Here is a 56,649-nt window from a genome sequence, read left to right as displayed (position 1 = left end):
GCACGTGGTCGCGACCTTGAAGGAAGGCCAGCGTCACATCTACGCCAAGCGTGACTTCTTCATTGACGAAGACACCTGGCAAGCGGCCGTGATCGACCACTACGACGGCCGTGGCCAACTGTGGCGCGTGGCGGAAGCCCATGCCGAGAACTACTACGACAAGCAAGTGCCGTGGTACGCCCTGGAAACCCTCTACGACCTGCAGTCCGGCCGCTACCTGGCGCTGGGCATGAAGAACGAAGAGAAGCAGGCGTATGACTTTGGCTTCACCGCCACCACCAGCGACTTCACCCCGGCGGCCCTGCGCCAGGATGGTGTTCGCTAACCTGCGTTAGCTTGCAAATGTGGGAGGGGGCTTGCCCCCGATGGCGGTGGGACAGTCAAAAAGCGCATTGACTGATCCGCCGCCATCGGGGGCAAGCCCCCTCCCACATTTTTTGTCGCAGTTCTTTTTCAGGCAAATGTTGCAAAGATCTACAAACCCGCCGCTTTTACCGCTAGTCTGCGGACATCTGCAATGCCGACAACAGCCTTCTACAAGAGCCCGGCGATGACTGATCTGTCCCGAATCCAAGGGCCTGCCAGCACGGTCATTCCGACCCTGGAAGGTCGCTTCTACAGGCCACCTCTGCCTGACGGCTACGTGCTGCGCCCTCGCCTGTGCGAACGCCTGAGCGCTGGTCTGGAAGGGCGCTTGCTGCTGGTCAGCGCACCGGCTGGGTTTGGCAAGAGTTCGTTGGCGGTGGAGTTTTGCCAGAGCCTGCCGGCCCATTGGCAAAGCCTGTGGCTGGGCCTGAGCCCACGGGACAACGACCCCGGGCGTTTCCTCGAACGCCTGCTCGACGGCTTGCAGCAATTCTTTCCGCAACTCGGCGCCCAATCCCTGGGCCTGCTGAAAATGCGTCAGCGTCACCAACCCTTTGCCTTTGAAGAGTGGCTGGATGGCCTGCTCGACGAACTGGCTGTCCACCTGTCCACCCGTGCGCCGCTGTTGCTGGTGCTGGATGATTACCATCTGGCCCAAGGGCCGGTGCTCGACCGCTGCCTGCAGTTTTTCCTCAATCATTTGCCTGACGGCTTGGTGGTGTTGGTTACCAGCCGCCAGCGTCCGGACTGGCATCTGGCGCGGCTACGGTTGTCGCGTCATCTGCTGGAGCTGCATGAACAGGACTTGCGCCTGACTCACGACGAATCACTGGCAGTGCTGGATCGCCACAGCAATTCCCTACAAGGTGAAGCCCTCGATAACCTGATCCGCCGCAGCGAAGGCTGGGTCGCCGGCCTGCGTTTCTGGCTGTTGGCCGCCTCTGAAGCCGGTAGCGACGGCGCCTTGCCGCAGAGCCTGCACGGCGGCGAAGGGCTCATCCGCGATTACCTGCTGGAAGAAGTCATCGACTGCCTGCCGGCCGACGTGCAGGCGTTTTTGTACGACACCGCCCCTCAGGATCGATTTTGCAGCGAACTCTGCGACGCGGTGCGTGAAGCCCACGACAGTGCCGAAATCCTGCGTTACCTGCAGGCGCACCAAGTGTTTCTGGTGCCACTGGACGACCAAGGGCATTGGTACCGTTATCACCATCTTTTTTCTGATTTGCTGCGCACACGGCGCGCCAGCAGTCACGTTCTGCCGGCGGCCAGCCTGCACCTGCGTGCGTGTCGCTGGTTCAATGCCCAAGGCTTGATCGATGAAGCGGTGGAGCAGGCGCTGCGCGCCGGCCATCTGGACGTGGCGGCCAACCTGGTACAGAACCTGTCTGAAGAACAACTGCTGGCTGAGCAGAATGTCGGCATGCTACTGCGCTGGAAAATGGACTTGCCCGACAGCCTGCTGATCAGCACGCCGCGCTTGATCGTGCTCTACAGCTGGGCCTTGGGCCTGGCCTGCCAGTTGGATGCAGCGGAAGAACTGTCCAGCTACCTCAGCCGCTTCCTGCCGGCGCCGTCGGCTACCGCGCAGAAATCGATGTTGGCCCAGTGGCTGGCCCTGAGCGGGATCATCGCCCGCGGCCGGGGCGATCGCGAGCTGACCCAGCGCTATTGCAGCGAGGCCCTGGAGAGCTTGCCACAACGGCGTTACGGCCAGCGGTTGATGTGCTTGTCGACCCTGTCCAACCTGGCCATTGTCGATGCCGACCTCTGGCGTGCACGTGGCTTGAACCGTGAATCCCTGGAGCTGGCGCAGCGCGTCGGCAACCCATTGTTCGAAGCCCTGGCCCACTACGACCGCGCGCGAGTGTTGCAAGCGCGCGGTGAGATCCTGCGTTCCCTGGATGAAGTCCGCCAGGGCTTGCAACGCCTGCACGGCTTGGCGCCGCAGCGCTTGTATGCAGTGCGTGCGCGGTTGTCGCTCTACGAAGGTTTTCTGCTGCTGGTGCGGCTCCAGCCCGACGCCGGCCTCGCCCGTTTGCGTGCCGGCCTCGCCGAAGCCCGAGCTTGTCGCGATATCAGCGTGTTGATCGGCCATTGTGTGATCGCCAATTTCGAAGGGCGTCGTGGTGACTTCCCCAAAGCCTTTGCCGAACTCGCCGAGGCTGAGCGCCTGATGCATATCTGGGATGTGCCGCCGATCTACTACCTGGCGATGATCACCCTGATCAAGTGCGAGCTGTGGCTGGCCCAGGGCCGCACCGACTTGGCCGACGCCTGGCTGACGCGCCTGGGGCAAACTTACCATGGCGAACACGCCGCTGCCGCGCCGGAGTTTCACCCGCACCTGCCGCAGCATATCGGGCTGCAACAGGCTGCGTTGGACGCCACTCGCCACCAACCTGCGGCGGCGTTGCAGCGTCTCGAAGAGCTGGCGCTGCAGGCGCATAACAGCGGGCGTCAGATGATCGCGTTAATGGCCCTGACCCAACGGGTGCAACTGTTGCTGGAGGAGGGGCAGGAGACAAAGGCGCGTTCAGTGTTTACCCAGGCCCTTGAGGCCGGCATAGGCGGGGCTTTGCAACCCTTCCAGCGATTGCTGGAAACCCACCCGGACTGGATGCGTGAGCAGCTGGCCAAAGATCCTCACGGCCTGCTGAGCCAGAGTCTGCTGGCGCTGTTACCGGCGGTAGTCGTGGTGGAAGCGGCTTCTACCCATGAGACCTTGAGCGCGCGGGAGCTGGCGGTGCTGCAATTGATCGCTCAAGGTTGCTCCAATCAGGAAATCAGCAATCGACTGTTTATCTCCCTGCACACGGTCAAGACTCACGCGAGCCACATCAACAGCAAGCTGGGTGTAGAGCGTCGTACGCAAGCAGTGGCGAGGGCCCAAGAGCTGAGGTTGATCGGCTAGGGATACTCCAGTCTGTTTTAATAGTGCACTTATTCCGGCGATGTTCGCCCGGAAACGTTATTTCATTTGCACGACAGGACCCAGAATGGAAACCGCCAAGCCGACCCTCATCCGCGAAACCTTCCCCGTCGGCCCCATGCAGTGCAACTGCACCATCATCGGCGACCCCGTCAGCAAAAAGGCCATCGTGGTCGACCCAGGCGGCAACCATGAGCTGATCCTGGCGCGGCTCGATGCCCTGGGACTGAAAGTGGTGAGCATCATCCACACCCATGCCCATCTGGATCACTTCCTGGCGTCCGGCCAGTTGAAGGAGAAGACCGGTGCCACCTTGCACCTGCACAAAGAAGATCAATTCCTTTGGGACAATCTGGAAATGCAATGCCAGATGTTTCGCGTGCCCTATACCCCTGTACCTTCGCCGGATCGTTGGCTGGAACATGATGAAGAGTTGGCCTGTGGCTGTGGCGTGGCGTTGCACACACCCGGCCATACGCCTGGGTCGATGAGCTTCTGGTTTGCCGACGCCAAGCTGCTGATTGCCGGCGACACACTGTTCCGTCGCGGTATCGGGCGCACCGATTTGTGGGGCGGCGACCAGGCGACCATCGTGCGCTCGATCAAGCAGCGCCTGTATACCTTGGACGAGGGCGCGACGGTAGTGACCGGCCACGGGCCGGATACCCGGCTGGGCGATGAAATGCGTGAGAACCCATTTGTGCGGGCGTGAAGGGTTCATTGCCGGGCAGAGCGCGTTCTATAACAAGCAAACCTTGTAGCAAAAACTCAGGTCGTGTTCAGTGAGCGTCTGCTACGGTTTCTGTAGTCACGGAATTTTTGCCGTTTGTCGCGTTCCAAACTCGGCACAGGTCCATTGCCAATGTCCTTTGCACCATAGAATGCAAAAGTAGGAGCTCCCCCCATGTTCACTTCGCGTCGTCTGCTTGTTGTCGCTACCTGCGTAGCTTTGTTGTCCGGCTGCGCATCCCCTAACCCTTATGACGGCAGTAGCCAGGGACAGGCGAGTAATGAATCCGGCGGTATGAGCAAGACTGCCAAGTACGGTGGCCTGGGTGCCCTGGCCGGCGCATTGGCCGGTGCGGCCATCGATCACAACAATCGTGGCAAGGGCGCGCTGATCGGCGCCGTCGTTGCGGGTGCCGGTGCCGCGGGTTACGGCTACTATGCCGACCAGCAGGAAAAGAAACTGCGTGAAAGCATGGCCAACACCGGTGTTGAAGTTCAGCGCCAGGGTGACCAGATCAAGCTGATCATGCCAGGCAACATCACCTTCGCGACCAACTCGGACGCGATTTCCAGCAGCTTCTACCAGCCGCTGAACAACCTGGCCAACTCGCTCAAGCAGTTCAATCAGAACACTATCCAGATCGTCGGTTATACCGACAGCACCGGTAGCCGCCAGTTGAACATGGACCTGTCCCAGCGCCGTGCTCAGAGCGTAGCCAACTACCTGACTTCCCAAGGCGTCAACGGCGCCAACCTGAGCGCCCGCGGTGCCGGCCCGGATAACCCGATTGCCAGCAACGCCGACGTCAACGGCCGTGCCCAGAACCGTCGTGTGGAAGTGAACCTCGGCCCGATTCCTGGCCAACAGTACGGACAGCCAGGTGCCCAGCAACAGGCGCCACAACAGAACAACCAGTTCCAGGGCAATCCGTACTCGCAGTACCAGTAAACATTCGTGAATAAAAAAGGGCGCCTGAGTAAGGCGCCCTTTTTTGTGGCTGTCGGTTACATCAATCGATGTACTCGAAGACCTTGACGATTTTCTGCACACCGGAAACACCCTGCACCAGGTTGGCTGCGCGAGTGGCTTCGGCCTGGGTGAGCAGGCCCATCAGGTAGACGATGCCGTTGTCGGTGACGACCTTGATGCGCGAGCCAGGGATCGCGTTATCGGTGAGCATCTGCGCTTTGATCTTGGTGGTCAGCAGCGCGTCGTTGCTGATGGCCAGCAGGGTGATCGGGTTCATCACTTGCAGCTCGTTGTGTACCTTCTTCACGCGCTGTACGGCGGCGGCGGCTTGCTCGGCCTGGGCCTTGAGGTCGGCGCGTGGCGTCTGGCCAGCGAGCAGCACGACGCCGTTAAAGCTGGTCACGACGATGCGCGAAGCACCATTGCCCAGGTCCGGTGCGGCCTTGGCAACGTTGACTTCAACCTTGGTTTCGATCAGCGAGTCATCGATCTTGCTGCCGAAAGTGCGGGTGCCCTTGTCATCCTGAATAGGGGTGTCGCGTGTTGCAGTGATGGCCGTGCTGCAGCCGCTGATAGCGAGGCACAGGGTGATGGCTAAAAGGCTGAGGCGGTTAACGGTCATTCTTCACTCCCAAACAGTTGGCTGTCGATCAGATCGCACAGGCAGTGGATCGTCAGCAGGTGGACTTCCTGGATACGTGCGGTGACTGTGGCCGGGACGCGAATCTCCACGTCTTCAGGCAGCAGCAGTGAGGCCATGCCGCCGCCATCGCGTCCGGTCAATGCTACGACAATCATTTCGCGATCATGTGCGGCCTGGATCGCTTGAATAATATTCGCCGAGTTGCCGCTGGTGGAAATCGCCAGCAACACGTCGCCCGGTTGGCCCAGGGCGCGGATCTGCTTGGAGAAGATTTCGTTGTAGCTGTAGTCGTTAGCGATCGAGGTGATCGTCGACGAGTCGGTGGTCAAGGCAATAGCCGGCAGGCTCGGACGCTCACGCTCGAAGCGGTTGAGCAGCTCGGACGAGAAATGCTGGGCATCGCCGGCCGAACCGCCGTTGCCGCACGAAAGCATTTTGCCCTCATTGAGCAAGGCGTTGACCATGACCTGACTGGCTTGCTCGATGTGCGGTGCAAGTACGTCCATCGCCTGTTGCTTGGTGTCGATACTGGCCTGGAAAAGCTGGCGAATTCTGGATTGCATGTCCATCTGTGTGACCTTAAGTAGCGCGGCTGTTTGGCACAGGAATGTGCAGCCCGCAAAGCAAAGAGCAAAAGTGTGTGGTGAAGATGTCCGGCGAATCAGCTGTCGAAGGCATCTTTGAGCCAGTTCAGATCAGCTTGACCAGACGGTGTGCTTTCTATGGCAACCACATCGAAACGGCAGGGGGCGTCGGCCCAGCGATGCTCTTTCTGCAGGAAAAACTGCGCGGCCAGTATCAGCTTTTGACGCTTGCGCCCGTCGATACTGGCGAGTGCGCCACCCCATTGTGCGTGTTTTCTGTAGCGGACTTCGACGAATACTACTGTATCGCCGTCAAGCATGACCAGATCAAGCTCGCCACGTTTACATAACCAGTTCTGCGCCAGCAGGCGCAGACCCTGTTGTTGCAAGTGCTTCAGAGCTTGTAGTTCGGCATCCTTGCCACTTTGTGCGCTGGACCGCTCGGGCATCAGCGCGGGGTGTCCGGCAGACGCTGGATCTCACCGCCGACGAACTTGGCCCATGGCATCTGGCGATCAACGCGCTGGGTGGTGCTGATGCCCAGGCTGCCCGACAAGCCGTCAACTCGGGTGTCCGGCAATGCCTTGAGTTGCCCCAGGCGTGGCGCCAGGCGGTAGGCATCGACGCCCATGGCGTACAGGCGACCCAGGCTGCCATTGGCTTGCGGCCATTGAGCGGCAACCTGATTGCGCAGCGGGTCGGTGGTGTTGAGCAGCCAAGGGGTTTCGCAGAACATCACATTGGTCATGTCCAGGTACTGGTTCTTGTCGCCGCTGGCGCTGAACACGTGGGACGTGGCGTACACCGGCACATCGCCGGCGTATTGGAAGTTCAGGGTCGGCTTGATCTGCTGGGCCAGTTGCGGGGTCACGGCTAGGAAGATGAACTCGATGTCCTGGCGACGCGATGGTTGCGCCGCGACGTCGGTGCCAACGGTGCTTTGCAGGCTCTTGGCGCGACCTTCGCTTTTACGCAGTTGGAACAGATCGGCAATTTGCTGGGCGAGGGCGACCGGCTGGTCGACGTACTCAACCCCCATGACCTGGCCGCCATTGGCTTCCCAGTCCTGGCGGAAGGCTTTGTAGACACGCTCGCCCCACTCGCCACGGGGCACCATTGCTGCAGCGCGGTGCAGGCCGTCGGCACGCGCACGACGCGATACTTCGCGAGCTTCGTCTTCTGCGGCCAGGCCGAACTGGAACAGTTGCGCCGGGCTGCGATCGCTCTCGCTGTAATTCAGTGCCAGGGTGGTGATCGGCAGTTGTGGGCGCGCGCTGAGCTGTTTGACCAGCGGTTTCTCCAGCGGGCCGACTACCAGTTGTACGCCTGCAGCCTGGGCCTTGGCGTAAAAGTCGTCGAGGGAGGTGAGGCGCGAGCTGTCATAGAACTCGATCACTGGTGGCTTCTGCCCGGCTTGTTCAGCCTGGTAGTGCGCAGCCATGAAGCCTTCACGCAGTGCCTTGCCGACGGAGGCCAGCGGGCCATCCTGTGGCAGCAGCAGGGCGATCTTGGTCAGGGGCTGGCTGGCCAGTTCCTTGAGCTTGGTCAGTGGCGTTGGCAGTTGCACGGCAGCCGGGTGGCCCGGGTTCTGCGCACGCCAGGTGTCGATGGCAGCCTGTTGCTGCTCCAGCGTACCGGCGCCCTTGACTGCCTGGGCCAGGGTAATCCAGCCGTCGAGCGTCGGGTTGCCGCTGGCCTGCAACTGTTCCGCCGGCAGGGCGGCAATCAATACCCAGATAGCTTCGTGGTTGCTTTTGGCGGCATCGCCCGTGAGCAGTGGGGCCATGGCGACACGTTCACGGGCGGCGGCCAGGGTCTGGCCATCGGCTTCATAAGCACGGGCGTGTACGCTGGCGGTGCGGATCTGCTGCTCGGGCGGCAGGTCCTTCAGGCTTTGCAGACTTGGGTGGTTCAGGGCGGTCAACGCGGCCTTGGGCTGGTTGCGCGCCATGGCAAGTTCAGCGGCCAGGGTGCTGGCAAAAACTTGCGCGGCTGGCTTGAGGACATCCAGGGACACCTGCGCAAGAATCTGCGACGAGCGGCCAGGGTTGTTCTGCTTGTAGGCCATGTCTGCCGCACTCAGGCGCAGTAATGCGGCCTTTTCTGGCGTCTTGGCGGTGGTGGCCTGTTCGAGCAGTTGCTCGATACTGGCGTCCGGGGTCCGTGGAAGGTCGCCAAGGCTGGACGAGGGCGAGCTGGCGCAGGCGGCCAGCAAGGCAGCGAGGCAGAGGGCGGAGAGCAGCCGCAGGCAAGCGATCATGTAAGTGTTCCTGATACCGATCAAATTAGCGTGGAATTGTACCCAAGCACTGGCCCAGGCGCGATGTTACTGGCGTGAAACCGTCGATTTAGGTCGTGCAAATGTTGCAACGGGCGTCAAACGGCTGAAAAGGCATCGGCCGTGATGGCATATTTTCAAGGCGCCTACGCGCTACAATGTCGCTTTTGCCAACCATCGAGGTGTGCGTTTTGACTGCTCCAGGTCCTTTGAATTCCACTGCAGGCTCGCTTTTTGTCGTGGCGACGCCCATTGGCAACCTGGACGACATCAGTGCCCGGGCACTGAAAGTGTTGCGCGAGGTTAAATTGATCGCGGCTGAAGACACTCGTCACTCCCAGCGCTTGATGCAGCATTTTGGTATCAGCACGCCATTAGCGGCGTGCCATGAGCACAACGAGCGCGAAGAGGGCAGTCGCTTTATCGTACGCCTGCTGGCCGGCGACGATGTGGCGCTGATCTCTGACGCAGGCACGCCGCTGATCTCCGACCCCGGCTACCATCTGGTGCGCCAAGCGCGGGCCGCTGGTATCAATGTAGTGCCTGTTCCGGGCGCGTGCGCGCTGATCGCTGCGTTATCGGCGGCGGGCCTGCCGTCGGACCGTTTCATCTTTGAAGGTTTTCTGCCAGCCAAAGCTGTAGGGCGTCGTGCGCGCCTTCAAGCACTGAAGGAAGAACCGCGCACGTTGATCTTTTATGAAGCCCCCCACCGAATCCTTGAATGCCTGCAGGATATGGAGCTGGTGTTTGGCGGCGAACGCCTGGCGCTGCTGGCGCGTGAGCTGACCAAGACCTTTGAAACCCTCAAGGGCCTGCCTTTGGAAGCGCTGCGTGCGTTCGTCGAGGGCGACAGTAATCAGCAGCGCGGCGAGTGTGTGGTGCTGGTGGCGGGCTGGACGGCGCCAGAGGACGAGGACGCCGTGGGCAGCGAGGCGATGCGTATTCTGGATCTACTGCTCAAGGAGATGCCACTCAAGCGTGCAGCAGCCCTGGCGGCGGAGATTACCGGCGTGCGCAAGAACCTCTTGTATCAAACGGCACTGGATAAGCAGAAGGCCGAATAATTCCGGTGTCAAACCTGTATTCCGTCTGAACGTGATGGCAATTCTGAACTTTTATTACTTGTCCTAAGTCCGCCGTGCCGTTAACCTTCGCGGCGGAGAGTCGATTGGACAGTCGCTGCCCTCTATGAAAATTAGGGGGGGAGGAAAGTCCGGGCTCCATAGGGCGAAGTGCCAGGTAATGCCTGGGAGGCGTGAGCCTACGGAAAGTGCCACAGAAAATAACCGCCTAAGCACTTCGGTGCCGGTAAGGGTGAAAAGGTGCGGTAAGAGCGCACCGCACGTCTGGCAACAGTTCGTGGCTAGGTAAACCCCACTTGGAGCAAGACCAAATAGGGTCCCAAGGCGTGGCCCGCGCTGGGACCGGGTAGGTTGCTAAAGATGTCCAGTGATGGCCATCGTAGACGAATGACTGTTCAAGACAGAACCCGGCTTACAGATCGACTCTCCACCTTTTTCCTTTTGTCCGAATCTCGGGCAGAAAACCGGTAGTAACGCAAGAATCCCTCCCTGCCGAATGATTGGCAGATGCATCTTCGTAATACCAAAAAAATCTTACTCTTAATAAATTACTTTAACTTCGAGCTATAGCTCTTTGAGCTATCTGTGCTTGTTGGGCCAAAAACATCGTCGAACTCGGTTTTCTCCTCCGTTTACGCTCCTAAATCTCCGTTCTGTAAGGCTTTTCCTTGAATCCGCGCCTTGACGGTGTGGTGGGCGCATTCCTATAGTGTGCGCAAGTGGCGGAAAGTGGCACAAAGTGGGTTTTTTGAACGTAAAACGCTAAAATTTGGAGAAACGCATCTGTGTTTCGCGGAGCTAACGCTATCAGTCTCGATGCAAAAGGCCGTCTCGCCATGCCGAGCCGGTATCGTGACGAGCTCATTTCGCGAAGTTCCGGACAGTTGATCATCACTATCGATGCCGTTGACCCTTGTTTATGTGTTTACCCCCTCGATGAGTGGGAGTTGATTGAAACCAAATTGCGCGCCCTGCCTTCATTGCGTGAAGAAAACCGCCGCTTGCAGCGTTTGCTGATTGGTAATGCCGTCGACCTCGAGTTGGATGGCAGCGGTCGTTTCCTGGTGCCTCCGCGTCTGCGCGAGTACGCCAAGCTGGATAAGCGCGCAATGCTGGTCGGCCAACTGAACAAGTTCCAATTGTGGGACGAAGATGCCTGGGATGCTGTTTCTGCAGCTGACCTGGCTGCTATTCAACAACCGGGCGCCATGCCTGATGAACTGCGTGATTTGATCCTGTGACTATTGATAGCGGCTTTAACCACATCACCGTACTGCTTGACGAAGCCGTTGAGGCTCTCGCCGTACGCGCGGATGGCTGCTATCTGGATGGCACATTCGGCAGAGGCGGGCATAGCCGGTTGATACTCAGCCAGCTCGGGCCTGACGGCAAACTCCTCGGGTTCGACAAAGACCCTCAAGCGATTGCCACCGGGCAAGCGCTAGCGGCCGAAGACGGCCGCTTTGTCGTTGTGCAGCGCAGCTTTGCCGAGCTGGGCGCCGAAGTGGCGGAGCGCGGCATGGCGGGCAAGGTGGCCGGGGTTTTGCTCGACCTGGGTGTGTCCTCGCCACAGCTCGACGACCCCGAACGCGGCTTCAGCTTCATGAACGATGGCCCGCTCGACATGCGCATGGACCCGACCCGTGGCGTCAGCGCCGCGCAGTTCATCGCGACCGCGCCAGTGGAAGAAATCGCCCGTGTGTTCAAGGAATACGGTGAAGAACGTTTCGCTGGCCGCATGGCCCGTGCCGTGGTTGAGCGCCGTGAAATCCAGCCGTTCGAACGCACAGCCGACCTGGCCGAAGTACTGAAAGTCGCCAACCCTGCCTGGGAAAAGGGCAAGAACCCGGCAACCCGAGCCTTCCAGGGCCTGCGTATTCACGTCAACAACGAATTGGGCGACCTGGAGGCCGGCCTCGAGGCTGCGCTCGAGGCGTTGGAAGTGGGCGGTCGCCTGGTGGTGATCAGCTTCCACTCCCTGGAAGACCGTATCGTCAAACTGTTCATGCGTCGCCTGGTCAAGGGTGAGTCCGACAACCTGCCGCGCAACCTGCCGGTACGTTTCGAGGCCTTTGTGCCGAAAATCAAAATCCATGGCAAAGCGCAGTTCGCTTCCGAAGCCGAACTCAAGGCCAACCCACGCTCCCGCAGCGCCGTTATGCGCGTCGCGGAGAAGTTGCGGTGAGCAAGCTTTTCGCCAAGCCCCTCCCGGGCGGCAGCTTCTTCATGTTGCTGCTGTTTGTCGGCGTGCTGGTTTCCGCGATTGCGGTGTCCTACAGCGCCCACTACAACCGTCAGTTGCTGAATACCCTGTATGGGGAGTTGAGTGTGCGTGACAAGGCGCAAGCGGAGTGGGGCCGGTTGATCCTCGAACAAAGCACCTGGACGGCCCATAGCCGTATCGAAGTGCTGGCCACCGAACAGCTGAAAATGCACATTCCTGGCGCGGCTGAAGTCCGCATGGTGGCGCCATGATGAAACTCGAGGGCGCACTCTACCCATGGCGCTTCCGCCTGATGCTCGGCTTGCTGGCATTGATGGTGGGTGCGATTGCCTGGCGGATCATTGACCTGCAAGTGGTCGACCGGGACTTCCTGATCGGCCAGGGCGACGCCCGTAGCCTGCGACACATCCCGATTCCTGCACACCGCGGCCTGATCACCGACCGTAACGGCGAGCCTCTGGCCGTCAGTACGCCGGTGACCACCCTGTGGGCCAACGCCAAGGAACTGCAGGTGGCCAAGGACCGTTGGCCGGCGCTCGCTGCTGCCTTGGGCCAGGACCCGAAAGCCTTGGCCGAGCGCCTCGAAGCCCAGGCCAATAAAGAATTCATCTACCTTGTTCGTGGCTTGACGCCTGAACAAGGTCAGCAGGTGCTCGACCTTAAAGTCCCCGGTGTCTACGGCATCGAGGAGTTCCGTCGTTTTTACCCGGCCGGTGAAACCACCGCGCACATGGTGGGCTTTACCGACATCGATGACCACGGCCGTGAAGGCGTGGAACTCGCCTACGATGAATGGCTTGCCGGTGTTCCTGGCAAACGCCAAGTCATCAAGGATCGGCGCGGCAGACTGATCAAGGACGTCCAAGTCACCAAGAACGCCAAGGCCGGTAAGCCCTTGGCGTTGTCCATTGACCTGCGCCTGCAATACCTGGCCAACCGCGAGCTGCGTAACGCGATCATCGAGAATGGCGCCAAGGCCGGCAGCCTGGTGATCATGGACGTGAAGACCGGCGAGATCCTCGCCATGGTCAACCAGCCGACCTACAACCCTAATAACCGTCGCAATCTGCAGCCGGCGATGATGCGCAACCGCGCCATGATCGACGTGTTCGAGCCGGGCTCGACCATGAAAGCGATCTCCATGAGTGCCGCCCTCGAAACCGGGCGCTGGAAACCCAGCGACAAGGTCGAGGTGTACCCAGGTACCTTGCAACTGGGCAAATACACCATTCGTGACGTGTCCCGTACCGAAGGCCCGGTGTTGGATTTGACAGGTATCCTGATCAACTCCAGTAACGTGGGCATGAGTAAGGTCGCTTTCGATATCGGCGGCGAGACCATCTATCACTTGGCGCAGAAAATCGGTTTGGGCCAACCCACCGGCCTCGATTTTCCAGGCGAGCGCGTGGGCAACCTGCCCAACTATCGCGACTGGAAAAAGGCCGAGACCGCCACGCTTTCCTACGGCTACGGCCTGTCCGTGACCGCGATCCAACTGGCTCACGCTTTCTCTGTATTGGCGAATAATGGCCGGATGGTTCCGCTGAGCCTGATCCATGTCGACGAAGCGCCGAAAGCCACCCAGGTGATTCCGGAAAACGTCGCCAAGACCATGCAAGGCATGCTGCAACAAGTGATCGAGGCACCGCGCGGCGTATTCCGTGCCCAGGTGCCGGCGTATCACGTGGCGGGCAAGTCGGGTACCGCTCGTAAAACGTCGGTGGGCACAAAAGGCTACGCCGAAAACTCTTACCGTTCGCTGTTCGCCGGCTTCGGCCCGATGAGCGATCCACGCTACGCCATCGTCGTGGTGATCGATGAGCCGAGCAAAGCCGGTTACTTCGGTGGCCTGGTATCGGCGCCGGTGTTCAGCAAAGTGATGTCCGGCACCCTGCGCCTGATGAACATCACGCCGGACAACCTGCCGCCGACCCAACAAGCGAATGCCGGTCCACCGGCCGCTGCTGTAAAAGCCAATGGAGGGCGCGGCTGATGTCTCTTAGCCTGAACAAGATTTTTGCCCATGCCGGACGCGATCTGTTGATCCGCGAGCTGAGCCTGGACAGTCGTAATGTACGCGCCGGTGACCTGTTCCTGGCCGTGCCGGGTGGTAAGTTCGATGGCCGTGCGCACATCGCGGATGCCTTGCAACGCGGTGCGGCTGCCGTGGCTTATGAAGTGGAAGGCGCCACCGTGCTGCCGATCACTGACGTGCCATTGATTCCGGTCAAAGGCCTGGCTGCGCAGCTGTCTGACATTGCCGGACGCTTTTATGGCGACCCGAGCCGCCAGGTCAACCTGATCGGCGTCACCGGCACCAACGGCAAGACCAGCGTGACCCAATTGATTGCGCAGGCGCTTGACCTGCTGGGCCAGCATTGCGGCATCGTCGGCACCTTGGGCACCGGTTTCTATGGCGCGCTGCAAAGCGGCCTGCACACCACGCCGAATCCGATCGCTGTGCAAGCGACCCTGGCCGACCTGAAAAAGGCCGGCGCCAAGGCGGTTGCCATGGAAGTGTCGTCGCACGGTTTGCACCAGGGCCGCGTTGCTGCGCTGGCGTTTGATGTGGCGGTGATGACCAACCTGTCCCGCGATCACCTCGATTACCACGGCACCATGGAAGCCTACGCTGCCGAGAAGGCCAAGCTGTTTGCCTGGAACGACCTCAAGTGCCGCGTGGTAAACCTGGATGACGCATTCGGCCGCCAGCTGGCTGCCGAAGACCGTGAATCGCGCTTGATCAGCTACAGCCTGGAAGACGCCAGCGCGTACCTGTATTGCCGCGAAGCCCAATTCAATGATGAAGGTGTGCGCGCCACGCTGGTGACGCCTCAGGGCGAGCATCATTTGCGCAGCAGCCTGCTCGGTCGCTTCAACCTGAGTAACACTTTGGCGGCCGTCGGCGCGTTGCTCGGCCTGGAGTACGCCCTCGACGAAATCCTGCGTGTACTGCCGAAGCTGGAAGGCCCGGTCGGTCGCATGCAGCGCCTGGGTGGCGGCAAACAGCCGTTGGTCGTGGTCGATTACGCCCACACGCCCGATGCCCTGGAAAAAGTCCTGGTGGCGCTGCGTCCACACGCCAAGGGCAAGCTGCTGTGCCTGTTCGGTTGCGGTGGCGATCGCGATCGCGGCAAACGTCCGTTGATGGCCGAGATCGTCGAGCGTCTGGCCGATGGCGTGCTTGTCACCGACGACAACCCTCGCAGCGAAGACCCGAGCCAGATTTTCGACGACATCCGTGTCGGCTTCAAAGACGTGTCCAAGGCCACGTTTGTCGCCGGGCGCGGTGTAGCCATCGCCCAATTGATCGCCAGCGCCGGTGCTGACGACGTGGTGGTGCTGGCCGGTAAAGGTCATGAGGACTATCAGGAAATCAACGGCGAGCGGCACGCCTTCTCCGATCTGGTCGAGGCCGATCACGCCTTGAACGCCTGGGAGATCGCCCATGCTTAAAGCGATGAAATTCAGCGAACTGACCCAGGCCCTGTCGGCCCGCGTGCTGTCGAGCGATTGCAGCTTCGACGGCGTCAGTATCGACAGCCGCAACATCAAGCCGGGGCAACTGTTTGTCGCACTGACGGGCCCGCGCTTCGATGGTCACGACTACCTGAATGAAGTCGCCGCCAAAGGTGCCGTCGGCGCCTTGGTGCAGCGCGCAGTGGCGGACTCCACACTGCCGCAACTGTTGGTCGCCGACACCCGTTTGGCCCTCGGCCAGCTGGGTGCGTTGAACCGTGCCGCATTTACCAATCCCGTTGCGGCCATTACCGGCTCCAGCGGCAAGACCACGGTCAAGGAGCTGCTTGCCGGCGTGTTGCGCACGCGCGGCCCGGTGCACGCCACCCGTGGCAACCTGAACAATGATTTCGGTGCCCCGTTGACCCTGCTTGAACTGGCCCCGGAACACACGGCGGCGGTGATCGAGTTGGGCGCGTCGCGCGTCGGCGAAATTGCCTACACCGTGGCGCTGACCAAGCCTCACGTGGTGGTCATCAACAACGCCGGTACCGCCCATGTCGGCGAGTTCGGCGGCCCGGAAAAAATCGTCGAGGCCAAGGGTGAAATCCTCGAAGGCCTCGATGCCTCGGGCATCGCTGTGCTGAATCTCGACGACAAGGCCTTCGAAACCTGGCGTGTACGCGCCGCCGGTCGCAAGGTCCTGACGTTTGCCGTGCTCAACGCCGCGGCGGATTTCCATGCGTCCAACATCACCGTTGATGCGCGTGGCTGCCCGTCCTTTACCTTGCACACCCCGCAAGGCAACGAACATGTGCAACTGAACCTGCTGGGCAACCACAACGTCGCCAATGCATTGGCCGCCGCTGCAGCCGCCTACGCCCTCGGCGTGTCGCTGTTCGGGATCGCCACGGGCCTGGGTGCGGTGCAGCCGGTCAAGGGGCGCACCGTAGCGCAGTTGGCCACCAACGGCATGCGCGTGATCGATGACACCTACAACGCCAACCAGTCCTCTATCTGCGCTGCCATTGACCTGCTCAAAAGCTTCGAAGGCCGCAAGGTGCTGGTGCTGGGCGACATCGCCGAACTGGGCGACTGGGCCGAACAGTCCCATCGCGAGGTCGGCGCTTACGCCGCCGGCAAAGTCGACGCGCTTTATGCCGTCGGCCCGAACATGGCCCACGCCGTCAGCGTATTCGGCCCTGGTGCCCGACATTTTGTGACCCAGGCCGAGCTGATTCAGGCGCTGACCGCGGCTGAACATGACAAACATACAACCATTTTGATCAAGGGATCGCGCAGCGCGGTGATGGAAAACGTCGTCGCGGCCTTGTGTGGCTCAAGTACGGAGAAACATTAATGCTGCTGCTGCTGGCTGAGTATCTGCAACAGTTCCACAAAGGCTTCGCGGTCTTTCAGTACCTGACCCTGCGCGGGATCCTGGGTGTGCTGACTGCGTTGTGTTTGTCGCTGTTCCTGGGGCCGTGGATGATCCGCACCCTGCAGAACCTGCAAATTGGTCAATCGGTTCGTAATGACGGCCCGCAGTCGCACCTGTCCAAATCCGGCACCCCGACCATGGGCGGTGCGTTGATCCTGTCGTCCATCGGCATCAGCACCTTGCTGTGGGCCGACTTGCACAACCGCTACGTGTGGACCGTGTTGCTGGTCACGCTGCTGTTCGGCGCCATCGGCTGGGTAGATGACTACCGCAAGGTGATCGAGAAGAATTCGAAGGGGCTGCCAAGCCGCTGGAAGTATTTCTGGCAATCGGTGTTCGGCCTGGGCGCAGCGGTGTTCCTGTTCATGACCGCGCCAAGCGCGGTGGAAACCACCCTGATCATCCCGATGCTCAAGGACGCCAGCATTCCACTGGGCATTGGCTTCGTGGTGCTGACCTACTTCGTGATCGTCGGCTCCAGCAACGCGGTCAACCTGACTGACGGCCTCGACGGCCTGGCGATCATGCCGACAGTGATGGTGGGCGGCGCGCTCGGCATCTTCTGCTACCTGTCGGGTAACGTGAAATTCGCCGAGTACCTGCTGATCCCTTATGTACCGGGTGCAGGCGAGCTGATCGTGTTCTGTGGCGCGCTGATCGGTGCCGGCCTCGGTTTCCTGTGGTTCAACACCTATCCCGCACAAGTCTTCATGGGCGACGTCGGCGCACTGGCGCTGGGCGCGGCCCTGGGCACCATCGCGGTGATCGTTCGCCAGGAAATCGTACTGTTCATCATGGGCGGTGTGTTCGTGATGGAAACCCTGTCGGTGGTCATCCAGGTGGCTTCCTTCAAATTGACCGGACGCCGCGTGTTCCGCATGGCGCCGATTCACCACCACTTTGAACTCAAGGGCTGGCCTGAGCCACGTGTGATCGTCCGTTTTTGGATCATCACCGTGATCTTGGTGTTGATCGGCCTTGCCACCCTGAAACTGAGGTAGAAACGAGTGTCCCTGATCGCTTCAGACCACTTCCGCATCGTTGTCGGCCTCGGCAAGAGCGGCATGTCCCTGGTTCGCTTCCTGGCGAGCCGGGGCAAGCCGTTTGCCGTGGCCGACACGCGGGAACATCCACCGGAGCTGGTCACGCTGCGCCGTGACTACCCGCACGTGGAAGTGCGTTGTGGCGAGCTGGATGTCGAGTTTCTGTGCCGTGCCGATGAGCTCTACGTGAGCCCCGGCCTCGCCATCGCGACCCCGGCCCTGCAAGCCGCCGCCGCCCGTGGTGTGAAACTGTCCGGCGACATCGATCTGTTCGCACGTAACGCGCAGGCGCCGATCGTGGCTATCAGCGGTTCCAACGCGAAAAGCACCGTGACCACCCTGGTCGGCGAGATGGCGGCTGCGGCCGGTAAACGTGTGGCCGTAGGCGGCAACTTGGGCACACCGGCACTCGACCTGCTCAGCGACGACGTCGAGCTGTACGTGATGGAGCTGTCGAGCTTCCAGCTGGAAACCACCCACGACCTCGGCGCCGAAGTGGCCACCGTGTTGAACGTGAGTGAAGACCACATGGACCGCTACAGCGGCCTGCCGGCCTATCATTTGGCCAAGCACCGGATCTTCCGTGGCGCCAAGCAGGTGGTGGTCAACCGTCAAGATGCGTTGAGCCGTCCGTTGATGGGCGAGGGCCTGCCGTGCTGGACCTTCGGCCTGGGCAAACCTGATTTCAAGGCCTTCGGTATTCGCGAAGAGAACGGCGAGAAATACCTGGCCTTCGAATTCCAGAACCTGATGCCGGTGCGCGAGCTGAAAATCCGTGGCGCCCATAACCAGTCCAACGCCCTGGCGGCCTTGGCACTGGGTCATGCCGTTGGGCTGCCGTTTGACGCCATGTTGTCGGCCCTGCGTACCTTCGGTGGCCTGGAACATCGTTGCCAATGGGTGCGCGATCTTGACGGCGTCAGCTATTACAACGACTCCAAGGCCACCAATGTCGGTGCGGCCCTGGCGGCCATCGAAGGCCTCGGCGCCGACATCGAAGGCAAGCTGGTGCTGATCGCCGGTGGCGACGGCAAGGGTGCCGACTTCAAGGACCTTAAAGGCCCGGTTGCCGAACATTGCCGTGCCGTGGTGCTGATGGGGCGCGACTCCGATTTGATCGCCGCCGCCCTCGGCGACGCGGTGCCGCAAGTGCGCGCCACGTCCCTGGACGACGCCATCGCTCAGTGCAAGGCCCTGGCCCAGCCAGGTGATGCGGTGCTGCTGTCGCCGGCGTGCGCCAGCTTCGACATGTTCAAGAACTACGAAGAGCGCGGCCAGCTGTTTGCCCGCGCCGTGGAGGCCTTGGCATGAGTATCGACTTTCGGAACATCATCAAGCCCTACCCGTCGCCGATCATCACGGGGCGCGGTATCGACCTCGATTTCCCGATGCTCGCCGGTTGCCTGGCGCTGTTGGGCCTGGGCCTGGTGATGATCACTTCGGCGTCTTCCGAAGTGGCCGCCGTGCAGTCGGGCAACACCCTGTACATGATGATCCGTCACCTGGTGTACCTGGTGATCGGTCTCGGCGCGTGCATCGTCACTATGATGATCCCTATCGCCACCTGGCAGCGCCTGGGTTGGATGATGCTGATCGGTGCGTTCGGCTTGCTGATCATGGTGATCCTGCCCGGCATCGGACGCGAGGTGAACGGTTCGATGCGCTGGATCGGCTTCGGTGCGTTCAACGTGCAACCGTCGGAAATCGCCAAGGTGTTTGTGGTGATCTACCTCGCCGGTTACCTCGTACGTCGCCAGAAAGAAGTACGCGAAAGCTGGATGGGCTTCTTCAAGCCGTTCATCGTACTGCTGCCCATGGCCGGCCTGTTGCTGATGGAGCCCGACTTCGGGGCCACCGTGGTGATGATGGGCGCGGCCGCAGCGATGCTATTCCTGGGGGGCGTCGGTCTGTTCCGTTTCACCTTGATGGTGGTGCTGGCCGTGGCCGCTGTGACGGTGCTGGTGCAGGCGCAACCTTACCGGATGGCCCGTCTGATTACCTTTACCGACCCGTGGGCCGACCAGTTCGGTTCCGGCTACCAGTTGACCCAGGCGCTGATCGCCTTCGGTCGCGGCGAATGGCTGGGCGTGGGCCTGGGCAACAGCGTGCAGAAGCAGTTCTACCTGCCGGAAGCGCACACCGACTTCGTGTTCTCGGTACTCGCCGAAGAGCTGGGCGTGGTGGGTTCGCTGTGCACCGTTGCGTTGTTCGTGTTCGTGTGTGTGCGCGGTATGTACATCGGCTTGTGGGCCGAGAAGGCCAAACAGTATTTCGCCGCCTATGTGGCCTACGGCTTGTCGTTCCTGTGGATCGGCCAGTTCCTGATCAACATCGGTGTGAACGTCGGCCTGCTGCCGACCAAGGGCCTGACTTTGCCGTTTCTCAGTTACGGCGGCAGTTCGTTGGTGATTTGCTGTGCGTGCCTGGGCTTGTTGCTGCGCATCGAGTGGGAGAGTCGAACCCACCTGGGCAGCGAAGAGATGGAATTCAGCGAAAGCGATTTTGCCGAGGAGCCATCCCATGGGCGCTAACGTGCTGATCATGGCGGGCGGCACCGGGGGCCATGTGTTCCCTGCGTTGGCCTGTGCGCGGGAATTCCAGGACCGTGGCTACTCCGTGCACTGGCTGGGCACGCCGCGTGGCATCGAGAACGAACTGGTGCCGAATGCCGGCTTGCCGCTGCACCTGATCAACGTCACCGGCTTGCGTGGCAAGAGCAAGTTGTCCCTGCTCAAGGCGCCGTTCGTATTGCTCAAGGCGGTGTGGCAGGCGCGCAAAGTGATTCGTGAACTGAAGCCGGTGTGTGTACTCGGTTTTGGTGGGTATGTGACCGGTCCTGGTGGTGTCGCCGCCAAGCTCGCCGGTGTACCGGTGATCGTGCACGAGCAGAACGCCGTCGCCGGTACCGCCAACCGCCTGCTGGTGCCGCTGGCTGCACGGGTGTGCGAGGCGTTTCCGAAGACCTTTGGCGCCTCGGACAAACTGCGTACCACCGGCAACCCGGTGCGCACTGAACTGTTTATGGGCATCGCCCGTGAAGCACTGGCGGGGCGCAAGGTGCACCTGCTAGTCATGGGCGGCAGCCTGGGCTCCGAGCCGTTGAACAAACTGCTGCCGGAAGCACTGGCGCAACTCCCTGTGGAATTGCGCCCGGAGGTCTTCCATCAGGCCGGCAAGCACCACGGTGAAGTCACCGCCACGCGTTATCGCGAAGCCGGTGTCGAGGCGAACGTACAGCCCTTCATCAAAGACATGGCCCATGCCTATGGCTGGGCCGACCTGGTGGTCTGCCGCTCCGGTGCGCTGACCGTCAGTGAACTGGCCGCCGCCGGTCTGCCGTCCTTGCTGGTGCCTTTGCCCCACGCGATCGACGATCACCAGACCCGCAACGCCGAATATTTGGCCGGGGAGGGCGCTGCCTTCCTGCTGCCGCAAAGAACGACTGGCGCCGCCGATTTGGCCGCACGCCTGACCGAGGTTTTGATGCAACCGGAACGACTCAATAGCATGGCGAGCACCGCAAGCCGCCTGGCCAAACCTGACGCAACCCGCACTGTGGTGGATATCTGCCTGGAGGTGGCCCATGGTTGAGAATCAGAAAGCCATGCCGCAACCGGAAATGCGCCGCATCCGTCGTATCCACTTCGTCGGCATTGGCGGCGTGGGCATGTGTGGCATTGCCGAAGTGCTGCTGAACCTGGGCTACCAGGTGTCCGGCTCTGACTTGAAAGAGTCGCCGGTCACTGAACGCCTGAAAACCTTTGGTGCACAGATCTTCATCGGCCACCGCGCCGAGAACGCCGCCGAGGCCGATGTGCTGGTGGTGTCCAGCGCCGTGAACACCTCCAACCCGGAAGTGGCCACTGCCCTTGAGCGTCGCATTCCCGTGGTGCCACGCGCCGAGATGCTGGCCGAGCTGATGCGCTATCGCCACGGCATTGCCGTCGCCGGTACCCACGGCAAAACCACCACCACCAGCCTGATCGCCTCCGTGTTCGCGGCCGGTGGCCTGGACCCGACGTTCGTCATCGGTGGCCGTCTGAATGCAGCCGGTACCAATGCACAACTGGGCACCAGCCGTTACCTGATCGCCGAAGCCGACGAAAGTGACGCGAGCTTCCTGCACCTGCAACCGCTGGTCGCCGTGGTCACCAATATCGACGAAGACCACATGGCGACCTACGACGGGGACTTCAACAAGTTGAAGAAAACCTTCGTCGAGTTTCTGCACAACCTGCCGTTCTACGGTCTGGCCGTGGTGTGCCTGGACGATCCGGTGGTGCGCGAAATCCTGCCACTGGTCAAGCGTCCGACCGTGACCTACGGCTTCAGCGAAGACGCTGACGTGCGTGCGATCAATGTGCGCCAGGAAGGCATGCAAACCTTCTTTACCGTGTTGCGTCCCGACCGCGAGCCGCTGGATGTATCGGTGAACATGCCGGGCAACCACAACGTACTCAATTCCCTGGCGACCATCTGCATCGCCACCGACGAGGGCGTCAGCGATGAAGCCATCGTCGAAGGCCTGTCGCGCTTCGCCGGCGTGGGCCGCCGTTTCCAGGTATACGGCCAGTTGCCGGTAGACGGTGGTGACGTGATGCTGGTGGACGACTACGGTCACCACCCGACTGAAGTGGCTGCCGTGATCAAGGCCGTACGCGGTGGCTGGCCGGAGCGCCGCCTGGTGATGGTCTACCAGCCGCACCGCTACAGCCGTACCCGCGACCTGTATGACGACTTCGTCAATGTACTGGCCGATGCCAACGTGCTGCTGCTGATGGAAGTCTATCCGGCTGGTGAAGAACCGATTCCGGGCGCCGACAGCCGCAAGCTGTGCAACAGCATCCGTCAGCGTGGCCAGTTGGACCCGATCTACATCGAACGTGGTGTGGACCTGGCGCCCATCGTCAAGCCGCTGCTGCGGGCCGGTGACATTTTGCTGTGCCAGGGGGCCGGTGATATCGGTGGTCTTGCGCCTAAGTTGCTGGCGAGCCCGCTGTTTGCGGCGGCCAAGGGGAAGTCGAAATGATCAACGACTACGGCTCCCTGCTCTCGACAATCGCACCTGCCGACTTCGGTCGCGTAGCGGTGTTGTTCGGTGGCAAAAGCGCTGAACGCGAAGTCTCGCTCAAGTCCGGAAACGCCGTGCTCGACGCCCTGCAAAGCGCTGGCGTGAACGCCTTCGGCATCGACGTGGGCGATGACTTCATCGCCCGCCTGCAGGCCGAGAAGATCGACCGCGCCTTCATCATCCTCCACGGCCGTGGCGGTGAAGACGGCAGCATGCAAGGCCTGCTGGAGTGCGCCGGCATCCCCTACACCGGCAGTGGCATCCTGGCTTCCGCGCTGGCGATGGACAAGTTGCGCACCAAACAGGTGTGGCACAGCCTGGGTATTCCGACCCCGCGTCACAGTGTTCTGTGCAGCGAAGACGATTGTATTTCTGCCGCCAAGGAACTGGGCCTGCCTTTGATCGTCAAACCAGCCCATGAAGGCTCCAGTATCGGCATGGCCAAAGTGAACTCGGCCGCCGAATTGATCGACGCATGGAAAGCGGCAAGTACCTACGATTCGCAAGTGTTGGTGGAACAGTGGATCCAGGGTCCCGAGTACACCATCGCCACCCTGCGTGGCCAGGTATTGCCGCCTATCGCATTGGGCACGCCCCACACCTTTTATGACTACGACGCCAAGTACCTGGCTTCCGATACCCAGTACCGGGTCCCCTGCGGCCTTGACGCAAGCAAAGAACAGGAATTGATGGACCTCACGGCGAAAGCCTGTGAGGCGCTGGGTATCGCCGGTTGGGCGCGAGCAGACGTGATGCAGGATGACCAAGGGAATTTCTGGTTCCTGGAAGTCAACACCGCACCGGGCATGACGGATCACAGCTTGGTACCTATGGCAGCCCGTGCGGCCGGTTTGGACTTCCAGCAGTTAGTGCTGGCGATCCTGGCCGACAGCATTGAGCCAAGAGGCTAAGGACATGAAAGGCGCATCGCTTCGTCATCAGCCCCCACAAGCACCGAGCCGCAAGCCGGTGCCGCGGGGTGCCAGTCGAATGGTGGCTAAAGAGCCGATGTCGGCGCGCCTGCCGAAAGCCAACTTCGGTTTCCTAAAGGCGCTGTACTGGCCGGTTTTGCTGGTGGTGCTGGGCTTCGGAACCTATGAAGGCGCGCAACGTCTGTTGCCGTATGCCGACCGGCCGATCACCAAGATCAGCGTGCAGGGCGATTTGAGCTACATCAGCCAGCAAGCGGTACAGCAGCGCATCGGCCCGTACCTGGCGGCGAGCTTCTTTACCATCGACCTGGCCGGAATGCGCTCGGAGCTGGAACAGATGCCATGGATCGCCCACGCCGAAGTCCGCCGCGTATGGCCGGACCAGGTGACGATCCGCCTGGAAGAACAGCTGCCGGTGGCCCGTTGGGGGGACGAAGCGCTGTTGAACAACCAGGGCCAGGCGTTCACCCCGCGTGAACTGGCGAACTATGAACACCTGCCGCAGCTGTTCGGGCCGCAGCGGGCACAGCAACAAGTGATGCAGCAGTACCAGGCCTTGAGCCAGATGCTGCGGCCAATGGGTTTCTCCATCGCACGCCTGGAATTGCGTGAACGGGGCAGTTGGTTTTTGACGACCGGGGCAGGCAGTTCCGGCCCGGGCATCCAGTTGTTGCTGGGACGCGACCGCTTGGTGGAAAAGATGCGCCGCTTCATTGCCATCTATGACAAGACCTTGAAAGAACAGATTACGAACATTGCGAGCGTCGACCTGCGTTACGCCAACGGCCTTGCCGTCGGCTGGCGTGAACCGGCTGCGCCCACGGCAGCGCAACCCGCTGTCGCGAAGAATTAAGAAGAGGCAGGACCCATGGCAAACGTGCAAAGCGGAAAAATGATCGTCGGTCTCGATATCGGCACCTCCAAAGTGGTGGCGCTGGTGGGCGAGGTCGGGGAAGACGGCGTCATCGAAATCGTCGGTATTGGCACGCATCCGTCCCGGGGCCTGAAGAAGGGCGTGGTGGTGAACATCGAGTCCACCGTGCAATCGATCCAGCGCGCCATCGAAGAAGCGCAGCTGATGGCCGGTTGCCGGATCCACTCGGCGTTCGTCGGCGTGGCGGGCAACCATATCCGCAGCCTGAACTCCCACGGCATCGTGGCGATCCGCGACCGCGAAGTCAGCTCCGCCGACCTTGAGCGCGTCCTCGACGCCGCCCAGGCCGTGGCGATCCCGGCGGACCAGCGCGTGCTGCACACCCTGCCGCAGGACTACGTGATCGACAACCAGGAAGGCGTTCGCGAGCCTCTGGGCATGTCGGGGGTACGTCTGGAGGCCAAGGTTCACGTCGTGACTTGCGCCGTCAACGCCGCACAGAACATTGAAAAATGCGTGCGCCGCTGCGGTCTGGAAATCGACGACATCATTCTCGAGCAGTTGGCCTCGGCCTACTCGGTACTGACCGACGACGAAAAAGAACTGGGCGTCTGCCTGGTCGACATCGGCGGTGGCACCACCGACATCGCGATCTTCACCGAGGGTGCGATCCGTCACACCGCCGTGATCCCGATTGCCGGTGACCAGGTGACCAACGACATCGCCATGGCGCTGCGTACACCGACCCAGTACGCCGAAGAAATCAAGATCCGCTACGCCTGCGCCCTGGCCAAGTTGGCCGGTGCCGGCGAGACCATCAAGGTGCCGAGCGTGGGTGACCGTCCACCGCGCGAACTGTCGCGCCAGGCCCTGGCCGAAGTGGTCGAGCCGCGCTACGACGAACTGTTCACCCTGATCCAGGCTGAACTGCGCCGCAGCGGCTACGAAGACCTGATCCCGGCAGGCATCGTGCTGACCGGTGGTACCTCGAAGATGGAAGGCGCGGTCGAGTTGGCCGAGGAAATCTTCCACATGCCGGTTCGCCTGGGCGTGCCCCATGGCGTCAAAGGCCTGGGCGATGTGGTACGCAACCCGATTTATTCCACCGGTGTGGGCTTGCTGTTGTACGGGCTGCAAAAGCAGACCGACGGCATTTCCCTGTCGGGCCCAAGCAACCGTGACAGCTACCGCAGCGACGACGAGGCCAAAGCGCCGTTGTTCGAGCGGTTGCAGGCATGGGTCAAGGGCAACTTCTAAAGATTTACCGCGACACCGCAGCACCGCAATAAGCAGTAGGCGAAAAAACTAGAGAAAACGAAAGGAGAGGGAACATGTTCGAACTCGTAGACAACATCCCCGCAAGCCCGGTCATCAAAGTGATCGGTGTCGGCGGTGGCGGCGGCAACGCTGTCAACCACATGGTCAAGAGCAACATTGAAGGCGTTGAGTTCATCTGCGCCAACACTGATGCCCAGGCGCTGAAAAGTATCGGCGCGCGGACCATCCTGCAATTGGGCACAGCCGTGACCAAAGGCCTCGGCGCTGGCGCCAACCCGGAAGTCGGCCGTCAAGCCGCGCTGGAAGACCGCGAGCGTATTGCCGAAGTGCTGCAAGGCACCAACATGGTGTTCATCACCACCGGCATGGGCGGCGGTACCGGTACCGGTGCTGCGCCGATCATTGCCGAAGTGGCCAAGGAAATGGGCATTCTGACGGTGGCTGTCGTAACCCGTCCGTTCCCGTTCGAAGGTCGCAAGCGCATGCAGATCGCCGACGAAGGCATCCGTCTGCTGTCTGAAAGCGTCGACTCGTTGATCACCATCCCCAACGAGAAGTTGCTGACCATCCTGGGCAAGGACGCAAGCTTGCTGTCCGCCTTCGCCAAGGCTGACGATGTACTGGCCGGTGCCGTTCGCGGTATCTCCGACATCATCAAGCGCCCAGGCATGATCAACGTCGACTTTGCCGACGTCCGTACCGTGATGAGCGAAATGGGCATGGCGATGATGGGCACTGGCTGCGCCAGCGGTCCGAATCGTGCGCGTGAAGCCACTGAAGCGGCCATCCGCAACCCGTTGCTGGAAGACGTGAACCTGCAAGGTGCACGCGGCATCCTGGTGAATATCACCGCCGGTCCTGACCTGTCCCTGGGTGAGTACTCCGACGTGGGTAGCATCATCGAAGCCTTCGCTTCCGAGCACGCCATGGTCAAAGTCGGTACCGTGATCGATCCGGACATGCGCGACGAACTGCATGTAACCGTGGTTGCGACCGGCCTGGGCGCAAAAATCGAGAAGCCTGTGAAGGTCATCGACAATACCGTCCATACCAACCATGCCAGCCAGCAAGCTGCCGCTCCAGCGCCTGCGCGCCAGGAACTGCCGTCTGTGAACTACCGTGACCTGGACCGTCCGACCGTGATGCGCAACCAGGCCCAGGCCGGTGCTGCAGCGTCCCGTAGCCCGAATCCGCAAGATGATCTGGACTACCTGGACATCCCGGCATTCCTGCGTCGTCAGGCCGATTAATGGAATGTATCAGGGCTATGAAGGTGATTGGTGTTCAGCAAAGGTCTGGTCTGCTATTATCGCCAGCCTTTGTTGATACCAGTTCGCAATTTGCGCTGAAGCGGTCCAAGCCATGATTAAACAACGCACCCTGAAGAATATTATTCGTGCCACAGGTGTAGGTCTGCACTCCGGGGAGAAGGTATACCTGACCCTCAAGCCTGCACCTGTCGACACCGGCATCGTGTTTGTGCGTGCCGACCTGGACCCTGTGGTGCAGATTCCTGCTCGCGCGGAAAACGTTGGCGAAACCACCATGTCGACCACATTGGTCAACGGTGACGTCAAAGTGGACACGGTGGAGCACTTGCTCTCGGCCATGGCTGGCCTGGGCATCGATAACGCCTACGTCGAGCTCTCCGCGTCCGAAGTCCCGATCATGGATGGCAGCGCTGGACCCTTCGTATTCTTGATTCAATCTGCCGGCCTGGAAGAACAGGACGCAGCCAAGAAGTTCATTCGCATTCTGCGGGAAGTGACAGTAGAAGACGGCGACAAGCGCGCCACCTTCGTCCCGTTCGAAGGCTTCAAAGTGAGCTTTGAGATCGATTTCGATCACCCGGTATTCCGTGACCGCACCCAAAGTGCAAGCGTGGATTTTTCCAGCACTTCGTTCGTAAAAGAAGTCAGCCGCGCCCGTACCTTTGGTTTCATGAGTGACATCGAGTACCTGCGCAAGCACAACCTCGCACTCGGCGGCAGCGTTGAAAACGCCATTGTGGTCGACGCGGATGGTGTACTGAACGAAGACGGCCTTCGCTACGAAGACGAATTCGTGAAGCACAAGATCCTCGATGCAATCGGTGACCTCTACCTGCTGGGCAATAGCCTGATAGGCGAGTTCAAAGGCTTCAAGTCGGGCCACGCCCTTAACAACCAGCTGCTGCGCAAGTTGATTGAGCAGACAGACGCTTGGGAAGTTGTGACCTTCGAAGATGCCAGCACCGCACCGATCTCTTACATGCGTCCCGTTGCGGCGGTGTAAGTAACAACTCTCTTTCTTTCGTTTTGAAAGGCCGCCTTCGGGTGGCCTTTTTTTATGTGCCGGCTACGACGTTGATCCTAGAGTGAGGGGGGTTGAGCCTGGACAATGCGGTTTCGGCCGCTGTGCTTGGCTTCATACAACGCCTGATCCGCACTCAGTAACAACGCTTCCAGCGACAGCCGGCTACGCTTGTCCCAGGTGCTCATGCCGATGCTCGCCGTAATCGGTTGCGCATCCCCCGCCACCCTTGGCAAATGCTCGATGCTGCTGCGGATATGCTCGGCGATGACCCAGGCACCCTTCGCGTCCGTGTGGGGCAGCACCACCGCGAATTCCTCACCGCCATAACGCGCCGCGAGATCAGCCGGGCGGCGGATATTGGCGCCTATCACTTGCGCCACGGTGCGCAATGCCGCGTCTCCACCGTGATGGCCATGGCGGTCGTTAAAGGCTTTGAAGTGGTCGACGTCGATCATCAGCACGGTCAGTGGTTCGAGCGAGCGTTGCGCGCGGTCCCATTCAAGGCGCAGGCGTTCGTCCAGAATGCGACGGTTGGCCAAGCCGGTCAGGGCGTCGACGGCTGCCAGTTCTGACAGCACGCGCTCTGCGCGATAACGGCGTCGCAGTTCGCGGCGCAGCATCCAGGTCAGCCATAACAAACCGATACACAGGATGCCAGTGGCGCCACTGGTCAATAGCGCGGCGCGTTGCCAGCGGGCGAATACATCTTGGCTGGACAGTGCAACCACAACGATCAGCGGTAGCTCACCCACATTGGTGAAGGTGTACAGGCGTTCCGTGCCGCTGATGGCAGAGATCGCCTGGAAGGTGCCACTGCCTTCACGCAGTATTCGCTTGAAATTCGGTCGCTCGCTCAGGTCCTTGTCGATCATGTCGCTTTCGAGCAGCGGCTGCTGGGCCAATAAAAAACCTTGGTTATTAAGCAGGTTGACGCTGCTGCCGTTGCCGATGGTCACGGTGTTGAAGAGCTGGTCGAAATACGCCAGGCGCATGGTCGCGACCGCAACGCCAGCAAACTCACCGTTGGGCCCCGACACCCGACGGCTGAATGCCATGCGCCAGACCTGGTCGCAGTCGCAATGAATCTTGAACGGCCGGCTGATATACAAGCCGGCCTGGGCGTCCTTGGTATGCACCTGGAAGTAATCGCGGTTGGCAAAATTGCGTGGGGTGGGCTGCAGGGTGGAAGAATCGGCGATCACTGTGCCATTGGCATCCAACAACAGCACTTCACCTTTGAAAGGCGCAGCGGTGGACAGGTCAAACTGCACCAAATGCTGGATATTCGCGGAAACCTGGGCCAGGTCCTCACGTTGCCTGGCAGCAATCAACCCTTTGAGGGCCAGGTCGTAGAGTTCGACGTTACGCAGCACGTCGGCATTGATCAACTGCGCAATATTGGTGGTTGAGCGCGTCGCGGCCTGCAGGGTGCTCGCGTGTTCGCGGATCAGCAACACCGCGACGATGACCACGATCAGGACGACAGTAAGGCCACTGCCCAGAATCAGAAATAGCTCTGGGCGTGCCGGTAAGCTTCGAACGCGGGGAGGACTCATCGGGCAGACTTCAGCGGGACAATACTGGCAGTTTAGATCTACCCGATGAAAATTAAATACCCGATAAAAAAGAAAGATCTGGGTGTCAGAACACGTTGATCGGGTAATCGACGATCACTCGGTATTCATCCACGTCTCGATCCACCGCCGAGTAGCCGTTGCTGCCGCGATTGGTCGCCCACTGCAGGCGCACGGCCAGGTCTTTGGCTTTGCCACCCTGTACCACGTACTTGAGGTCGATATCCCGTTCCCAGTGTTTGGCGTCTTTGCCGTCAGCGCTGTACCAGGCGCTATAGCCCCGGCTTTGCGGGTCGACCTTGGTCAGGTCGGTCTTGCCGCTGATGTAGGACACCGCCGAGGTCAAGCCGGGCAGGCCCAGTCCTCCGAAGTTATAAGCGTACTTGAGTTTCCAGGAACGCTCGTTGGGGCCGTTGAAGTCGGAGTATTGCTGTGAGTTGTCCAGGTACACGCTGTCGCCCTGGGCGATGTAGTCGAACGGCGTGTTGCCGTTGACCCTCTGGTACGCGGCAGTGACGCTGTGATGGCCGACGTCCACGGTGAAGTGCAGGCTGTAGGTGTTGTTGTCGATATCCCCCAGTAGCGACTGCCCGGTGTCCTGGGTGTGGTAGTAATGCAGACCGGGGTTGAGACTGATCATCTCGTTCACCACATAGGTGTAGTCCAGGTCGTAGTAGTACTGATTCCACACGTCCTTGAGTTCGGCGGCGTAGAGGTTGCTGGTCAGCCCGTCGATACCGCTGAACGACACGCCGGCCCAGTTCATGTGCTGGCTGTCCGTGTGCTCGGGCAGCGCGCCGTAGCTGGTGCCGATGCGACGGTGGCCGCTCTGGTTATAGAGCTTGGTGAAGCTGGCCTGGCCACCTTCGAACATCCAACCGTCGAGGCTGTGGTTGGTCAGGCTCACGCCACGGAAAGTCTGCGGCAACATGCGGGTCGCGCCGCCGGCAATCACCGGGTTATTGAGGAACAGGTCGCCGGCTTTCAGCTCGGTATCGAATGCGCGCATTTTCAAGGTGCCACCGGCCGTCGAGAACGAGCCGGGCGCCTTGCCGTTGCCGCTGCCGTACGGAAGGATGCTGGAGCCATCGGTGCCGCCACCGCCGTCCAGTTTGAGGCCGAGCATGGCGTGGGCGTCCAGGCCGAAACCGACCGTGCCCTGGGTGTAGCCGGACTCGAAGATGCCGAGAAACCCCTGGCCCCATTCCTTGCTGTCATCGGTGTGAATATCGCGACGGTCGCGGTTCATGTAGTAGTTGCGGGTGTTGATATTGAGGTGGGCACCTTCGACGAAACCGTCGGCGGGGGTGGAGTCTGCCGCGTGGGCAAGGGGGACAATCGTTGCTGCAATCGCGAGGAATAACGGGGTGAACGTCAGCGAGTTCTTCACCGGTGGAGCTCCTTTGGTCAATCGAAAACGGCCAGTGTCGTTGGGGTGCCTGGCCTTTTTTACGGCAAAAAAAAGCCGCTGAAGTCAGCGGCTTTAAGACAGATTCCCAGTGTAGAGCCCTGGAAAAAAGTCGAGGGAAATTCGGGTAAGCGGAGACTGCCTTTGCCGTCGCGCTCATCGATGCGTCAAATTAACGCAGGCGAGCGGTGCGATACAGAGTGTAACAAGATAATGACTGTTGCCCAAATCGCAACAGTCAGGCGTTAGACCGGCAGGGTAATGCCAAACGTATTCCCACCGCCGTCGCTGCGTACGAACACATCGCCGCCGTGCATCAGGGCAATCGCCTTGACGATGGCCAGGCCCAGGCCGTGATTGGCCCCACTGTTGCTGCGCGATGCATCCACTCGATAGAAGCGTTCGAACAGGCGCGGCAAGTGTTCGCTGGCAATCGCGTCACCGGGGTTGGTCACGCCGATTGCTACCTGATGGTCCTGTCGCTCGATGCTCACCACGATCACCTGATCGGGTGCTGTGTGTTGCACTGCGTTGCTCAGCAGATTGATCAGTGCGCGGCGCAGGTGGGCTTTTTCGATCTGCACCCTGGCATCGCCGCGTACCTGCACCGTGACCTGGGCGTCTTCGAGGATGAAGTCCAGGTAGTCGAGGGTGGTCGCCACTTCATCGGCCAGGGAGCTTTCGGTCAGCTTGGTGGCCTTGCTGCCTTGGTCGGCGCTGGCCAGGAACAGCATGTCGTTGATGATCGAGCGCAGGCGCTCCAGCTCTTCGAGGTTGGATTGAAGCACCTCGAAATAATGCTCGGCAGAGCGCCCGCGAGTCAGCGCAACCTGGGTCTGGCCGATCAGGTTGGTCAGTGGCGAGCGCAGTTCGTGGGCCACGTCGGCATTGAACGACTCAAGGCGTGAGTAAGCCTGCTCCACGCGGTCGAGGGTAGAATTGAACGAGTTGACGAACTGGCTCAACTCCGGCGGCAACGGTGACAGTTGCAGGCGCCCGGAGAGCTTGGGTGGGGCGAGTTTCTGTGCCTCATCCGAGAGTTTGCCCAGGGGTTTGAGGCCGATGCGCGCGACCCAGAAGCCCAGCAACGACGCCAGCACCACGCCCACCAACGAGAGGGCGACCAGCGCGACCAGCAAGTGGTGCTGGGTGGCACGGAAATTCTCGGTGTCGATGGCGATCATGAAACGCAAGGGCGGACGCTGATCCTTGGCCGGGAACTGGCTCACCAGCACCTTGAGCGGGTATTCGCGCCCCGGCAGGCGCAGGTCGCGCTTGCCCGTGGGGCCTTCGGCGAAGGCACGGATCTGCGCATCGGGGTTGCCGTACTCATAGTTCGGATCACTGCTCACGACCCAGAAGCGGATGCGCTTGTCTTCCTCACCCAACAACTTGAGCTTGGCCTGAATCTTCACCCAATGGTCCGGTGTACCGAAGCGGTTCACCGAAGACTCCAGCACGCTGTAGCGCGCATCCAGCTCGGCGCCCGGCAACAAGCCGAGGCTGCGGTCCACCTGCTGATACAACGCGCCGCCGATCAATAGGAAGATCAGCAGCGCCACCAGGGTGAACATGCTGCTCAGGCGCAGGGCGATGGAGTTAGCTGACACTTCGGCTCTCCAGCACATAGCCCATGCCACGGATGGTGTGCAGCAGCTTGGTGTCGAACGGCCCGTCGAGTTTGGCGCGCAGGCGCTTGATCGCGACTTCCACCACGTTGGCGTCGCTGTCGAAATTGATGTCCCAGACCATTTCCGCAATCGCGGTCTTGGACAGGATCTCGCCCTGGCGCCGCGCCAATACGCTGAGCAGTGAGAATTCCTTGGCGGTCAGATCCAGGCGCACGCCGTTGCGGCTGGCCTTGCGGCTGATCAGGTCGATCCACAGGTCGGCAACTGTCACCTGCACCGGTTCGTGGCCGCCGCTGCGGCGGGTCAGGGCTTGCAGGCGGGCCACCAGTTCCAGGAAGGAGAAAGGCTTGCCCAGGTAATCGTCGGCGCCTTCGCGCAGGCCACGGATGCGGTCTTCCACGCGTTCGCGGGCGGTGAGCATGATTACCGGCGTCTGCTTGCGCGCACGCAAGGCGCGCAGCACGCCAAAGCCGTCGAGGCCGGGCAGCATCACGTCGAGTACGATCACGGCGTAGTCGTTTTCCAGTGCCAGGTGCAACCCCTCGACGCCTTCGCGCGCCACATCGACGGTGTAGCCTTGCTCCGTCAGACCGCGGTGCAGGTAATCCGCGGTTTTTTCTTCATCTTCAATAATCAGGACGCGCATCAGCCTTTTGCTCCAGGGCGGGGCCTCAGCCTCAATGTGTGGTCGCCAATGCAGGCGTTGGTTTGGGCTTGTGGAAAAACTTTTCAAGGTACAAGTATATGACCGGCGTGGTGAACAGCGTCAGTGCCTGGCTCACCAGCAACCCGCCGACCACTGCGATACCCAGCGGTTGGCGCATTTCCGCACCGGGGCCGGTACCGAGCATCAGCGGCACCGCGCCGAGCAGGGCGGCGAGGGTGGTCATGATGATCGGTCGGAACCGCGTGACGCAGGCTTCGTAGATCGCATCCTCCGGCGACAGGCCCCTGACGCGCTGAGCCTCCAGGGCAAAGTCGATCATCAGGATGCCGTTCTTCTTCACGATGCCGATCAACAGCACCAGGCCGATCAGCGCCATGATCGAAAAGTCCTGGCCCATCAGCGACAGCATGATCAGCGCACCCAACCCCGCCGAAGGCAAGGTGGAGATGATCGTCAACGGGTGCACGAAACTCTCGTACAGCACGCCGAGGATAATGTAGACCGCCACCAGTGCCGCCAGGATCAGCCATGGCTGGCTGGCCAGCGAACTCTGAAAGGCCTGTGCCGCGCCCTGGAAGTTGCCGATGAGGGTGGTCGGCATGCCGATTTCATTCTTGGCCTGGTTGAGCATGATCACCGCGTCGCCCAGTGCCACCCCAGGCGCCAGGTTGAATGACAGGTTGGCGGCCGGGAACATGCCGTCATGACTGATCGACAGTGGGCCCACGGTGGGCGGATCGACTTTGGCCAGTGCCGACAGCGGCACCATCTCGTTGGTCAGCGGCGAGCGCAGATAAAAGTAGTTGAGGCTCTCGGCCTTGCCGCGTTGCTGGGTGTCCAGTTCCAGCACCACTTGGTACTGGTTGATCTCGGTCTGGAACTCATTGATCTGGCGTTGGCCGAACGCGTCGTACAGCGCCTGGTCGACATCGGTGGCGGTGAGGCCGAAGCGCGCGGCGGCCTGACGGTCGATGCTGATGTGGGTGATGCTGCCGCCCAGTTGCAGGTCATTGGACAGGTCGCGAAACGCCGGGTTGGCCCGCAGTTTTTCGGTGAGGCGCTGGGTCCAGGTGTTGAGCGTCGGCCCGTCGTTGCTCTTGAGCACATACTGATACTGGGCGCGGCTGGGGCCGGAACTCAAGTTGATGTCCTGACCGGCGCGCAGGTACAGCACAATGCCTGGCACCTTCGCCAGTTTAGGGCGGATACGGTCGATGAACTGGCTGGCTGACACATCGCGGTCGCCACGGTCTTTCAAGGCGATCCAGAAACGGCCGTTGGCGATGGTCTGGTTGCTGCCCGTCACGCCGACCGAGTGCGAAAATGCTGCCACCGCTGGGTCGGCCTTGACGATCTCGGCGAGGGCTTTGTGTTTGGCGACCATGTCCGGGTAGGACACATCGGCCGCCGCCTCGCTGGTGCCCAGAACAAAACCGGTGTCCTGCACGGGGAAGAAACCCTTGGGGATAAACACATAGCCGACCACGGCCAAGGCCAGGGTCACTACAAAGATTGCCGCCATGGTGCGTTGATGGGCCAGGGCACGGCGCAGGTTGCGTGCATAGCCGGCCAGCAGTCGCTCGCTGAAACCGGGTTTGTCGTGGGCATGATGGGTGGGGGCGCGCATGAACAGCGCGGCCAGTGTCGGCGCCAACGTCAGCGAGACCACCACCGAAATCAGGATGGTCGAGGTGGCCGTCAGGGCGAACTCCTTGAACAGCCGCCCGACCACGCCGCCCATGAACAGCAGCGGAATAAACGCGGCCACCAGCGAGAAGCTGATGGACACCACGGTAAAGCCGATTTCACCGGCGCCCTTGATCGCCGCTTCGCGTTTGTCGAGCCCGGCTTCCAAGTGGCGGTGAATGTTCTCTACCACCACGATGGCATCGTCCACGACAAACCCCACGGCAATCACGATCGCCACCAGCGTGAGGTTGTTCAAACTGAAACCCATCAGGTACATCAGCGCAAAGCTGGCAACCAACGACACCCCCAGCACGCTGGACACGATCATCGTTGCCGACAACTGGCGTAGGAACAACGCCATCACCGCCACCACCAGCAGAATGGCGATCAGCAGCGTCACTTCCACTTCATGCAGGGACGCGCGGATGGTCTTGGTGCGGTCGGTCAGTACGCTGACCTGCACCGACGCCGGGAGCATGGCTTGCAGGCGCGGCAATTCGGCTTGAATGCGGTCCACGGTCTCGACGATATTCGCCCCGGGCTGGCGCGAGATCACCAGGTTGACCCCGGGCGTGTCGCCGGCCCACGCCTGTACGTAGGCGTTTTCCGAACCATTGATGACTTTGGCGATATCCCGCAACTGAACCGGTGCCCCGTCCTTATAAGACACGATCAACTGCGCGTAGTCCTCCGGGTGGAACAACTGGTCGTTGGTCGACAAGGTCGACACGCTGTTCTCACCGTAGATCGCGCCCTTGGCCAGGTTGAGGCTCGATTGCTGGATGGCCAAACGAATATCGGCCAGGGTCAGGCCGATGGCGGCGAGTTTGTCCGGGGATGCCTGCACCCGAATCGCCGGGCGCTGCTGGCCGGTGATGTTGATCTGGCCAACGCCGTCGATCTGGCTGATCTGCCTGGCCAGCAGGGTTTCCACGTAATCACTCAGCTCGGTGCTGGGCATGCTGTTGGAGCTGACGCTGAGAATCAGCACCGGGCTGTCCGCCGGGTTGACCTTCTTCCAGGTCGGCAGGCTCGGCATATCGCTGGGCAGCTTGCCGGACGCGGTGTTGATCGCCGCCTGCACTTCTTGCGCAGCGGTGTCGATGCTCTTGGTCAAAGTAAATTGCAGGGTCAGCAGGCTGGAGCCCAGTGCGCTGCTGGACGTCATTTGGGTCATGCCGGGGATGGCGCTGAATTGCACCTCCAGCGGCGTTGCCACGGATGACGCCATGGTGTCCGGGCTGGCGCCGGGCAGGGTGGCGGTGACCTGGATCGTCGGAAATTCTGCTTCCGGCAGTGGGGCGATGGCCAGGCGCGGGAAGGCAATCAGCCCGAGCAGCACCAGGGCGAAGGTCAGCAGAAGGGTGGCAACCGGGTGGTCGACGCACCAGGCTGAGGGCGAACGGCTCATGGCTGCACCTTGGCATCAACGGTCTGGATCACCTGCGGCGGCTCCTTGAGGACTTCCACCTGGGCGCCTGCCTTGAGTCGCGATTGGCCGTCACTGACCAGCACATCCCCGGCTTGTACGCCCTTGATGATGTTCACGTCGCTGTCCTGGTAGGTGACTTGCACCGGTACCACGTCGACCTTGTCACCGTTGACCCGGTATACGAAGTGCGAATCCAGGCCACGCTGCACCACGGTCGGTGGCACCACCAAGGCGTTTTTGTCGAGGGCGGTCTGGATCTTGATGGTCACCAGTTGTCCCGGCCACAAGCGTTGCGAGGCGTTGTTGAACTCGGCCTTGGCGCGCAGAGTGCCGGTGGTGGAACTGATCTGGTTGTCGATCAGACTCAAGTGGCCTTCGCCGAGCAGGTCGCCGGTCTGGCCATCGGTGTCGGCGCCGAGGTAGGCATCGACGCTGGCCTGGGTAGGCGCTGCGATCAAGCCCTGCAAGGTGGGCAACATCTGCTGTGGCAGGGAGAACTCGACGGCAATCGGGTCGATCTGGGTCACGGAAAACAGGCCCTGGGCATCGCTGGTGCGCAGGAAGTTGCCTTCATCCACGGTGCGAATACCCACGCGGCCACTGACCGGTGAGCGAATTTGGGTGTAGGAAAGTTGTACCTGGGCTGAATCGATCGCGGCCTGGTTGCCTTGGGCCGTGGCCTTTAGCTGGTTGACCAGCGCTTGTTGCTGGTCATAGGTCTGTTTGGACACGCCGTCGTCGACGCTCAATGCCTTGTAGCGCTTGAGGTTGACCAGCGCCACCTGCAACTGTGCCTGGCTTTCGCCCAGTTGTGCCTTGGCCTGGTCAAGGCTGGCGCGGATCGAGCGGTCATCGATGGTCGCCAGCAGGTCACCGGCCTTGACCAGTTGCCCTTCCTTGACCAGCAATTTAGTCAGGATGCCATCCACTTGCGGGCGAATCACCACACTGTGCAACGACAGCACTGAGCCGATCCCGCTGACAAAGCGTGGAATATCCTGCTGCGCCACGCTCACCACCCTCACCGGAATCGCAGTGGGCGCCGCCAGTTTGGACTTGGCCGGGCGGGTCAGTGCCCAGGCCGCAACAGCCAACACCACGAGGACACCTACGATCAGGGCGGTTTTTCGTTGAATTTGCATGGGGTGAGGTGCCAAGGCGAAGGATTGGAAGTGGATGAGGCCTTTATAGCCCGCCAATCCGGTCAGCAAGGTGACTGCTAACTGACAGCGCTGTCAGTAAAGACCGACCATTCGTACAGGTGGTGGTTAAAGATCCGAGGCGGGCAGGTATACTGCGCGCCAGCGTGGCCCGCAAGCTGGCCCCGCGTCATTTTTTGCACGCTCCGGAGCCTCCATGACTTCCCCGACACAACCCCCTGTTGAAGCGGCCGACCTCGTCGATCCGGCCAGCGCCGAAGGCGTTGAAAAAGCCGAGATCCCGGCGTTCAAGTTTCCCTTCAAACCGGGTGAACTGGCGGGGGCCAAGAATGCCGCCCAGCCCTGGTACAAGAACGGCGCCAAGAACGGCCACACCAAGACCCCGGGCATGGCCCCGCCGGGTACGCGCCGCTCCATGGGTAAACGTTAAGATTAATCGGTTGTAATGTTTGGCGGATGTTGCCTACAGCCTCCGCTGATGTTTCTGATTGTAGGCCGGCGACTGTTTCTTGAAAGCTGCACAGCCTTTGCGCTTCCCTGGGTTTTTAGTGGGGTGGAGCGCAGCGTGCTCTTTCCGGAAAAGGACGTTTCCTGTGGCCCTGATACACCTGTGTGTAATGCTTGCCCTGTCGCTCGCGGTGGATGCCGTTGCAGGCATTGATCAACCACGGCGCGAAATCCGCTTTGCTGTCGTCGCACAGTTTTCCCCTTTCCAGAGTCGCAACCCGCAAGGACAGTTGATCGGTCTGAATATCGAGTTGGGTAACGCGCTCTGCCAGCAATTGAATGTGCGCTGTACCTGGGTCGACCAGGTGCTGGTCGAAAACTTCGAAGGCCTTGAAGCCCGGCAATTCGATGCAATCATGGGTATTGCCTCCACCCCCCAGCGCCGGCGCCGGGTGAGTTTCACCGACAACCTCTACCCCTTCACCACACGGTTGGTGGCGCTGCGAACCTCAGGCCTTTTGCCAACGCCAACGTCGCTCAAGGGCAAGCGGGTCGGGGTATTGCTGGGGAGTAACCGCGAAGCGTTTGCCCGGTCCCAATGGGGGCCAAAAGGCGTGATCATCAGGAGCTTCTGGCTCAACGACGAACTGGTTCGCAGCCTGCTCGCGGGTGAAATAGACGCGACGCTGCAGGGCACCGTGGAAATTCGCAACGCGCTGCTCGACACTGCCGCCGGCCAGGACTACGACTTTCTGGGCCCCGCCGTATCCACTGAACTGCTGGGCGACGGTGTGGCGATCGCGCTGCGTAGCACCGATACGGGGCTGCGCACTGAGCTCAACCGTGCCCTCGAGCAGCTTATGCACAACGGCGAATATCAGCGGATCCTTGCACCTTATCGCCTGGACGCGCCGTGATGGCTTAGTCAGTTGTAGCGTCAGTGGGCGAGAGCGTTTTGCACTAAGCCGCGCGTAACGGGATAAACGCGTAGTTGGCCGGCACCTCGGTCGCAATCTGCGCCCCGGCATCCAGCACCTGCTCGGCGATGTCCAGTCCGGACACATGGAACACCCACTCATTAGCCACCGACGGCTGACTTATCGCCAACTCGATCGCCTGGGCAAATGCCCCCATGTCCGGCAGGTAAGCGGTAAATCCATCGCCCTTGAGCGCCGTGGTGCGAATGCCCAGTAGTGCGCACACCGCCTCTTTGGTCTGCACATCGTCGCGGTCGGCCTGGCGCGAACGACGGATCAGTTCAGCCAGCGCCTGGTCCATCAGCTCACCGCCGACGATCAGCGCCGGCCCCTGTTCCCAGGATTCCGGCGGACATTCCTTGGCAGCGGGGTTCAGCGGGATATGCGGGTTGATTTCCATCGGATAGATGCGACACACCAACGGGCGGCGCGCATAGATGCGGCACAGGTTGTCTTCGTCAAGATTCCGGCAGCGCCCCGCGTTGTAGGCCGCAAAGGTGATTGCCACAAACGCCTCGGTGTTGCCGCTGGGCACCACCACCGAACGGCGCTCGGCATGTTCGCGTTGCAGCTGGGGCAGGCCCAGTCCATTGCCCAGGAAACCTTCCACCAGAACAATGACGTTACCGCCGTCCGCCGCCCACATCCGGGCCTCTTCCAGGGTCAGGGGCACGTGATGGTCGGAGCAGCATTTGCCGCAGCCGACGCAGGAAAATTGAGTATTCATGGCGGATCTGTCACCAGGTTAGGTCAGAGGGCACGCAAGAACGGTGACGGGTTTTTACCTCTGTTCACCAATTCGCTCTCTGGAAGCAAGTTACACGCCAGTGTGTGTTAGTCCTGAGGTACTACGTCGCGCAGGACAAATTTCATGCCCGCGCTTTCATACAGCTGGCGGGCACGCACATTGCTCTCCAGCACCTTGAGGTCCACGTAGGGTTCGCCGCGTTGCTTGAACGTCTGGAAGCTGTGCAGCAACAAGGCTCGCCCCAGCCCTTGGCCTTGGGCGCAGGGGTGAATAGAGAGGTTCTTGATAAAGGCGCTGGTCCAGCACTGGGCCACACCGAGAATGCCTTCATCGTTGCTGACCACCAGGCACAGGGTGGGATCGAACTCGGCGTCAGTGGTGAACTGATGCCGCCAGGTGTCCAGGTTGGGAACGCGACCGCCGCCCTGATCCTGGGTCAGGCACAGCACGGCATGAATCGCTGGAGCCAAGTCGTTGCGGTAGTGATCCAGTCGCGTACCCGGCGGCCACTGAGGGGCGGGCAGGCTGCCGGTGAGGTCACGACGCAGCAGTTGGAAATAGTCGCTCACAGGCCTTTTTGTGCCACCGTTTGAGCGGCCACTACCAGGCACTTAGTCAGTTCCGGCGAGGAGAATTTGGTGAGCACCGCGTCGGCGCCGGCCAGCCGGGCTTTTTCGCTGTTCATCGCGCTGTCCAGGGACGTGTGCAGCAGCACGTAGAGGTGCTGGAAGTCCGGGGTTTCGCGCAGGGTGCGAGTCAAGGCGTAGCCGTCCATTTCCGACATCTCGATATCCGACACCACCACATTGATCTGCTCGACCGTGCCTTGCAGCTCCAGCAGCACATCGATGGCTTCCTTGGCGCTGCGTGCGGTGTGGCAGGTGAGGCCAAGGTTGCGCAGGGTGTGCACCGATTGCTGCAGGGCGACCTGACTGTCGTCCACCACCAGGATGCGTGCGTTGCCCAGTACTTCAGCTTCTTCCATGGTCAGGTCGGTTGGCGCTGCTTCGATCGGTGCCGGCGCGATACCGTGGATGACTTTCTCGATATCCAGTACCTGCACCAGACCGCCTTCCACTTGAGTCACCCCGGTAATGAACGCACGGTTACCGCCGGAGCCATAGGGCGGCGGGCGGATGTCGGTGGTCAGGCAATGCACGATCTTGCTCACCGCCTGTACATGCAGGCCCTGCTTGGAGCGGCTCACGTCGGTGACGATCAGGCAGCCGCCGTCCGGGTCTGCCAAGGGCATTTCGCCCAGAGCGCGGCTCAGGTCGATCACCGCCAGCGAGTTGCCACGCAGGGTGGCGATGCCTTTGACGTGAGGGTGGGACTCCGGCAGCTTGGTCAGCGGCGGGCAAGGAATGATTTCACTGACTTTCAGCAGGTTGATCGCCATCAGCTTGCCGCTGCGCAAGGTAAAGAGCAGAAGCGAAAGTGAGTCTGCGCGGGCTTTGGTGGTAGACATAAAAACCTTCTGTGGATCAGGGATGACGATCTATAGAGGGTTATCGACTTGGGGAGGCCAGGCTTTAACCGGATTTTGTATCGGGACGGGTGTGTGGGAGCGGGCTCCCACACACGGCCTATTTCAGCCCTTCCACACTTGCGGATTGACCAGGTCCTGCGGGCGTTGGCCCAGCAGAGCACTGCGCAGGTTGTCCAGAGCACGGTTGGCCATGGCTTCACGGGTTTCGTGGGTGGCCGAGCCGATGTGCGGCAGAGTCACGGCATTGCTCAGTTGGAACAGCGGCGACTCGGCCAGCGGCTCCTGCTCATACACATCCAGCCCGGCACCGCGGATGGTCTGGTTTTGCAGGGCGTCGATCAGCGCCGGCTCGTCTACCACCGGGCCGCGGGAGATGTTGATCAGGATCGCGCTGGATTTCATCAAACCCAGTTCGCGGGTGCTGATCAGATGACGGGTCTTGTCGCTCAACGGCACCACCAGGCACACGAAATCCGCTTCGGCCAGCAGCTCATCCAGGCTGCGAAACTGCGCGCCCAGTTCCTGCTCCAGTGCCGGCTTGCGGCTGTTGCCGCTGTACAGGATCGGCATGTTGAACCCCAGGCGCCCACGCCGGGCCACGGCTGCGCCGATGTTGCCCATGCCGACGATGCCCAGGGTCTTGCCATGCACGTCGCAACCGAACAACGGCGCGCCGACGCTGGCTTTCCACTGGCCGGCCTTGGTCCAGGCGTCCAGTTCGGCCACCCGGCGGGCGCTGCTCATGAGCAGGGCAAAGGCCAGGTCGGCGGTGCTTTCGGTGAGCACGTCGGGGGTGTTGGTGAGCATGATCCCGCGTTCGTTGAAGTACGCCACATCGTAGTTGTCGTAGCCCACCGACACACTGGACACCACTTCCAGCTTGCTCGCGCCCTGTAACTGCTCGCGCCCCAGCTTGCGGCCCACGCCGATCAGGCCGTGGGCGTGGGGCAGGGCTTCATTGAATTGAGCGCTGATGTCGCCCAGCTTGGGGGTGGGCGCGATCACTTCGAAATCCTGTTGCAGGCGTTCGATCATTTCCGGGGTGACGCGGCTGAAGGCGAGGACAGTCTTTTTCATTGCAGGCGGGCTCATCGACTACGGAAGAATGCCAAGCACGCTAACATTCCTGCCGACAATTGTCAGGGCAGCCTGAACCAAAGTGGGCACAGTCCAAAACGCGGGAGCTGTTGTTTGATAGCCCTCAGTTCGCCAACCGAGCGCCGCTGAGGCTGCCGCTCAATTCATACGCCACCAACTCCGCCTGATGCGCCGCCAGAATCTCCGGCAGCGAGCCACGCAGGTATTCCACCCAGGTTTTGATCTTCGCATCCAGGTATTGGCGCGATGGGTAGATGGCGTACAGGTTCAACTCCTGGGAACGGTAGTTGGGCATTACCCGCACCAGGGTGCCGTTGCGCAGGCCTTCGATGGCCGCGTACACCGGCAACAGGCCGACGCCCATGCCGCTGGTGATCGCGGTTTTCATCGCGTCGGCCGAGTTCACCAGGAACGGCGACGTATTGATCGCCACGCTTTCCTGGCCTTCGGGGCCGTTGAAAGTCCACTTGTCCAGTTGGATCACCGGGCTGACCAGGCGCAGGCAGGCGTGGTTGAGCAAGTCCTGTGGGCGCTGCGCGCAACCTTTGGCCTTGACGTAATCCGGCGAGGCGCACGCGATGCTGTAGGTAATGCCCAGACGCTGGGACACGAAGCCCGAGTCCGGCAGCTCGCTGGCCAGCACGATGGACACGTCGTAGCCCTCATCGAGCAAGTCCGGCACGCGGTTGGCCAGGGTCAGGTCGAAGGTGACGTCCGGGTGGGTGCGGCGGTAACGGGCAATTGCATCGATGACGAAATGCTGGCCGATACCGGTCATGGTGTGCACTTTCAGCTGCCCGGCCGGGCGCGCGTGGGCGTCGCTGGCCTCGGCCTCGGCTTCCTCCACGTACGCCAGGATCTGCTCGCAGCGCAGCAGATAGCGTTTACCGGCCTCGGTCAGCGCGATGCGTCGGGTGGTACGGTTGAGCAAGCGGGTTTGCAGATGGGCCTCAAGGTTGGAGACCGCGCGCGACACGTTGGCGGTGGTGGTATCCAGTTGCACGGCGGCGGCGGTGAAGCTGCCGGCTTCGGCCACGCAACTGAAGGCGCGCATATTTTGCAAAGTGTCCATGGAGTGTTCTCAGGGGAGATAACAAATTGTGACAGAAAGTTGCGCCGTCCAGTGATCCCTACCAACGGATTATCGCCTGAACGGTAACAAAGATTCACAGGAATGCCAGCTTATCGTCCTCCCTATCGCCCCCTAGAATTGCGCCACCTACCCCCGCATCACCTCAGGAAGTCGCTTGCCGTGCCGCGTCGCATCAGCAGAGAGCTGAAGACTCTCAGTGTTTGGGCCTTATCGTTAGCAATCAGCGGCTGCATCGGAACCGGAGGAATTGCCCCACAAGGCCAGTCCCTCAACGCCAATACCCTGGCCACCGACGACGCCATCCAAAACGCTGCACAAGACGCCCACTGGCCCACCGGGCAATGGTGGCAGGCCTACGGCGACCCGCAATTGAACCGTTGGGTCGACCTGGCCACTCAGCACAGCCCAAGCATGGCCATGGCTGCCGCGCGAGTGCGCGAGGCGCGGGCCATGGCCGGGGTCGCCGAGTCGGCCGAATCGCTGCAGATCAATAGCGACACCACCCTCAAGCGCCACAATTGGCCCAAGGATCAGTTCTATGGTCCCGGCGAGCTGAGCGGTGCCAACACCTGGGACAACAATGCCAGCCTGGGCCTGAGTTACGCCCTCGACCTGTGGGGCCGCGAAAGCAATGCCACCGAGCGTGCCGTCGACCTGGCGCACATGAGCGCTGCCGAAGCGCGCCAGGCCCAGCTCGAATTGCAGAACAACGTGGTGCGCGCCTATATCCAGTTGTCGTTGCATTACGCCAACCGCGATATCGTCGCGGCGACCCTGGCACAACAGCAACAGATTCTCGACCTGGCCAACACACGCCTGAACGCCGGGATCGGCACCCACTTCGATGTCAGCCAGGCCGAAACCCCGTTGCCGGAAACCCATCGCCAACTGGATGCGTTGGACGAAGAGATCGCCCTGAGCCGTAACCAGTTGGCAGCCCTGGCGGGCAAAGGACCCGGGGAGGGCGCGCAGTTGCAGCGCCCGAGCCTGTCCCTGGCCGCGCCGTTGAAATTGCCGTCGAGCCTGCCCGCGCAATTGCTCGGCCAGCGCCCGGACGTGGTTGCCCGCCGCTGGCAAGTTGCGGCCCAGGCCCGTGACATCGATGTGGCCCACGCCGGTTTCTACCCCAATGTCGACCTGGTCGGCAGCCTCGGATACATGGCCACCGGTGGCGGCATGCTGGAATTCCTGGCGGGCAAGAAATTCAACTACAACGTGGGACCTGCGATCACCTTGCCGATCTTCGACGGCGGCCGCCTGCGTGCGGAACTGGGCGAAGCCAGCGCGGGCTATGACATCGCTGTCGCCCAGTACAACCAGACCCTGGTCAATGCCCTCAAGGGTATCAGCGACCAATTGATCCGCCGCGAATCCATGGATAAGCAAGCCGCCTTCGCCGCGCAGTCGGTGGCCTCGGCGCAGAAGACCTACGACATCGCGATGATCGCCTATCAACGTGGCCTCACCGATTACCTGAATGTGCTGAATGCGCAGACCCTGCTGTTTCATCAGCAACAGATCGAGCAACAGGTGCAGGCCGCTCGCCTGAGCGCCCACGCCGAACTGGTGACGGCCCTGGGCGGCGGCCTCGGCGCCGGCGACGACGCACCGCAAGATGCCAAGACCCTCCCGAGCAAGACCCCGGCGGCGCTGGCCGTGTTTGATCACTGAGTAGGATTCGATGACTCCCTTGCCTGCACCGCTGCGCTGGCTGCATTCCCTTGAATGGCGCCGTGGCTTTTTCGACTGGGCACGCAGCGATGGCGTGACCTGGGTGTATATCTTCAAGGTGCTGGTCGCCGCGTTCCTGACGCTGTGGCTGGCCATGCGCCTGGAACTGCCGCAACCGCGCACGGCGATGATCACCGTGTTTATCGTGATGCAACCCCAGAGCGGCCAGGTGTTCGCCAAGAGCTTTTATCGCTTCCTCGGCACCCTGGCGGGGTCGGCGGTGATGGTGTTGTTGATTGCCCTGTTTGCGCAGAACACCGAGTTATTCCTCGGCGCGCTGGCGATTTGGGTGGGCATTTGCACCGCCGGCGCGACGCGCAACCGTAACTTCCGCGCCTATGGGTTTGTGCTTGCCGGTTATACGGCGGCGATGGTTGGCCTGCCGGCCCTGGCCCATCCGGACGGCGCGTTCATGGCGGCGGTGTGGCGGGTGCTGGAGATCTCCCTGGGGATTCTGTGCTCCACGCTGGTCAGCGCCGCGATCCTGCCGCAAACCAGCAGCGCCGCCATGCGCAACGCCTTGTACCAGCGCTTCGGCGTGTTTGCGCTGTTCGTCACCGATGGCCTGCGCGGACGCAGTCGACGTGAAGGTTTCGAGGCCAGCAACGTGCGTTTTATCGCTGAAGCGGTGGGCCTTGAAGGACTGCGCAGCGTCACGGTGTTTGAAGACCCGCACATGCGTCGGCGCAACGGCCGGCTCAGTCGCCTCAACAGCGAATTCATGAGCATCACCACGCGCTTCAATGCTTTGCATCAGTTGCTGGAGCGGTTGCGCGCGGATGAAGCGGCCCCTGTTGTCGCCGCCAGACCCGGCGTGCATGACCTTGCCGAACTGCTCGATGGTTTCTCCGGCCGTGCGCTGACCAGCCCCGATGCGGCGCGCCTGGTCAACCAACTCAGCGCCTATAAGGACGGCCTGCCCGCCAAGGTCCGCAGCCTGCGCGCGGCTTTTCAGGAAGAGCACCCAAGTGAAGCCGAGCAGCTGGATTTCCACACCGCCTACGAGCTGCTTTACCGGTTTGTCGATGACCTGCACAACTACGCGCAAACCCACGCTTCCCTGGCGGAACATAGCCATGAGCGCGAGCAATGGGACGAAACCTTTATCCCCAAGACCAACTGGCTGGCCTGCGCTGCCTCGGGGATTCGCGCGTCATTCATCCTGATGGTACTGGGCAGTTATTGGGTGGCCACCGCCTGGCCCAGCGGCGCGACCATGACCCTGATCGCCGCCGCCACCGTGGGCTTGTCCGCCGCCACGCCGAACCCGAAACGCATGGCGTTCCAGATGGCTTGCGGAACGTTGATAGGGGCCCTGGTGGGCTTTGTCGAAATGTTTTTCGTGTTCCCCTGGATCGACGGCTTCCCGCTGCTGTGCGTGATGCTTGCCCCGGTGATCATCTTTGGCGCGTTCCTCGCTTCGCGCCCGCAATACGCGGGTGTTGGCGTAGGGCTGCTGATCTTTTTCAGCACCGGCTCGGTGCCGGACAACCTGACGGTCTACAACCCTTACACCTTTATCAACGACTACATCGCCATGATCCTCGGCATGCTGGTGTGCGCGGCGGCGGGCGCGATCATTCTGCCGCCCAACAGCCGCTGGTTGTGGCGCCGCCTCGAACAGGACCTGCGCGAGCAGGTGGTGTACGCGATCAGCGGCAAACTCAAGGGGCTGGCGTCGAGCTTTGAAAGCCGCACCCGTGATTTGCTGCACCAGGCCTATGGTCTTGCTGTTGGCCAGCCGCAAGTGCAGCGCGACCTGCTGCGCTGGATGTTCGTGGTGCTGGAGGTTGGCCACGCGATTATCGAACTGCGCAAGGAACAGGCGATGCTGCCGGTGCACCCGGCGTACGCCGAATCCCAGCCGTGGCGCCAAGCCATCCGCGTGATGGGCCGCTCGCTGGTGCGGCTGTTCCTGCAACCCAGCGCGAGCAACCTGGAGCGTGGCCTGATCGCCGTCGACCATGCGATCAGTCGTGTGCAGGCCACCGACGAACCCTTCGCCCCGCACTTCGACACCTCGGCCCTGCGCCGGGTGAAAAGCTACCTGCATTTTATCCGCACCTCGCTTTTGGACCCGCAATCGCCGTTGGCCGCTCTTAAAGGTGCCACGCAAGGAGCCACGCATGCCTCGTGAAATCGCCTTCCACGGCGTGTATATGCCGACCATGACCCTGATGTTCCTGATCGCAGCTGTGCTGGCCTGGGCGCTTGATCGCTGTTTGGCCGGGTTTGACCTGTACCGTTTTTTCTGGCACCCGGCGTTGCTGCGCCTGAGCCTGTTTGTTTGCCTGTTCGGCGCCCTGGCGCTGACCGTCTACCGTTGAGAATCCCCCGATGAAAAAGTTTTTCAGCCTGCTCGCGACCTTGCTGGTATTGGCTTTGGCGATCTGGATTGGCCGTACGCTGTGGGTGCACTACATGGAAACCCCATGGACCCGAGACGGCCGTGTGCGCGCCGATATCATCAACGTCGCGGCCGACGTCACCGGTGAGGTGGTCGACGTGCCGGTGCGTGACAACCAGTTGGTGAAGAAGGGCGACTTGCTGATGCAGATCGATCCCGAGCACTACCGCATTGCCGTCAAGCAGGCGCAATCGCTGGTGGCTTCGCGCAAAGCCACTTGGGAAATGCGCAAGGTCAACGCTCATCGGCGCGCCGATTTGGACGCCCTGGTGATCTCCAAGGAAAACCGCGACGACGCCAGCAACATCGCCGACTCAGCGCTGGCCGATTACCAACACGCGCTGGCGCAACTGGAAGCGGCCGAACTCAATTTGAAGCGCACGCAAGTGGTGGCGGCTGTTGATGGTTATGTCACCAACCTGAATGTGCATCGCGGTGACTATGCGCGTATCGGCGAAGCCAAGATGGCCGTGGTGGATATGAACTCGTTCTGGGTCTACGGCTTCTTTGAAGAAACCAAGCTGCCCCACGTCAAGGTCGGTGACAAAGCCGATATGCAGTTGATGAGCGGCGAGACCCTGAAGGGCCACGTGGAAAGCATCTCACGTGGTATCTACGACCGCGACAACCCCGAAAGCCGCGAGCTGATCGCCGACGTGAACCCGACCTTCAACTGGGTGCGGCTGGCCCAGCGGGTGCCGGTGCGGATTCACATCGATGAGGTGCCGGAAGGGGTGTTGTTGGCGGCGGGGATCACCTGTACCGTGATTGTGGACCAGACACAAAACTGAACCGGCGCTAAGCCTTAATAAACGTTTCATGCAAATGGCGCCACAGCAGCGCACCACTGGCCTGCTTTTCGAACACTACCGTGGCGCGGCGATCCGTGCGGGTGCCGCTGTCGTCGAGCTGATGTTCGCGATAGGTCACCGTGGCGCCACGTGCATGCCGATCGATGCCGGTCATTTCGCTCAAGGTGATCTTCAACCCTGGACGCATGCCGCCCAAACGCGTGAACAGGGCGTTGACCCCGGCGGCATTGACCCGTGTGCCGGTCGCCGGGGCAACCATGCTGAATTCCGGTGAGAAGCGAGCGAGCAAGGTCTGCAAGGTGCCCTCAGGCGCAACCCCGGCAAACCATTGCTCGATCTCCACGTGGGTCTGGATCACTTCTTCGAAAAAGTCGCTGTAATCAATCATCGGTGAGGCTCGCTGGCAGGGTGAAGCAGTGAGCGTACTCTGGATGCATCCAGGCGCAGCACTGCAAAAAGAGGCAGCAGGGTCAAGGCTGCCGCCATCGTGAAGGTTATGGCGAAAGAATCCAAGGCCGACAACAATGCACTCAGCGCTGCCGCGCCCAGGCAGAAGCTCACTTGGCGATTGATGTTCCACAGGGCGCTGGCGTGGCCCATGCGTTCGGCGGGGATATCCACAAAGGCCAGGGTCTGCGCGGTGCTGCTGCACAGGCTGCCACCCAACCCCATCAAGAGGTAGGCAGGGATGATCAGGGCTGGCGCGTTGAGCAACAATATGCCGACGCATTGCAGCGCCATGCCCGCCAGCAACAACGGCTTAGGGCCACAGCGGTTGAACAGTTGTTTGCTGAGGAAAATCGCCAGCGCCGACGCCAGGGCCCAGGGCAACATCAGCGCACCGGTTTGTGTCGCGTCATAGCCGAGTCCGCGCAAGTAGAGGATGGCGATAAGGCTGGTGCCGATGAATACGCCGGGGATGCACAGGTAGATCAGCATGGCGGTGCGCAACATCGGGCTGCGCACTTGTTGGAAAATACTGCCCACGTCCAGCTTCGGACGAAGCTTGGCCGTCACATCGGGCGTTATCCACAGCAGGGTTAGCAGCAAGGTAATCAACGCCAGGGGCAAGTTGGCGTAGAAGATCCAGCGCCACGACAGGCTGTCGACAATCAACCCGCCCAACGCCGGGGACAGCGCCGGCACCAGCAGTGCTACCGACATCACCCGCGCCGTCAATTGGCTGCGCTCAGCCGCAGGGAAATGCCGGTAAGCCATGGCCTGTCCCACGGGAATCAGCAAGCCGCCGCCCAGCCCCTGCAGGGCGCGCCAGCCGATCAGCGTTTCAATCGAACTCGCCTGGCCCACCATCACCGAAGCGCCGGCGAACAACAGCAGGCTGGCGGCGATCAAGGCTCTTTCGCCCATCACCGCCGCCAGCCACACACTCAGTGGAATGATCACGGTCAGGCCGAGCAGGTAGGCGTTGCTGATCCATGCCAGTTGAGTGACCGAAGCCTGCAGTTCGCGGGCAATATCCGGGTAGGCGACTGTGGCGACAAACATGTTCACCAGGTCCAGGGCAAAGCCCAGCAAAAAGATCCAGGCGACTTTCGAGCGGTAGGTCATGAGCGCGATCCTGCGAATGAAGCGGGCAGGGTAGGCCGCGCATGCTGTTTGGGAAACGTCGGTTTGCCTGTTAGTTTGTCAAAAATATTTTGACAAAGGAGGGCGCCGCCGATGGTCAGCCTGGACCGATTCGACACTTTCAAGGCCGTGGTCGAGGCCGGCTCGCTTACCGCTGCCGCCGACTTGTTGGGCCAGACCCGCGCCGTGGTCAGCTTCAACCTCAAGCGCCTGGAAGCGGAGCTGGGCGTCACCCTGCTGACCCGTAACACCCGGCAACTGGCGCTCACCGATGCCGGCGAGCGTTTCTACGTGCGCTGCACACGCATGCTCGAAGAAGCACGGTTGGCGGTGGAAGAGGCGCGTTCGGAGCATGCCCAACTCAAAGGCACGCTGCGCATTACCACCACTGTGGAATACGCATTGGCCGTGGTTGCCCCGGCTGTCGAAGCCTTCCGCCGCCTGCATCCAGACCTGAACATCCACTTATCCACCTCCTCGACCCATGCAGACCTGATCTCCGAGCGTTTTGACGTGGCGATTCGGCTGGGACGCCTGCTGGATTCCAATCACCGTGCGGTGCAGTTGTCGTCGTTCGACGTGTTTGCCGTGGCGGCGCCATCGTTGGGCGGGGTGAGTACACTGGATGAATTGGAACAGTTGCCCAAGCTGGGACATGGCCGATTGACGGAGTTGCGCGTGACCGATCCCCAAGGCGGCGAACATCTCTATCGCCCCGGCCACGCGTCACTGGTCGCCGACAGCGCAGCCGTGCTCCAGGCCTTCGCCGTGCGCGGACATGGCGTGGCAGTGTTGCCGCAATGGCTGGTGAAGGACGATCTGGAGGCCGGGAGGCTGGTGCGCTTGTTGCCGGACCATCGTTTTGCCCCGCAAGGGGTCTACGCGATGTATCCGGACACTCGGCATTTGCCCCTGAAGGTGCGGGCGTTTATTGATTTCATGAAGGGTTAGAGCGAACCGGCCAGCCCGAAGCGCTTCTTCAACACCTTCTCCAGCAGCCCCTTGGGCAACAACGCTGCCATCAACGGTAACGCGCGACTGCCATTGCCCGAGCGCAGCAGGCGGGGCGGTTGTGGTTGTTGCACGGCCTTCAATACATCCGCCGCGAACACGGTGGCCGGCGTCGGCTTGTCCTGGGACGCCTGGCTGCGCGCCCGGATGCCATCGCGCAGCGGCCACCACGGCGACTGTTCATTGATCAACAGTTCGGCCTGGGCGCCGGCGTTTTTCGCAAAGCTCGTGTTGATCGCGCCGGGTTGCACTTCCATGACCCGCACGCCAAACGGTGCCAGTTCCATGCGAAGTGCGTCGCTCAAGGCATGCACGGCCGCTTTGGACGCGCAGTAGGCGCCGGCAAACGGGGTCACCAGCACACCGGAAACACTGCCGATGTTCACCACCACTCCCTTGCTGCGCCGCAGGGCCGGAAACAGCGCCTGGGTGACGCCGACGATGGAAAACACATTGGTCTCGAATTGGCGTTGCATTGCCTCGGTGCCGCCGTCGAGCAATGGGCCCATGGCGCCGTATCCAGCGTTGTTGACCAGCACATCCAGTTCGCCCAGTTGTTCGGCCAGCCGTTGCAGGGCGGCGCTGTCGTTGACGTCCAATTGCACCGCGTTAAAGCCTGCGGCCGACAAACCGGCGACGTCTTCCGCACGGCGGGCGCTGGCCCACACGCGGTAGCCTGTGGCCTTGAAAGCGTCAGCCAGGGCACGGCCGATGCCGCTGGAGCAACCGGTGATCAGTACGTTGGGCATGGATCGATCCTTCATCAGTCCGAGAAACTGCCTTGCAGGTGCTCGGCACGGAACTCCAGGGTTTGCGGGCGGTAGCCGGGGCGTAAAGGTGGGGTTGGCAAGCAATCGTCCCAGGTGCCGCCGGCTTGCAGTTCGCCAGGGCCGCGATAGCGTGGGGCGGCATAGACGTTGTCGGCCAGGTTGACCGAGTCGCCCGGTGCATAGGCGGCGACGCGCCAACGCAGCTCAGTGAGGGGCACATCGTTGCCATTGTTGAGGGTCAGTTTCAGCGGACGGTCCGCAGGGCATTCCTGGGGAGCATAGCTGATGCGCAGTTCCAGGCGTGCCAGTTGGGAGGCTTCGCGGTTATCCAGCCAGACGACCCAGATGGCCACGAAACCCAGGCCAACGGCGGCGGCCAACGATACCGGCAAGGCTTTGGCCGGGTAGCGCAGCAGCAGGATCAACCAGGTGATGATCAGTAGGACGCCGAAGAACATGAGGACAGTCTCGTATGCGGATGAACCATCCTACCTGCGCGATGGCCTGGATGCCTATGGCGAGTCTCTGTTTTCATGAGGGAACCGCACAATGCCTTTTCTCCACAAATCCAGCATAGGGACATGCAGATTGCCCAGGAGGGTATCAACCCCAGTCTGATCAAGTGAGACGAACTATGATTGCTTCAGCCGTGCTTATACCTGCTGCCACGTCCGCACTGTCGTCAGTGGCTTCCTCTCTTCTCACGCCTCAATCTGCGCCAGCGCCGAGCAGCGCTGCAACATCGAATCAAGCGAACATAAAGCATGACACTCAAGCGCAGCCCCGCATGCAAAGTCAACAATTGACCAACCTGGGGCAAACGCTGCTGCAAGGGGCTGCGACGCTTTTCCCCACAGCGTTACGTGGCGGCCCCGAAGAAAAGGCGAAGGGCGCTGGACTGATGGTGGGTGGGGCTGCCGCAGAAGGTCTTGGGAAAAGGTTTGGCATGAGTGGTGGTCTGTTGAGCAAAGCCGTTGGCGCCGGTTTGGTATATGGCGGCAGGGCTGCTCAGGAATTTGGCAAGAGCCGATACGACAGCGCGGACAGCACCACGAACAACACGGGTAACTACAACGCCTACTCCCCGTCGAATTGGGGGAGCAGGCCGGCGTCGTAACGGGCTGGCGGTGCAATAAAAAAGCCCCCGCCCAACCGGCTGCGGATAGGGGACGCAGTCGACTGGACGGGGGCTTCTTTTACGACTGTTTTACTGCGCGATAGTTTTCACCGACACGCCACGTTCAACCGGCGTCGAGCGACCGTAGATATCTTCAAAGCGCTCGATGTCGTCTTCGCCCAAATAGCTGCCCGATTGCACTTCGATGATTTCCAACGGGATCTTGCCCGGGTTGCGCAGGCGGTGCACCGAGGCGATCGGGATGTAGGTGGACTGGTTCTCGGTGAGCAGGAAAACGTTCTCGTCACAGGTGACTTCAGCGGTGCCGCTGACCACGATCCAGTGTTCGGCGCGGTGGTGGTGCATCTGCAGCGACAGGCACGCGCCCGGCTTGACCGAGATGTGCTTGACCTGGAAACGCCCACCCATGTCCACCGAGTCGTAGGAGCCCCACGGGCGATAGACTTCGCAGTGGTTCTGGGTTTCGCTGCGGCCCTGGTCGTTGAGGGTCGAGACCATCTGTTTGACGCCCTGGACCTTGTCCTTGTGGGCAATCATCATCGCGTCCTTGGTTTCCACCACCACGATGTTGTCCAGGCCGATCACCGACACCAGTTTACCGTTGCCGTGGATCATGCAGTTGCGGCTGTCCTGGATCACCACGTCGCCTTTGCTGACGTTGCCGTGGACGTCTTTGTCGTTGACGGCCCACAGCGAGGCCCAGCAACCCACGTCGCTCCAACCGGCGCTCAGCGGCACCACGCAGGCGCGCTGGGTTTTTTCCATCACGGCGTAGTCGATGGAGTTGTCCGGGCAGCAGGCGAAGGTGGCTTCGTCGAAGGACACCGTGTCGGCGGTCTGTTCGCTGCGTTCAAGGGTCAGCAGGCAGGTGTCGTAGATGTCCGGGTCGTGCTTTTTCAGCTCTTCGAGGAAGCGGCTGGCGCGGAACAGGAACATACCGCTGTTCCAGAAGTAACCGCCGCTCTTGACGAACTCCATGGCGCGTTTTTCATTGGGTTTTTCCACGAACTGCTCGACGCGGCTCACGCCTTCGGGCAGCAGCGAATCGTTGGTGGACTTGATGTAGCCATAACCGGTTTCCGGACGGGTGGCCGGCACGCCGAACAGCACCATCTCGCCACGCTCGGCGGCCACGGTGGCCAGGGCCAGCGCACGCTGCAGGGCTTTCTGGTCGTCGATCACGTGGTCGGCGGGCAACACCAGCATCAGCTCGTCGCGGCCTTCATTGACCAGCATCATCGCGGTGAGGGCCACGGCCGGCGCGGTGTTGCGGCCGAACGGTTCCATCAGGATGCGCTGGCTTTCGAGCTTACGCGCGGCCAGTTGCTCGTTGACGATGAAGCGGTGGTCCTTGTTGCAGACCACGATTGGGGAGTCCATGCCTTCAAACACCAGGCGCTCCAGGGTTTGCTGGAACAGCGTGTGCTCGCCGGTCAGGGCCAGGAATTGTTTAGGGAACTGTTTACGCGAAAGCGGCCAAAGACGTGAGCCGCTACCACCGGAAAGGATGACTGGAATCATGGGTGTTTCTCCTTGAATCGATTTGGGTCAGAGCTACGAAGGTTTGTCGTTTCACTCTTGTTTTTGTCTCGGTCTCTGTGGGAGCGGGCTTGCTCGCGAAGGCATCAGCTCGGTGCATCTGACAAACCGAGTCGTCTGCATCGCGGGCAAGCCCGGCTCCCTCAGGGAAATAATCAGCGGGTCGACACCGGGCGTTTCACCCACACTGGCGACAGGCTCGAACCGGAACCGGTGACGTACAGCACCGCCGCTTCACCGCGTTCCAGGGCCACCGGCTTCACGTCGCCGACTTTTTTGTCGCCGTCATACAGCGCCAGGCTGACCTTCACCGGGTTGATTTCGCGCTCGCCACGGCCTTTGGCAGCGACTGCCTTGACCACGTCGGTCTTGCCGTCAGCGGTCTTCAAGGTCAGGGCCTTATCGCTGAGGTTCTGCACGCGCACCAGGGACTTCTGCTTGTTCTTGAACGGTGGCTCCTCGATCAGCTGTGGCTGGCCGCTGCCGCTGTTGACCAGGGTGTAATAGTGGTCGGCGGCGAGTTTGACCGGCACGGTCTGGCTGCCGACCTTGGCGCTGTAGTCACCGCCGGGCATGAAGCTGAAATCACTGCTGGCCAGTGGTGCGACATCGCTCAGGTTGGTGGCGCCGACAGTGGCGCTGACTTCCTGATTGCTGGCGTTGTAGATCCGCACGAAGCTCGAACCTTTTGGCGCGGTAGGGCCGTAGAGGGCGGCGTCGCCACCGGCGAAGGCGGACATCGATACGAAGCTCAGGCCGGCTGCGATAGCCAGGGTTTTAGCGAGACGACGAGGAGTTGTAGTGAAAGTCATGTGAGTTACCTCTCTTTCAGTTTTGCGCCCGGTCGGGCGTCTCGGATTTTTGGTTTTTAACTGGGGTGTTCAGTGCCATGTTCTGTTGGCGCGAACCGGCTTGTTTAAGCTGCGCAACCCAGGACGGGTCGGCATCACCGATTTCGTTGTTCACGGGCAGATAACGTTCAGGAAACTCCCAGATCAGCACCTGGGGCGGGCTGTTCTTGAAGTCATCGCTTTTGAGGTAGCTGAGCATCGGCAGGATCGGGCCGTGGCCGTCTTCGGCGTAGCTGACCACGTCGCTGCCCAGGGCTTGCTTGAGGGCGCCGACGAAGTTCCAGTTGGGGTTGGCGCTGTAGCTGGTGCCCACCAATGCCACCGGGGTTTCGCTGTCGCTGAACAGGGCATCGTCACCTTGGGTTTCGGCCAGGTGCGTGACGCGTTTTTCCAGCGGTTCTTTCGGCGGCATCAGGTTTTCGAACAGCGGGTCCAGGGGCAGGAACAGACGCAGGTCGCCTTTATGCGGCTCGGTCTTCTCGGCTTCGGTGATAAAACGCTGCGGCTCGCCGTGAAGCGGGGTCTTGTCGGCGATGGTCTTGGCCAACTGCTTGGCAGCGATTTCGGCACCGTCCGGTGTCCAGTGGGTGTCGGTGCGCAGGAACACTTGCTTGCCGCCGAGCTTGGCCTGTTGCAATGGGCCGAGCAGGTCCGGGGCGATGATCTTGTCGGCCGCGACACGGGCGTGGAAGTCCTGGTACAGGTTGGCGTGGATGCTGGCCGGTTTCACTTCACCCAAATGTTCCGGGTAAAGGCGCACCTTGGCTGGCACGATCGCCATCACCAGTTGAATGCCCTGGGCCTTGAGTTTCTGGCGCACGCCTTCGACCAGCGCGTAGTTGCCTTCAAGGTTCTGGTCTTCGTTGACGGCGGGGTTGAATTCCTCGTCGCTGTACAGCCAGTGATCGCGGCCCAGCACCACACCGGGACGGCCTTCATTGAACAGCTTGTAGTCCAGCGCCGCCCACAGGTTGGTGCCGATGCGCTTGATCGGGAACTCGTCGTCGTAGTGGGTCTCGACGGCTTTGGTCCAGCGACCGTTGAGCACGGTGGCGTCGGCATTGGTGCTGAAGCCGAAGAAACTGCGCAGCGACCAGGCGCCCAGGGCCAGCAGCAGCACCAGGAACAGGCCGATATAGAGGACGCGTAATGAACGGGTCATGGTCGGCTCCCTCAAAATTGGAAGTAA

Annotated in this window: 52 protein-coding genes and 1 other RNA gene (2 of these 53 running past the window's edge); 30 read left to right on the top strand and 23 right to left on the bottom strand. The window is 61.3% G+C overall.

All coding sequences use genetic code 11. From position 1 onward, the window contains the following. The 4 genes from AB4O08_RS07905 to AB4O08_RS07890 all read left to right on the top strand — a co-directional run. On the top strand, positions 1-325 hold the 3' portion of the coding sequence (locus AB4O08_RS07905) for a DUF1329 domain-containing protein (RefSeq protein WP_010213061.1). It extends 1,040 nt beyond the left edge of the window; only the last 325 of its 1,365 coding nucleotides appear in the window; the start codon falls outside the window, past its left edge; it ends in the stop codon at positions 323-325. Positions 326-550: 225 nt separating this feature from the next. Further along, positions 551-3,280, top strand: coding sequence for a LuxR C-terminal-related transcriptional regulator (locus AB4O08_RS07900; RefSeq protein WP_042571671.1), 2,730 nt, complete (start codon positions 551-553; stop codon positions 3,278-3,280). Positions 3,281-3,365: 85 nt separating this feature from the next. Further along, complete coding sequence (locus AB4O08_RS07895) at positions 3,366-4,010, top strand: MBL fold metallo-hydrolase (protein WP_460114791.1); 645 nt, start codon at positions 3,366-3,368, stop codon at positions 4,008-4,010. A gap of 192 nt (positions 4,011-4,202) precedes the next feature. Next, entirely contained in the window at positions 4,203-4,976 is a 774-nt protein-coding gene (locus AB4O08_RS07890) for an OmpA family protein (RefSeq protein WP_021491873.1), read from the top strand. Positions 4,977-5,037: 61 nt separating this feature from the next. On the opposite strand, the gene AB4O08_RS07885 is transcribed toward AB4O08_RS07890, so the two are convergent. From AB4O08_RS07885 to AB4O08_RS07870, 4 genes are all read right to left on the bottom strand, one after another. Beyond that, positions 5,038-5,619, bottom strand: coding sequence for a BON domain-containing protein (locus AB4O08_RS07885; protein ID WP_010213057.1), 582 nt, complete (start codon positions 5,617-5,619; stop codon positions 5,038-5,040). Further along, positions 5,616-6,209 (bottom strand): phosphoheptose isomerase, encoded by a 594-nt coding sequence (locus AB4O08_RS07880; RefSeq protein ID WP_021491872.1) that lies wholly within the window; start codon positions 6,207-6,209, stop codon positions 5,616-5,618. Before AB4O08_RS07880 ends, AB4O08_RS07885 begins: the two co-directional genes overlap by 4 nt. A gap of 92 nt (positions 6,210-6,301) precedes the next feature. Then, on the bottom strand, positions 6,302-6,673 hold the full coding sequence (locus AB4O08_RS07875) for a YraN family protein (RefSeq protein WP_010213054.1): 372 nt from the start codon (positions 6,671-6,673) through the stop codon (positions 6,302-6,304). Then, the gene (locus AB4O08_RS07870; protein ID WP_010213053.1) at positions 6,673-8,484 is read right to left on the bottom strand and encodes a penicillin-binding protein activator; all 1,812 of its coding nucleotides are present in this window, start codon (positions 8,482-8,484) and stop codon (positions 6,673-6,675) included. The genes AB4O08_RS07875 and AB4O08_RS07870 overlap by 1 nt, the downstream gene beginning before the upstream one ends. A gap of 176 nt (positions 8,485-8,660) precedes the next feature. Between AB4O08_RS07870 and rsmI the strand changes: the two genes are divergently transcribed. From rsmI to lpxC, 18 genes are all read left to right on the top strand, one after another. Then, complete coding sequence (gene rsmI / locus AB4O08_RS07865; protein ID WP_181195555.1) at positions 8,661-9,566, top strand: 16S rRNA (cytidine(1402)-2'-O)-methyltransferase; 906 nt, start codon at positions 8,661-8,663, stop codon at positions 9,564-9,566. 96 nt (positions 9,567-9,662) lie between these two features. Then, positions 9,663-10,015: RNase P RNA component class A (gene rnpB / locus AB4O08_RS07860), an RNA gene on the top strand. Between the two features lie 354 nt (positions 10,016-10,369). Next, positions 10,370-10,825 (top strand): division/cell wall cluster transcriptional repressor MraZ, encoded by a 456-nt coding sequence (gene mraZ / locus AB4O08_RS07855; RefSeq protein WP_003171868.1) that lies wholly within the window; start codon positions 10,370-10,372, stop codon positions 10,823-10,825. Beyond that, entirely contained in the window at positions 10,822-11,769 is a 948-nt protein-coding gene (rsmH, locus tag AB4O08_RS07850; protein WP_010213048.1) for a 16S rRNA (cytosine(1402)-N(4))-methyltransferase RsmH, read from the top strand. The genes mraZ and rsmH overlap by 4 nt, the downstream gene beginning before the upstream one ends. Then, a complete protein-coding gene (gene ftsL, locus AB4O08_RS07845) occupies positions 11,766-12,059 on the top strand; it encodes a cell division protein FtsL (protein ID WP_003216203.1) in 294 nt (97 codons plus the stop codon). The genes rsmH and ftsL overlap by 4 nt, the downstream gene beginning before the upstream one ends. Beyond that, positions 12,059-13,801, top strand: a complete 1,743-nt coding sequence (locus tag AB4O08_RS07840; RefSeq protein WP_165447909.1) for a peptidoglycan D,D-transpeptidase FtsI family protein — start codon at positions 12,059-12,061, stop codon at positions 13,799-13,801. Before ftsL ends, AB4O08_RS07840 begins: the two co-directional genes overlap by 1 nt. After that, complete coding sequence (locus AB4O08_RS07835) at positions 13,801-15,264, top strand: UDP-N-acetylmuramoyl-L-alanyl-D-glutamate--2,6-diaminopimelate ligase (protein WP_010213043.1); 1,464 nt, start codon at positions 13,801-13,803, stop codon at positions 15,262-15,264. The genes AB4O08_RS07840 and AB4O08_RS07835 overlap by 1 nt, the downstream gene beginning before the upstream one ends. Beyond that, positions 15,257-16,627: a UDP-N-acetylmuramoyl-tripeptide--D-alanyl-D-alanine ligase gene (locus AB4O08_RS07830; RefSeq protein WP_038452722.1), complete on the top strand. Its 1,371-nt coding sequence runs from the start codon at positions 15,257-15,259 to the stop codon at positions 16,625-16,627. Before AB4O08_RS07835 ends, AB4O08_RS07830 begins: the two co-directional genes overlap by 8 nt. Next, positions 16,627-17,709 carry a phospho-N-acetylmuramoyl-pentapeptide-transferase gene (gene mraY / locus AB4O08_RS07825; RefSeq protein WP_010213039.1) on the top strand — a complete coding sequence of 361 codons (1,083 nt, stop codon included), beginning with the start codon at positions 16,627-16,629 and terminating at the stop codon, positions 17,707-17,709. The genes AB4O08_RS07830 and mraY overlap by 1 nt, the downstream gene beginning before the upstream one ends. A 6-nt stretch (positions 17,710-17,715) precedes the next feature. Beyond that, positions 17,716-19,062, top strand: coding sequence for a UDP-N-acetylmuramoyl-L-alanine--D-glutamate ligase (gene murD / locus AB4O08_RS07820; protein WP_021491868.1), 1,347 nt, complete (start codon positions 17,716-17,718; stop codon positions 19,060-19,062). Further along, positions 19,059-20,282, top strand: a complete 1,224-nt coding sequence (gene ftsW / locus AB4O08_RS07815; protein ID WP_460114790.1) for a putative lipid II flippase FtsW — start codon at positions 19,059-19,061, stop codon at positions 20,280-20,282. Before murD ends, ftsW begins: the two co-directional genes overlap by 4 nt. Continuing rightward, positions 20,272-21,342 carry an undecaprenyldiphospho-muramoylpentapeptide beta-N-acetylglucosaminyltransferase gene (gene murG / locus AB4O08_RS07810; RefSeq protein WP_010213036.1) on the top strand — a complete coding sequence of 357 codons (1,071 nt, stop codon included), beginning with the start codon at positions 20,272-20,274 and terminating at the stop codon, positions 21,340-21,342. Before ftsW ends, murG begins: the two co-directional genes overlap by 11 nt. After that, a complete protein-coding gene (gene murC / locus AB4O08_RS07805) occupies positions 21,335-22,780 on the top strand; it encodes a UDP-N-acetylmuramate--L-alanine ligase (RefSeq protein WP_010213034.1) in 1,446 nt (481 codons plus the stop codon). Before murG ends, murC begins: the two co-directional genes overlap by 8 nt. Then, on the top strand, positions 22,777-23,733 hold the full coding sequence (locus AB4O08_RS07800; RefSeq protein ID WP_042571673.1) for a D-alanine--D-alanine ligase: 957 nt from the start codon (positions 22,777-22,779) through the stop codon (positions 23,731-23,733). Before murC ends, AB4O08_RS07800 begins: the two co-directional genes overlap by 4 nt. A gap of 4 nt (positions 23,734-23,737) precedes the next feature. After that, positions 23,738-24,607 carry a cell division protein FtsQ/DivIB gene (locus AB4O08_RS07795; protein WP_010213032.1) on the top strand — a complete coding sequence of 290 codons (870 nt, stop codon included), beginning with the start codon at positions 23,738-23,740 and terminating at the stop codon, positions 24,605-24,607. A gap of 15 nt (positions 24,608-24,622) precedes the next feature. Beyond that, positions 24,623-25,885, top strand: coding sequence for a cell division protein FtsA (gene ftsA, locus AB4O08_RS07790; protein WP_010213031.1), 1,263 nt, complete (start codon positions 24,623-24,625; stop codon positions 25,883-25,885). A gap of 74 nt (positions 25,886-25,959) precedes the next feature. Beyond that, entirely contained in the window at positions 25,960-27,156 is a 1,197-nt protein-coding gene (gene ftsZ / locus AB4O08_RS07785; RefSeq protein ID WP_010213029.1) for a cell division protein FtsZ, read from the top strand. Between the two features lie 112 nt (positions 27,157-27,268). Beyond that, complete coding sequence (gene lpxC / locus AB4O08_RS07780; RefSeq protein WP_003171886.1) at positions 27,269-28,180, top strand: UDP-3-O-acyl-N-acetylglucosamine deacetylase; 912 nt, start codon at positions 27,269-27,271, stop codon at positions 28,178-28,180. Positions 28,181-28,257: 77 nt separating this feature from the next. Here the strand turns inward: lpxC and AB4O08_RS07775 are convergent, their stop codons facing one another. The 6 genes from AB4O08_RS07775 to AB4O08_RS07750 form a co-directional block, all read right to left on the bottom strand. Beyond that, the gene (locus tag AB4O08_RS07775) at positions 28,258-29,757 is read right to left on the bottom strand and encodes a sensor domain-containing diguanylate cyclase (protein ID WP_045791304.1); all 1,500 of its coding nucleotides are present in this window, start codon (positions 29,755-29,757) and stop codon (positions 28,258-28,260) included. A gap of 85 nt (positions 29,758-29,842) precedes the next feature. Continuing rightward, positions 29,843-31,165, bottom strand: a complete 1,323-nt coding sequence (locus AB4O08_RS07770) for an OprD family porin (RefSeq protein WP_010213027.1) — start codon at positions 31,163-31,165, stop codon at positions 29,843-29,845. A 263-nt stretch (positions 31,166-31,428) separates the two neighbouring features. Then, positions 31,429-32,793 (bottom strand): heavy metal sensor histidine kinase, encoded by a 1,365-nt coding sequence (locus AB4O08_RS07765; RefSeq protein WP_010213026.1) that lies wholly within the window; start codon positions 32,791-32,793, stop codon positions 31,429-31,431. Continuing rightward, entirely contained in the window at positions 32,783-33,460 is a 678-nt protein-coding gene (locus AB4O08_RS07760; RefSeq protein WP_010213025.1) for a heavy metal response regulator transcription factor, read from the bottom strand. The genes AB4O08_RS07765 and AB4O08_RS07760 overlap by 11 nt, the downstream gene beginning before the upstream one ends. A 31-nt stretch (positions 33,461-33,491) precedes the next feature. Beyond that, complete coding sequence (locus tag AB4O08_RS07755; RefSeq protein WP_010213022.1) at positions 33,492-36,581, bottom strand: multidrug efflux RND transporter permease subunit; 3,090 nt, start codon at positions 36,579-36,581, stop codon at positions 33,492-33,494. Further along, positions 36,578-37,744, bottom strand: a complete 1,167-nt coding sequence (locus tag AB4O08_RS07750) for an efflux RND transporter periplasmic adaptor subunit (protein WP_069672395.1) — start codon at positions 37,742-37,744, stop codon at positions 36,578-36,580. Before AB4O08_RS07750 ends, AB4O08_RS07755 begins: the two co-directional genes overlap by 4 nt. A gap of 214 nt (positions 37,745-37,958) precedes the next feature. Here AB4O08_RS07750 and AB4O08_RS07745 point away from each other — a divergent pair, with 214 nt between their 5' ends. Both AB4O08_RS07745 and AB4O08_RS07740 read left to right on the top strand, forming a co-directional pair. Beyond that, positions 37,959-38,192: a hypothetical protein gene (locus AB4O08_RS07745; protein ID WP_010213018.1), complete on the top strand. Its 234-nt coding sequence runs from the start codon at positions 37,959-37,961 to the stop codon at positions 38,190-38,192. Between the two features lie 163 nt (positions 38,193-38,355). Next, positions 38,356-39,126 carry a transporter substrate-binding domain-containing protein gene (locus AB4O08_RS07740; protein WP_042571675.1) on the top strand — a complete coding sequence of 257 codons (771 nt, stop codon included), beginning with the start codon at positions 38,356-38,358 and terminating at the stop codon, positions 39,124-39,126. Between the two features lie 43 nt (positions 39,127-39,169). Here AB4O08_RS07740 and AB4O08_RS07735 read toward each other — a convergent pair whose 3' ends face one another. The 5 genes from AB4O08_RS07735 to AB4O08_RS07715 form a co-directional block, all read right to left on the bottom strand. After that, complete coding sequence (locus AB4O08_RS07735; RefSeq protein WP_021491864.1) at positions 39,170-39,913, bottom strand: YkgJ family cysteine cluster protein; 744 nt, start codon at positions 39,911-39,913, stop codon at positions 39,170-39,172. A gap of 107 nt (positions 39,914-40,020) precedes the next feature. Continuing rightward, positions 40,021-40,503 carry a GNAT family N-acetyltransferase gene (locus tag AB4O08_RS07730; protein ID WP_010213013.1) on the bottom strand — a complete coding sequence of 161 codons (483 nt, stop codon included), beginning with the start codon at positions 40,501-40,503 and terminating at the stop codon, positions 40,021-40,023. Continuing rightward, a complete protein-coding gene (locus tag AB4O08_RS07725; RefSeq protein WP_016974976.1) occupies positions 40,500-41,402 on the bottom strand; it encodes a chemotaxis protein CheV in 903 nt (300 codons plus the stop codon). The genes AB4O08_RS07730 and AB4O08_RS07725 overlap by 4 nt, the downstream gene beginning before the upstream one ends. A gap of 123 nt (positions 41,403-41,525) precedes the next feature. Beyond that, positions 41,526-42,500: a 2-hydroxyacid dehydrogenase gene (locus AB4O08_RS07720; protein WP_241912351.1), complete on the bottom strand. Its 975-nt coding sequence runs from the start codon at positions 42,498-42,500 to the stop codon at positions 41,526-41,528. 124 nt (positions 42,501-42,624) lie between these two features. Beyond that, positions 42,625-43,593, bottom strand: a complete 969-nt coding sequence (locus tag AB4O08_RS07715; protein ID WP_010213008.1) for a LysR family transcriptional regulator — start codon at positions 43,591-43,593, stop codon at positions 42,625-42,627. A 180-nt stretch (positions 43,594-43,773) separates the two neighbouring features. Here AB4O08_RS07715 and AB4O08_RS07710 point away from each other — a divergent pair, with 180 nt between their 5' ends. The 4 genes from AB4O08_RS07710 to AB4O08_RS07695 are packed head-to-tail and all read left to right on the top strand — an operon-like array spanning position 43,774 to position 48,543. After that, positions 43,774-45,285, top strand: coding sequence for an efflux transporter outer membrane subunit (locus tag AB4O08_RS07710; RefSeq protein ID WP_460114789.1), 1,512 nt, complete (start codon positions 43,774-43,776; stop codon positions 45,283-45,285). A gap of 10 nt (positions 45,286-45,295) precedes the next feature. After that, positions 45,296-47,482 carry an FUSC family protein gene (locus AB4O08_RS07705; protein WP_460114788.1) on the top strand — a complete coding sequence of 729 codons (2,187 nt, stop codon included), beginning with the start codon at positions 45,296-45,298 and terminating at the stop codon, positions 47,480-47,482. Continuing rightward, complete coding sequence (locus AB4O08_RS07700; protein ID WP_010213002.1) at positions 47,472-47,672, top strand: DUF1656 domain-containing protein; 201 nt, start codon at positions 47,472-47,474, stop codon at positions 47,670-47,672. Before AB4O08_RS07705 ends, AB4O08_RS07700 begins: the two co-directional genes overlap by 11 nt. A 10-nt stretch (positions 47,673-47,682) precedes the next feature. Next, positions 47,683-48,543, top strand: a complete 861-nt coding sequence (locus AB4O08_RS07695) for an efflux RND transporter periplasmic adaptor subunit (RefSeq protein WP_021491861.1) — start codon at positions 47,683-47,685, stop codon at positions 48,541-48,543. A gap of 7 nt (positions 48,544-48,550) precedes the next feature. On the opposite strand, the gene AB4O08_RS07690 is transcribed toward AB4O08_RS07695, so the two are convergent. Together AB4O08_RS07690 and AB4O08_RS07685 are read right to left on the bottom strand one after the other, a co-directional pair. Then, the gene (locus AB4O08_RS07690; protein WP_010212999.1) at positions 48,551-48,952 is read right to left on the bottom strand and encodes a hypothetical protein; all 402 of its coding nucleotides are present in this window, start codon (positions 48,950-48,952) and stop codon (positions 48,551-48,553) included. Next, on the bottom strand, positions 48,949-50,133 hold the full coding sequence (locus AB4O08_RS07685) for an MFS transporter (RefSeq protein ID WP_042571678.1): 1,185 nt from the start codon (positions 50,131-50,133) through the stop codon (positions 48,949-48,951). The genes AB4O08_RS07690 and AB4O08_RS07685 overlap by 4 nt, the downstream gene beginning before the upstream one ends. A gap of 111 nt (positions 50,134-50,244) precedes the next feature. On the opposite strand from AB4O08_RS07685, the gene AB4O08_RS07680 reads away from it, so the two are divergent. Continuing rightward, positions 50,245-51,102: a LysR family transcriptional regulator gene (locus tag AB4O08_RS07680; protein ID WP_010212994.1), complete on the top strand. Its 858-nt coding sequence runs from the start codon at positions 50,245-50,247 to the stop codon at positions 51,100-51,102. Here AB4O08_RS07680 and AB4O08_RS07675 read toward each other — a convergent pair. Together AB4O08_RS07675 and AB4O08_RS07670 are read right to left on the bottom strand one after the other, a co-directional pair. After that, positions 51,099-51,911 (bottom strand): SDR family oxidoreductase, encoded by an 813-nt coding sequence (locus AB4O08_RS07675; RefSeq protein WP_154847403.1) that lies wholly within the window; start codon positions 51,909-51,911, stop codon positions 51,099-51,101. The two genes, AB4O08_RS07680 and AB4O08_RS07675, sit on opposite strands and share 4 nt — an antisense overlap. Positions 51,912-51,925: 14 nt before the next feature. Beyond that, positions 51,926-52,390 (bottom strand): hypothetical protein, encoded by a 465-nt coding sequence (locus tag AB4O08_RS07670; RefSeq protein WP_010212990.1) that lies wholly within the window; start codon positions 52,388-52,390, stop codon positions 51,926-51,928. Positions 52,391-52,719: 329 nt separating this feature from the next. Here AB4O08_RS07670 and AB4O08_RS07665 point away from each other — a divergent pair, with 329 nt between their 5' ends. Further along, the gene (locus AB4O08_RS07665; RefSeq protein WP_010212989.1) at positions 52,720-53,049 is read left to right on the top strand and encodes a hypothetical protein; all 330 of its coding nucleotides are present in this window, start codon (positions 52,720-52,722) and stop codon (positions 53,047-53,049) included. Between the two features lie 90 nt (positions 53,050-53,139). Here the strand turns inward: AB4O08_RS07665 and AB4O08_RS07660 are convergent, their stop codons facing one another. The 4 genes from AB4O08_RS07660 to AB4O08_RS07645 form a co-directional block, all read right to left on the bottom strand. Next, complete coding sequence (locus AB4O08_RS07660; RefSeq protein WP_010212986.1) at positions 53,140-54,591, bottom strand: mannose-1-phosphate guanylyltransferase/mannose-6-phosphate isomerase; 1,452 nt, start codon at positions 54,589-54,591, stop codon at positions 53,140-53,142. 173 nt (positions 54,592-54,764) lie between these two features. Continuing rightward, on the bottom strand, positions 54,765-55,421 hold the full coding sequence (locus tag AB4O08_RS07655) for an alginate O-acetyltransferase AlgF (protein WP_021491856.1): 657 nt from the start codon (positions 55,419-55,421) through the stop codon (positions 54,765-54,767). Between the two features lie 16 nt (positions 55,422-55,437). Further along, the gene (locus AB4O08_RS07650; RefSeq protein ID WP_010212982.1) at positions 55,438-56,622 is read right to left on the bottom strand and encodes an alginate O-acetyltransferase; all 1,185 of its coding nucleotides are present in this window, start codon (positions 56,620-56,622) and stop codon (positions 55,438-55,440) included. A gap of 11 nt (positions 56,623-56,633) precedes the next feature. Next, positions 56,634-56,649: the final stretch of an MBOAT family O-acyltransferase gene (locus AB4O08_RS07645; RefSeq protein ID WP_010212981.1), read on the bottom strand. It continues 1,517 nt past the right edge of the window; the window shows 16 of its 1,533 coding nt (coding positions 1,518-1,533); its start codon lies off the right edge, out of view; the stop codon is at positions 56,634-56,636.

It is taken from the genome of Pseudomonas sp. H3_E07 (assembly GCF_054668895.1).
The sequence above is the reverse complement of the archived record's forward strand: the minus strand, read 5'-3'. Positions and strand labels throughout refer to the sequence as shown.

What these genes read in the sequence shown, in the direction of transcription:
- AB4O08_RS07700 (WP_010213002.1), top strand. Translation starts at nt 47,472, where the DNA reads ATGCCTCGTGAAATCGCCTTCCACGGCGTGTATATGCCGACCATGACC.
- AB4O08_RS07760 (WP_010213025.1), bottom strand. Translation starts at nt 33,460, where the DNA reads ATGCGCGTCCTGATTATTGAAGATGAAGAAAAAACCGCGGATTACCTG.
- AB4O08_RS07755 (WP_010213022.1), bottom strand. Translation starts at nt 36,581, where the DNA reads ATGAGCCGTTCGCCCTCAGCCTGGTGCGTCGACCACCCGGTTGCCACC.
- AB4O08_RS07690 (WP_010212999.1), bottom strand. Translation starts at nt 48,952, where the DNA reads ATGATTGATTACAGCGACTTTTTCGAAGAAGTGATCCAGACCCACGTG.
- AB4O08_RS07840 (WP_165447909.1), top strand. Translation starts at nt 12,059, where the DNA reads ATGAAACTCGAGGGCGCACTCTACCCATGGCGCTTCCGCCTGATGCTC.
- AB4O08_RS07800 (WP_042571673.1), top strand. Translation starts at nt 22,777, where the DNA reads ATGATCAACGACTACGGCTCCCTGCTCTCGACAATCGCACCTGCCGAC.
- AB4O08_RS07705 (WP_460114788.1), top strand. Translation starts at nt 45,296, where the DNA reads ATGACTCCCTTGCCTGCACCGCTGCGCTGGCTGCATTCCCTTGAATGG.
- AB4O08_RS07750 (WP_069672395.1), bottom strand. Translation starts at nt 37,744, where the DNA reads ATGCAAATTCAACGAAAAACCGCCCTGATCGTAGGTGTCCTCGTGGTG.
- ftsA (WP_010213031.1), top strand. Translation starts at nt 24,623, where the DNA reads ATGGCAAACGTGCAAAGCGGAAAAATGATCGTCGGTCTCGATATCGGC.
- AB4O08_RS07900 (WP_042571671.1), top strand. Translation starts at nt 551, where the DNA reads ATGACTGATCTGTCCCGAATCCAAGGGCCTGCCAGCACGGTCATTCCG.
- AB4O08_RS07880 (WP_021491872.1), bottom strand. Translation starts at nt 6,209, where the DNA reads ATGGACATGCAATCCAGAATTCGCCAGCTTTTCCAGGCCAGTATCGAC.
- AB4O08_RS07660 (WP_010212986.1), bottom strand. Translation starts at nt 54,591, where the DNA reads ATGATTCCAGTCATCCTTTCCGGTGGTAGCGGCTCACGTCTTTGGCCG.
- AB4O08_RS07655 (WP_021491856.1), bottom strand. Translation starts at nt 55,421, where the DNA reads ATGACTTTCACTACAACTCCTCGTCGTCTCGCTAAAACCCTGGCTATC.
- AB4O08_RS07795 (WP_010213032.1), top strand. Translation starts at nt 23,738, where the DNA reads ATGAAAGGCGCATCGCTTCGTCATCAGCCCCCACAAGCACCGAGCCGC.
- AB4O08_RS07895 (WP_460114791.1), top strand. Translation starts at nt 3,366, where the DNA reads ATGGAAACCGCCAAGCCGACCCTCATCCGCGAAACCTTCCCCGTCGGC.
- AB4O08_RS07665 (WP_010212989.1), top strand. Translation starts at nt 52,720, where the DNA reads ATGCAAAGTCAACAATTGACCAACCTGGGGCAAACGCTGCTGCAAGGG.
- lpxC (WP_003171886.1), top strand. Translation starts at nt 27,269, where the DNA reads ATGATTAAACAACGCACCCTGAAGAATATTATTCGTGCCACAGGTGTA.
- rsmI (WP_181195555.1), top strand. Translation starts at nt 8,661, where the DNA reads ATGTCGCTTTTGCCAACCATCGAGGTGTGCGTTTTGACTGCTCCAGGT.
- AB4O08_RS07695 (WP_021491861.1), top strand. Translation starts at nt 47,683, where the DNA reads ATGAAAAAGTTTTTCAGCCTGCTCGCGACCTTGCTGGTATTGGCTTTG.
- mraY (WP_010213039.1), top strand. Translation starts at nt 16,627, where the DNA reads ATGCTGCTGCTGCTGGCTGAGTATCTGCAACAGTTCCACAAAGGCTTC.
- AB4O08_RS07890 (WP_021491873.1), top strand. Translation starts at nt 4,203, where the DNA reads ATGTTCACTTCGCGTCGTCTGCTTGTTGTCGCTACCTGCGTAGCTTTG.
- AB4O08_RS07685 (WP_042571678.1), bottom strand. Translation starts at nt 50,133, where the DNA reads ATGACCTACCGCTCGAAAGTCGCCTGGATCTTTTTGCTGGGCTTTGCC.
- ftsW (WP_460114790.1), top strand. Translation starts at nt 19,059, where the DNA reads ATGAGTATCGACTTTCGGAACATCATCAAGCCCTACCCGTCGCCGATC.
- AB4O08_RS07830 (WP_038452722.1), top strand. Translation starts at nt 15,257, where the DNA reads ATGCTTAAAGCGATGAAATTCAGCGAACTGACCCAGGCCCTGTCGGCC.
- AB4O08_RS07875 (WP_010213054.1), bottom strand. Translation starts at nt 6,673, where the DNA reads ATGCCCGAGCGGTCCAGCGCACAAAGTGGCAAGGATGCCGAACTACAA.
- AB4O08_RS07650 (WP_010212982.1), bottom strand. Translation starts at nt 56,622, where the DNA reads ATGACCCGTTCATTACGCGTCCTCTATATCGGCCTGTTCCTGGTGCTG.
- AB4O08_RS07835 (WP_010213043.1), top strand. Translation starts at nt 13,801, where the DNA reads ATGTCTCTTAGCCTGAACAAGATTTTTGCCCATGCCGGACGCGATCTG.
- AB4O08_RS07745 (WP_010213018.1), top strand. Translation starts at nt 37,959, where the DNA reads ATGACTTCCCCGACACAACCCCCTGTTGAAGCGGCCGACCTCGTCGAT.
- ftsZ (WP_010213029.1), top strand. Translation starts at nt 25,960, where the DNA reads ATGTTCGAACTCGTAGACAACATCCCCGCAAGCCCGGTCATCAAAGTG.
- AB4O08_RS07775 (WP_045791304.1), bottom strand. Translation starts at nt 29,757, where the DNA reads ATGAGTCCTCCCCGCGTTCGAAGCTTACCGGCACGCCCAGAGCTATTT.
- AB4O08_RS07735 (WP_021491864.1), bottom strand. Translation starts at nt 39,913, where the DNA reads ATGAATACTCAATTTTCCTGCGTCGGCTGCGGCAAATGCTGCTCCGAC.
- AB4O08_RS07885 (WP_010213057.1), bottom strand. Translation starts at nt 5,619, where the DNA reads ATGACCGTTAACCGCCTCAGCCTTTTAGCCATCACCCTGTGCCTCGCT.
- AB4O08_RS07870 (WP_010213053.1), bottom strand. Translation starts at nt 8,484, where the DNA reads ATGATCGCTTGCCTGCGGCTGCTCTCCGCCCTCTGCCTCGCTGCCTTG.
- AB4O08_RS07720 (WP_241912351.1), bottom strand. Translation starts at nt 42,500, where the DNA reads ATGAAAAAGACTGTCCTCGCCTTCAGCCGCGTCACCCCGGAAATGATC.
- AB4O08_RS07670 (WP_010212990.1), bottom strand. Translation starts at nt 52,390, where the DNA reads ATGTTCTTCGGCGTCCTACTGATCATCACCTGGTTGATCCTGCTGCTG.
- AB4O08_RS07675 (WP_154847403.1), bottom strand. Translation starts at nt 51,911, where the DNA reads ATGCCCAACGTACTGATCACCGGTTGCTCCAGCGGCATCGGCCGTGCC.
- murG (WP_010213036.1), top strand. Translation starts at nt 20,272, where the DNA reads ATGGGCGCTAACGTGCTGATCATGGCGGGCGGCACCGGGGGCCATGTG.
- AB4O08_RS07725 (WP_016974976.1), bottom strand. Translation starts at nt 41,402, where the DNA reads ATGTCTACCACCAAAGCCCGCGCAGACTCACTTTCGCTTCTGCTCTTT.
- AB4O08_RS07680 (WP_010212994.1), top strand. Translation starts at nt 50,245, where the DNA reads ATGGTCAGCCTGGACCGATTCGACACTTTCAAGGCCGTGGTCGAGGCC.
- murC (WP_010213034.1), top strand. Translation starts at nt 21,335, where the DNA reads ATGGTTGAGAATCAGAAAGCCATGCCGCAACCGGAAATGCGCCGCATC.
- AB4O08_RS07715 (WP_010213008.1), bottom strand. Translation starts at nt 43,593, where the DNA reads ATGGACACTTTGCAAAATATGCGCGCCTTCAGTTGCGTGGCCGAAGCC.